The following is a 55,961-nucleotide window of genomic DNA, read 5'->3' as shown; positions in this document are numbered from 1 at the left end:
GCCGCCTGCATGCTGCGCGCCTTGGATAAACGGGCTGATCCCTGCCATACTAAAAACCGTAAGATTTTATCCGTTTACCGTTGGATTTTTGCTGTTTGGCCCGCGGCAGGCGGTGCTACAATACATATATCTGCTAGGGGCTGTCTCCAAACTCCGAGGGGAGCAGATTTTGCAGAATTTTCGTTCCAGGCAAGGCACTTTCGTGAAGGCGTACCGGGGGTACGTCAAGCGGAAGTAACGAAGCATGGGGCGAAAAGGCGGTGAAAGATGCCCTCAAGCGGGTTTGAAGACAGGCCCTAGTCCCTATGCGGCGGAGGAGCTTAAGCAGCTTCTCGGCCTTCTTTTCTTCTGACGGGGAGGCATTCCAGATGACGAAATGGCGTTCCCTTATTCGAACCATCCGCCAGCAGTTCAAGGTAAAGCTCATTATCAGCTTATCCGTTATTATTACGGTCTGCTCAGTTGTAACCGGTTATATCTCCTACCGGATCAATCTGCGGTTATTCGAGGAAGAGGTGAGCAACCAATACCTGAAGACCAGCGAGCAGACGATGGTGCAGATCGGGTACAAGATTCAGGACATCTATCGGATAACGGACTTTATTTTTTTTCACCCTTATGTGGAGCAGCTTGTTCTTGGCATGCAGGAAGAGGCCGGGGAGCAGGAAAGCGCGGCATACCGCAATTATCAGCTGGAGCGGGAGCTGGCGGAGGTGCTCTTGCCCCTTAAGAGCGAGACTCCCTATATCCGGGGGGTGTACATCACGGATGTGCGCGGCAACAATTTGTTTTACAGCCACTCGAATATGCTGGTTCCGCCCCAGTTTCCGGAGTTCTACAATCAGGTGGAGGAAGGGATGCCGAGCCCCTCGGCGGAGATTGTCTGGCAGCGGCTGAAGCTTCAGGATGAACTGGAGCCATCGGGAGAAAAGAGCTATCTGGTTGCAGCCCGGAAGTTGATGTCTACCAAACAGTACAGGCTGTATGGAACGGTTATTCTGATTATGGATGAAACCTTATTCGAGGAATCTCTCTATCCGCTGATGACGGCTCGGGCGATGGGGGTGCATCTGTATGACCAATACAGCCGTCTGTTGTACAGTCTGGAGCCTCCGCAGCCCGCCGGCTTTATGCCGGAGCTGGAGGAGGGAGTGGGAACCTTCGTTCAAAGCAACAGCACCGCAGATTACTTGGCTGTTACCAGCGTGTATGAGCCGCGGGCCTTCAAGCTGTTAAGCAGCGTCTCTCTGTCCGGGATCAAGGAGAAGGGGCGCAATGTGTATAAGCTGGCGCTGGTTTCGGGTTTCATCAGTATTCTGCTGATGACAGCGAGCATTTCCTTCTTAAGCGGAAAAATGCTCAAGCCCTTGCTGGTTTTGGTGAAGGCTATGCACCGGGTTCGGGAGGGCAATTTTCGGGTGGCCATTCCCAAGGCGTCCGCCGATGAGTTCGGATTTCTGACGGACAGCTTCAACCGGATGATGACCCATATCGATACGTTGATACAGGAGGCGTATGTCAGCAAGCTAAGCGAGAAGGAAGCGGAGCTGAAGGCGCTGCAGGCACAGCTTAATCCCCATTTTTTGCATAATACGCTGAATACGATTTATTGGAAAATCATGCTGCTGTACGATGATGAGGAAACGGCGTCCCTTGTCACCAGCTTATCGAATTTGCTGAAGTATTCGCTGGAGCCTGTCTCCACCCCCAGCACCTTGCAGGAGGAGCTGGCCCAAATTCGCAATTACATCAACATTCAGGAGGCCCGCTACGGAAGTAACCTTCACGTCAATATCACCATGGAGGAGGGGCTGGAGCAGGGGAGAATGCAGCGGCTCTTGCTGCAGCCTTTGGTGGAAAATGTGTTCATCCATGCTTTCCGGGACATGTCCGGGGAGAAGCGGCTTTCCATCCGCGCCTACAGGCAGGGAGAGGATACGCTGCGGATTGATATTGAAGATAACGGCTGCGGCATGCCGGCGGAGATTCTGCGCGGGCTGCAGAGGAAGCGACTTGCTCCGGCGGGCAGGAGACCGGAGGAACGGGAGAGTATCGGCATACAAAATGTGATCAGACGAATTGATCTGGTATATGGAGATATGTACGGCCTTGAGATTCACCCTCTTCATGAAGGAACGCAGATGAGCCTTAAGCTGCCGTTTATTGTGGAGCCGGACAGGAAGGAGGAGGCATAGGATGCGGATTTTGCTGGTGGAGGATGAGCCTATGTTCCGCAAGGGACTGGCCAAGATGATCGCGGGTTTGAATACGGGCTGGGAGGTGTGCGGGGAAGCGGAGAACGGCGAGGAGGCGGAGCGGCTGGTGGAGCTGCTGTGTCCGGATCTGGTCATTACGGATATTCGGATGCCCTTGATGGACGGTCTGGAGCTGCTGCGGCGGGTGAAGGCCGCCCATCCCGACACAGCGGTAATTGTGATTACCGGCTACCAGGATTTCCAGTATGCCCAAACTGCCTTGCGCTGCGGCGCTTTGGATATCCTGGTGAAGCCCTGCGGCAAACAGGATATCTGCCATGTGCTGGATAAGGCGGAAGCGGTGGTAGCTGTCAAGCGGGAGCAGCGGGGCAGGGAGCAGCGGGAGGAAGCGCGCCGGCTGGACAATGCGCTGCGGGAGCTGTTTCTGCGGCTGCCCTGCCGCCCGGATGTCGCGGCAATTCTGGAGCGCCGGATATGCGGCACGAAATTGATCCTGCTCTATATCGCCGACTATTCTCCCGACCATAAGCAATATGCGAAGAAGGATATACCGCTCCTGCAATTTGCTGTGCTGAATATTGTCGGCGAGGTGACCAGGGAGACTCAAGGGGATGCGGGCTGCTTGCTGATCGTGGAGACAGGTTGTTTTGCCCTGTTCATCAAGGAGCTGTCAGAGGAGCAGCAGCTGCAGAGCGCCATTGCCGGGAGCCTGTGGAGCTTCCTCGGCCTGCGGGCGGAGCTGCAGGAGGCGGTTGCCGTGGATGCTCTTGAGCAGCTTCCGGATCTGTACGAGGAACGGCTTGGCGTTCGGCGGAGCGGAGCAGCGGCGGGAGGGCTTCCCGCATCGGCGCTGTCCCGGGAGGAGGCCGCGCAATCCCTTCCCGATGGCGCCTCCAGCAGGATGAAGCAGCAGATGATCGCCGAACAGTTGGCCGAGCTGATTCGGGAAGGGAACCTGAAGGGATTGAAGGAATGTCTGGAGCAGCTAACCGAAGCAGTGTGCGCCTCCGGCCCGGAGGTGCGGAAGCTGGAAGCGCTGTCACTGGGTTTTGCCTTGCAGGAAACGGCCCGAAGACAGCTGGAGGCGGGATATGATCCCGGACTGTTGACAGCTCGGATAGAGCGGCTTCATGAATGCGGCAGCTTGAAGGAGCTGCGGGAGTGGCTGGCGGAGGCGACAGGACATTTTTCGGAGGCCCTGGCAGAGTGGCAGAATAAATACGGCGGGAGCTCCGTAGCCGCCGCTATCCGTTACATGGAGGAGCACTATGCCAGCAGGCAGCTGACGCTGGCGGAGGTGGCCGTCCAGGCCCATCTGAGCCCCGCTTATTTCAGCCATTTGTTCAAGAAAGAAACCGGACGCAGCTTTGTTACCTTTCTGATCGAGGTGCGGATGGAGAAGGCAAAGCAGCTTCTGGCCGGAACCGGCTTGAACGTGACAGAGGTGGCGGGCATTGTCGGGTATGATCTGCCCAATTATTTTGCCAAACTGTTCAAGCAGTACAGCGGATTAACCCCCAAGGAATACAGGAAACGGCATCAGTCATGAACAGGCGGCATCCAGCGGAGAGCGAGGAGGGGAGCAGATTGGACGGACAGAAGGGGAAGCGGCATCGTTGCAGGCTGTTGTTAGCCGTGCTTATGCTGCTGGCGTTAGGTGCGGCTGCCTGTGGAACAAGCGGCGGTGATCCGTCAGATGCGAAGCCGAAGCCGCGGATCAGGGTTTCCGTTTATGACCGGGTGAATGTTCCGTCCAGCGAAGGTTCTATTGTCAACAACAAGATCACCCGCTGGATCAAAGAAGCAGGTCCTGTGGATGTGGAGTTTGTTCCCGTGCTGCGGACCCAAGCCGAGCAGAAGCTGAATGGATTGTTCGCTGCAGGAGAAGCTCCCGACCTGATTATGGAGTATGCTCCGCAAATCAAGAATACGCTCATTGACAAAGGGCTGCTGCGGCCCATTGACGATATGATCGAGCAGTACAGCACCACCTATAAGGAAATATTGCAGCGTTATCCGATTCTGCGCAAAGCGGGGACGGGTGAGGATGGACGGCTGTACCAGTTTGGCCGGATCAACGAGACGGTGCCTATGCGGGCGGTGTTCATCCGTACGGACTGGTTGGAGCGGCTGCAGCTGGATATTCCGCATACGACGGAGGAGCTGTTCCAAGTGGCCAAAGCATTCACCGAACAGGACCCGGACGGCAATGGCAAGCGGGATACCTATGGCATCGCCTTGGCAGGCGTTTCCAGCGCTGTGATCAATGAGATGTTCGGATTAATTCATCCGGACTATGTGGTCCGCGGCGGGGAATTGGTGCATGGCTGGGACAATATTGAGGCGGTGACCGCTTTTAGGAAGCGGATCTATGATGAAGGGCTGGCGGACCGGGAATTCTGGAACGACAAGAATGGGTACCGTGCCAGACAAGACTTTTTGCGGGGGCGGATCGGGATCTTTATGGATCAGTTCAATGTTCCGGCCGCCTTCTATAACGACTTCTATTTGCGGCTAAAAAGGAATGTCCCCGATGCCCGGCTTACGGTTATTCCCTATCCGGTTACACCGGTAGGGCAGTTCAATCCGATATTCGTTAACCCGGTGCAGATGACCGGTGTCGTCAATGCCAACACCCGCAATCCGGAGGCGGTGATGCAGTACGTCGATTTCGCCGTGTCGGAGCTGTTCATGAAGACGATGTATTTCGGGTTTGAAGGTATTCATCATAAGGTGACGCCTGACGGCTGCCCCAGACTGACAGGCATGGACAAGTGGCGCAAGGAGTTTAATTTTGGAGCCGGGGATTTCGGGATGCTTACCTCTCCGACCCTTGCCGGCCCCTGTTATTACGGTACAGAAAAACTGGATGAGAAGGAACCGCTGCAGCGGGAGGTCCAGCAGATGTTCGAGCTGAATTCCTCCTATGTGAACTTCGCTCTGGAGACAGCGGGGCCTACCCATGCAGAGCAAATGCCCAGACTGCCCCAGCACTTGCAGGGGATTCTGAACCAGGTAACCGGCGCTGTGGGCACAGACGGGGATATCTGGCTCAAGGCGATTCTGACTCCGAACTATTCTCCCGGGGAAGCCCGCCAGGAGGCGGAAGCGCTGTGGGAGCAGGCGGGAGGCAAACAGGTGGACGAATGGTACCGGAGCTTCTATGCCCATGACAGGGATCAGGCGATTATGACGAAGGATATCTACCAGCTATTCAGGGAGCAGCGCGCCGCCCGGGGAAAATGAAGCGATAATCGAAAAATCGTATCTGTTTATCGTTAATTTCTGAATGTTGCCCCTTTGCCAGATAGGTATACTTAAGAGGCAAAGGGGTGAGCAAAATGGCTGTGAAATCAGCACGAGCCAAAAAAGCTTTGCGGTATCTGGACAGGAAGAAATACCTTTATATTCTTCTTATTCCATGTGTTGTATATTTTTTCATCTTCAATTATGTCCCCATGTATGGAATCATTATTGCGTTTAAGGACTTCAACTTTGCCAAAGGGATCATCCACAGTCCTTGGGTTGGTTTGGAGCACTTCAAGTACATGTTCGGATTAAGCGATTTCTACCAGGTGTTTTGGAACTCGTTCTATCTTGGGCTGCTGCGGCTTGTATTCACCTTTCCCTTCCCGATCTTGCTGGCGCTCTTGCTGAACGAAATTCGCCAGGTGACGTATCAGCGTCTGACCCAAACGATCATTTATTTGCCGCACTTTATTTCCTGGGTAGTCATCGGCGGCATTCTGGTGAACTTCCTGTCCCCCAGTTGGGGGCTGGTCAATATTTTCCTGAAGCAGTTCGGCATCGAACCGGTCTTCTTCCTGGCTGATCCGGATTACTTCCGTCCCATTGTGGTGTTGAGCAGCATCTGGAAGGAAGCCGGTTGGGGCAGCATCATTTTCCTTGCCGCCATTACCGGCATTAACTCTGAATTGTACGAAGCCGCCAGCATAGACGGCGCCAGCCGGCTGCAACGAATTTGGTATGTGACGGTTCCCGGCATCAAATCCACGATTATGGTGCTGTTCATTCTCCGCTTGGGACATATTATGGGCAACGGCTTCGAGCAAATATTCGTCTTGCAGAATCCGATGAATCTGAGGGTATCCGAAGTGTTCGAGACGTATTCGTACCGGGTGGGGCTGCTGGGCAGCCGCTTCTCCTTCGGAACGACGGTGGGACTGTTCACTTCTGTTATTGGCCTGATCTTCCTGATGATGGGCGACCGTCTGGCCAAGCTGATGAAGGAGGATGGCATATGGTAAACAATGGCGCAGGCGATCGCGTGTTCAGTGTGATCAATTATATATTTGTGACTCTGTTTTCCTTGGCCTGCCTGTTTCCTTTCCTCTACGTGGTTTCCTTCTCGGTAACGCCTTATGCCGAGTACCTGGAGCATCCTTTGCGGCTGATTCCGAGCCGCCTGGAGTTTGGCGCTTACAAGCAAATTCTGCAGATGCCGCTGATGTGGAGCGGCTACAAGGTTACGGTGTTGATTACACTTGCCGGTGTAGCGCTGAACATCTTCTTGATGGTCATTTCCGCTTACCCGCTGTCCAAGCCGGACTTGAAGGGACGGAATGTCATTCTGGCGTTTATCGTGTTCACCATGTTTTTTAACGGCGGGCTTATTCCCAACTTCTATCTGATTAAGACGCTGGGCTTGTACAATACCATCTGGAGCTTGATATTGCCGGGGGTATTGGGAGCGTATAACTTGATTCTGATGAAAAATTTCATCGGTTCCATCCCCGCCAGTCTGGAGGAATCCGCCTATATCGACGGCGCCAACGAGATTAAGGTGCTGTTCCGGATTATTATTCCGCTGTCCAAACCGGCCATTGCCACCTTCGTTATTTTCCATGCAGTCGGTCAGTGGAATACGTTCTTCTCCGCCATTATCTATACCTCCAAGCGCAGCTTGTGGCCGTTGATGCTCATTCTGCGGGACTTGGTGGTGGAGGACGGAGGGTTGGCCCGGGATATGATGGATACTGGCAGCGTAACGGAATTTACCCTTAAGATGGCGATTATTGTATTTGCTACATTGCCGATTATTATGGTGTATCCGTTCTTGCAGCGGTTTTTCATGAAGGGCTTGCTGGTGGGGTCCATCAAAGGATGAATGCCTCAGCGTTGACTTGGTTATAACTGCGGCAGGTAGCGGTTGTAATAGATAATCAGGATAAAGGGGAGATTTGTGTTGACTAGATCAAACAAGCTTTCAGCAAGTTTATTGGCGTCCGCCCTGCTCTTGACTGCGGTTCTATCCGGATGTGGAGGCGGTGACAAGAAAAGCGAAGGCACAACCGATCCGGCTGCTTCCACTGGATCAAGCCCTGCGGCCAAAGCTCCGGTTACCATCAAGATGTTCAACCGGGTGAATGCCGGGATTATCCTGGAGAACAACCCGGTAGTCGCCGAGGCGGAGAAGCTGGCCAATGTGAAGCTGTCCATCGAAGCGCCTCCGATCAACAATTATACGGACAAATTGAAGGTGATGATGGCGTCGGGCGAGCTGCCGGACCTGATCTACAACTGGGGCGGCGCTGATGCCAGTATGGAGACCTGGGCGCAGAACGGCTTGCTGCTTCCGTTGGATGACAAGATTTCCAAGTATCCCAATCTGATGAAGAATATTACCAAGGAAATGTGGGATAGCGTCAAGTCTGTGAATGATGGTAAAATATACATGATTCCCAAAACCAATATCGACAACCATTGGGGCTACATGGTCAACCAGGTTTGGCTGGACAAACTGGGGCTGAAGGCTCCGGAAACCCTGGATGAGCTGACCAATGTGCTGCGGGCGTTCACCAAGAATGATCCGGATGGCAACGGCAAGGCGGATACGTATGGCTACACTCAGGTCGGCGTGTGGGCGCCTTCCTACTTCATTGCCAGTGCCTTCGATCTGCCCATGATGAACGGGGTGAAGGATACGGATGGAAACTACAAGATCAAGGAGAAGATGTCCGGGTATATTCCGTATCTGACCTACTTGAAGCAGCTGCATGATGAGAAGATTATCGATCCCGAATTTATCATCAACAAGTCTTATGTGGATCTGGAGAAGCTGAACCAAGGGAAGGTGGGAATGGTTCCCGCCCATCAATATGGGGTCATGGTCAATCTGGGCCGGGACAAGGATGCGGACAAGAAGTTTACGTACCAGGGCGTGCTGAAGAACAGCAAGGGAGAAGCGCGGAATCTGGTGACGGTGTCCACCTGGGGCGGCTGGATGATCAGCAAGGACAGCAAGAATGTGGATGAAGTGCTGCGGTTCCTGGATTGGGGGAATACGGCGGAAGCGAATGCGTTATTCCAGATCGGGTTGAAAGGGCTTACTTACGATAGCTATGATCCCGCAAGCAAGGCCCTCGTCCGCAGTACGGAGCAAGCCTCCAAAGTAAATACGCTGACCAGCACCTATATGACATTAGCCAATGCCATTGACGGCCAAGGCGCCATTATCGAGAATGCCGATTCGCCGGAGAAGCTGACCAAGTTCAAGGAGCAGTGGGCTGCCGCCCAAAAGAAGATGACGACAGTGAATGTGCCGGCTGTCCGTGCGCCCAAGCTGTTGAACCTGGGCAACACGATTCCCGATCTGATCAAGGAGAAGGATGAGCAGGAGCAGAAATATATCACAGGCGAAATTACTGTGGAGCAATTGAAAAGCTTCCTGGAGAAGAAGTGGTACCCGGCCACAGCGGATGCGGAGAAGGAATATATCGAGTTCATGAACAAGCTTGGGAAATAGCAAAGTTAGAAGTCTGACCGGCTTTTAGAAAGGCAGATGAATGTGAGGTGGATACGGTTGACCTTGAAGCAGCGAAGAATGGAATTTGAAGCGCAGAAACGTATTTACGAAAGTGCGACTCTGCGATTTCATGGCGTAGATGGCTTTGATGTGTACAATGGGTCCATTCCGTTCACGAGAAACGGGAAACGCTATTTGTTCGGGCGGGTGGAACGCCGTGAGGAGTGGGCCCGCTCCTGGGTTCGGCTGTTCGAGGAGACGGGACAGGATGAATGGACAATAGTGGACAATAGTATGATCTATACGCTGGAGGACCCTTATATCACGGAGATTGGCGATGAACTGGTGCTGGGCGGGACTCATGTGCAATATGAGCGCGGATCATACAGCACGTTTTTCGGCTACTTTTTCCGGGGAACGGATCTCCATGACTTGTACTATTTCACCACCGGGCCGAGCAAAATGAAGGATATTCGCCTTGTTCCCCTGGCGGATGGCAGGATTGGCGTTTTCTCCCGTCCGCGCAGCAGCGAATTGAGAGGCAAGTATGGCAGCGAGTCCATGATCGGCTTCACCACTATCAACAGTCTGGATGAGCTGACCGCGGATGTGATTGCCAATGCCCCATACATTCACGGCATCTTCGGGGAAGGCGAATGGGGGGGCGTCAATCAGGCGTATCTGCTGGACAGCGGCAAGATCGGCATTATCGGCCATATCTGTTACCGGGATCAGGATGAGCGCGGAGGAGAGCAACGGGTATACCTGAACATGGCCTTTGTCTTCGATCCGGTCACCCGCGAATCCGCAGATCTTCATCTCATTGGCAGCCGTCCCTGCTACCCGCCGGGTCCGGCCAAAAAGCCATACCTGACAGATTGCGTCTTCGCCTCGGGCATTGTCACGCGTCCGGACGGGAGGGCCGATCTGTACAGCGGCCTTGGCGACTGTCAGACGGGGCGCATCACCATCGACTATCCTTTTGCAGGGCACGGGTCATTGTTGGCAGGTGTCTACTAAGGCGTGTCTCTAACCTGTATTTCAAGAGCTCGGGCCGTCAGGTCCGGGCTTTTTGGCGCGTAAGGAATTTATAACCTTCGGAGCGAAGATGTCTTCTGCTTGGGAAAATATTGGTGGGGTGCGAAGGACAGAGTATGGAGGGGGCGCGGTGGGCGGCCGTCTGATGGTTGCGGACAGACGATCCGTTATTTTCCGCATTTGGCCCGTTTTCAGATTTTCACGGACAGACGATTCGCTATTTTGCTCCAGAGGCAAGGGAACTCCAGATTTTCCACACTTAACGGAATTGGAGTCCGCGCAGGAGAAGAAAAGGCAGATTTTTGCGAAATAACGGAACCACGGTCCGCCAAACTGAAACTCCTAAGCAAATGTATGGCGCCAAAGTCGCCGGCAGGCCAGTTTTTTAAAAGCGGCGCTACAATTCCATAGGCTATGGTTATAAACGCCATATATAGAATATAAATCCATACCGACAAGCCTCATCGCAAGTCCCGCAAAAACGAGGAGGTGATGTGTATCTGCAAGGAGTACCTCTGGGCGAGCTTTACGGAGAAAAGGCCCATGAGCTGCTGCATACCCCATAATACAGCCCGGGAGCTGCTCTTAGGATGTGCCTCATGTCTCATAGGGCCTCTCTTTGTCCGTTCTTATTTGGCTGCGGCCGCTTTTGCGTCGGCCAGGCGGTTCTCGGCCAGGCGGTCGGCCGCCTCGTGGGGCAGCATCTTTTCCGCTGCGGCGATGCGGAACACTTCCTCCAGGTTATGCCGGATGTTGGCTACCTGCCGGAACGCCCGCTCCTCATCATAGCCGCCTTGCTCGTTGGCGATGTTGATCACGCCGCCGGCGTTGATGACATAATCCGGCGCGTAGAGGATGCCGCGCTCCGCCAGCGCCAAGCCGTGCCGCGGCTCCTTCAGCTGGTTGTTGGCTGCGCCTGCAACCACCTTGGCCTTCAGCGCCGGAATGGTGGCATCGTTCAGCGTTGCGCCCAGGGCGCAGGGGGCGTAAATATCGCAGGCCGCCCCATAGATGGCGTCCGGGCTGATGATGGCGGCTCCGAATTCCGCCTCCACCTGGGCCAGCGCCTCCCTGTTCAGGTCGGCAGCCACGATCCGGGCTCCCTCCTGGTGCAGGTGCTTGCACAGGTAGTAGCCCACATGGCCCACCCCCTGAACCGCCACTGTCAGTCCGGCCAGGCTGTCCGCGCCGAAGGCTTCCCGCGCCGCGGCCTTCATCCCCACGTATACGCCATAAGCGGTGGCCGGAGACGGATCGCCCGACGAGCCTCTGGACTTGGCCAGCCCTGCAACGTATTGGGTATGCTCGCTGACGATCTCCATATCCTCCACGCAGGTGCCCACATCTTCGGCGGTGATATAGCGTCCCGCCAGCCCTTGCACATAACGGCCGAAGGCGCGGAACATGGCTTCGTTCTTGGCGGTTTTGGAATCGCCGATGATGACGGTTTTGCCGCCCCCCAGCGCCAGTCCCGCCGCCGCATTCTTATAGGTCATGCCCCGGGCCAGCCGCAGCACATCCGTCAGCGCCTCTTCTTCGGAGGCGTAATTCCACATGCGGGTACCGCCCAATGCGGGGCCCAAGGTGGTGTCATGGATGGCGATTATCGCCTTGAGGCCGGAGGCCTTGTCCTGGCAAAACACCACTTGCTCGTAATCATCCTTCTCCATCATTTCAAACAGCCTCATGGCCCTCCACCTTCCTGATCTGTGCCGTTATCCTGTTCTTTGTCTCCTTATCAGCCTAAGACGGGCGGGGCTTTTCGTCAAGAAGGCCGCCGTGGTAAGATGAACGGGAATTCTTATTAACGGATGCTCAACCAATAAGCAGCAGTTTTCGGGAGGTTTCTATGGAGCGGGAGCAGTTGGCGGGCAACGCCAGGGAATATGCCGCGCGGGTTCACGGTGTAATGGATTATATTGAGAATCATCTTGCCGATCCGCTGACACTGGAGGAGCTGTCCCGGGTGGCGGGCTTCTCCAAATATCATTTTCACCGGATTTTCGCAAGCCAGACAGGGGAGACCCTGTTCGGCTTTATTCAGCGGCTGCGGCTGGAGAAGGCGGCGTTCCTGCTGGCAAGCGATCCCCGGATCAGCGTCACCGAGGCGGCGCTGGAAACGGGCTTCGGCGGGTCTTCCTCCTTTGCCAGAGGCTTCAAGCAGCGCTTCGGCCTCTCCCCCACCGAATGGCGGAGCAAGGCGGCGGGCAGCGAAAGCAATTTCGGTATAATGGACCGCAATTCATGCAATGCGAACCGCAATCCGGGGCAATCGGCGGCCGCCTCCAAGGTTTATATTGAGTATGCAGGCGATACTCAAATCTGGAGGTGCGAGATGGAACAGAACACAACCACCGTAACGGTAAAAGAAATTCCCGGCTGGACCCTGGCGTATGTACGGTATGTGGGGCCGTATGCCGGAGACGGAGAGCTGTTTCAGCGGCTGAATGACAAGCTTTTCAAATGGGCGGGCGCACGGGGGCTGATCCGTTTCCCCGAAACCCAGCACCTGATCATGTACCATGACAGTCCGGAAATTACCGACGAGGATAAGCTGCGCCTAAGCGTATGCCTTACGGTGCCGGAGGATACCCAGGTGGATGGGGACATCGGCAAAATGACCCTGGCGCCCGGCAAATACGCCTTTGCCCGGTTCCGGCTGGGGGTGCAGGATTATACCGAGGCGTGGGGCTGGGTGTACGGCACCTGGCTGCCGTCCTCGGGATATGCCCCGGATGACGGCCCGTGCTTCGAGCTGTATCCGGAGCCGGGCCCCGATGCGGACGGCCGGTTTGCCGTAGACATCTGCGTTCCGGTGAAGCCTCTCTGACGGGGCAGCTTGCGGCCGGCTTGGAATAAGCCTGGCTGCAGGCTGTTTTTTCGCTGCAGCCAGCCGCGGCTTCAAGGTTTATCTCGCGACTCTATGGGCAATACTAGCAAAAAACGAATAGACGCGATGGACAAACCGGATCGACAACTATGAAAGGCAGTCTGACGGCGGGCGGAGTCCGGCGGGGAAAGCGCTGCTGGAGAAAAATGCTTCCTTGACACGTTTAACGTGTTATGATAGACTGCTTTAGTGACCCTAAATTGTTAAGACGCGAGTCCCAGACAATCAGGGTTTTTAATTAGTTCAGGTTGTCTATGGGAGGTGTAAACATGCGGGTTATCATTACTTTGGCTTGCACGAACTGCAAACAACGGAACTATACGTCCAACAAGAACAAGCGGAATAATCCGGACCGCATGGAGCTGAAGAAGTATTGCAAGTATTGCAATGAGCCTACAGTCCATCGCGAAACTCGGTAAGTTTTTGGAGGTGCAGTCGTGGCTTTTGTGGACAAAATGAAGCGTAGCTTCGGTTCCTTTTTCGGCTTTTTCGCCGATGCCTGGTCCGAGCTCAAGAAAGTCAAGTGGCCGACCAGGAAAGAAATGATCAGCTATACGCTGGTTGTTGTTGGTACGGTGCTGTTTGTTACCCTATACTTCTACGTTCTTGACCTGGGCATCTCCGAGCTGATTCGCCTGGTCACAGAATAGGGGCCGGCGTCAATGGAGAAAAGATGGTATGTCGTCCACACGTATTCGGGTTACGAAAACAAGGTAAAAGCAAACCTGGAAAAGCGCGTCGAATCCATGAACATGCAGGACAAGATCTTCCGTGCTTTGGTGCCCACTGAAGAAGAAGTGGTCAACAAGGACGGCAAGAAGAAGACGGTTCAGCGCAAGGTTTACCCCGGTTATGTATTGGTGGAGATGATCCAGACGGACGAGTCTTGGTACGTTGTCCGCAATACGCCCGGCGTAACGGGGTTTGTCGGTTCTACCGGCTCCGGCTCGAAGCCGACCGCTCTGCTTCCCGAGGAAGTGGAATCCATCCTGAAGCATATGGGCATGGAAGAGCCGAAGCCGAAAATTGATTTTGAGCTGAAGGAAATGGTCCGCGTCAAAGTGGGTCCCTTCGCCAATTTTGTCGGCTCCGTGGAAGAAATTCTGCCGGAAAAGATGAAGCTGAAGGTTCATGTCAACATGTTCGGCAGGGAAACACCGCTTGAGTTGGAATTTACTCAGGTGGAGAAAGTATAAATGCATCCGCCGCATGAAGCGGACTTCTCCGCTTTTATTTGCATGCGGGCTGCCGGCAGTGACACACACGGCAGCGTGGATTCGCTCTGGCCGTTTTAAGTGAGAAGCGGCCGGTGTTTGCGGCTGGCGCATATTGCGTTTGTCCGCGGTGGGAGGGGCAGCACCCCATCTGTACCACATTTCGCAAGGAGGTGTCTATAGCAATGGCAAAGAAAGTTATCAAAATGGTGAAGCTCCAAGTTGCAGCAGGTAAAGCGAATCCGGCACCGCCGATCGGTCCTGCGCTGGGTCAAGCAGGCGTGAACATTATGGCGTTCTGTAAGGAATTCAATGCCCGTACCGCCGATCAAGCCGGTCTGATCATTCCGGTTGTCATCACGGTGTTCGAGGACCGTTCCTTTACATTCGAAACCAAAACTCCGCCCGCAGCCGTTCTGCTTCGCGTGGCCGCCAACGTCCCCAAGGGGTCCGGCGAACCCAACAAGAAGAAAGTGGCTACCGTTAAACGCGCCAAGGTGCGTGAGATCGCCGAACAAAAAATGCCCGACCTGAATGCAGCGTCCGTGGAAGCGGCTATGCGCATGGTGGAAGGCACTGCCCGCAGCATGGGTATCGTAATCGAAGACTAATCAGTCTTCACTGATTGACCAAGTGGGAGGATATTCCGCTAACACCACAAAGGAGGAACCGTACATGGCTAAACACGGTAAGAAATATGCCGAAGCGGCTAAGAACGTAAACGCAGAAGCGCTTTACGATGCTGCGGAAGCAGTTGAGCTCGTGAAGAAAATGGCTACCGCCAAGTTCGACGAAACCGTTGAGGTTGCCGTTCGTCTGGGCGTAGACCCCAAGAAGCAAGACCAAGCTGTCCGCGGCGTAGTTGTACTGCCCCACGGCACAGGCAAAACCAAGCGCGTGCTTGTATTCGCCAAGGGCGACAAAGCGAAGGAAGCGGAAGCTGCCGGAGCCGATTTCGTTGGCGATGCCGACATGATCAACAAAATCCAGCAAGGCTGGTTCGACTTTGATGTCTGCGTAGCTACGCCGGACATGATGAGCGAAGTGGGTAAGCTGGGCCGTCTGCTGGGCGGTAAGGGTTTGATGCCGAACCCCAAGGCCGGTACTGTTACGTTCGACGTAACCAAGGCTATCGGTGAAATCAAAGCAGGTAAAATCGAGTATCGTCTCGACAGAGCCGGTCAAATTCATGCTCCTATCGGCAAGGCTTCCTTCGACGCCGTGAAGCTGAATGAAAACCTGAAGGCCCTGATTGATGCGCTTGTTCGTGCCAAGCCTGCTGCAGCCAAGGGTGTATACCTGAAGAGCGCCGCGGTGTCCTCTACTATGGGCCCGAGTGTAAAGCTCAACGTTGCTGCATACCGCTAAAAATTGGCATTTGACTTGCGCGCCTCATCTGTGTTAGGATAAGTGAGGTTTTTCAAAAGTGAATATGCTGACCGTAGACAGCAGGTGCCGCAAGGCTTAATCTCCTGCCGAGGTGTTATGATATAGATCGATCCTTTGCTTGAATCGATTTGAATCCATCATGCCTTCGTCGTCTAACGAGGGCATTTTTTATGCCTTCAGCAGCGCAGGTTGCCGTATGTGTCGAATACAGTTTTGCTTTTTCGCAAAGCTTTCCTAGGAGGTGTAACGAATGCCTAATGCAAAAGTTCTGGAACAAAAACAACAAATGGTAAACGAAGTGACTGCCAAGCTGCAGGAGAGCTCCTGCACCGTAGTTGCCGACTACCGTGGTCTGACTGTTGCTCAAGTAACCCAGCTGCGGAAGAACCTCCGCGAAGCAGGCGTTGAATTCCAAGTGTTGAAAAACACCCTGGTCCGCCGCGCTACCGCCGAGGCCAACCTGACCGAGCTGGACGCTGTTCTGACTGGACCTACAGCTGTGGCTTTCGGCAAGGACGTTGTCGCTCCTGCCAAGGTGCTGGCTGATTTCGCCAAGAAGAACGACAAGCTTCAAATCAAAGGCGGCGTTGTCGAAGGACGCGTTGTCGATGCCGCTCAACTGAAGGCATTGGCTGATCTGCCTTCCCGCGAAGGCCTGCTGTCCATGCTGCTCAGCGTGCTGCAAGCGCCGATGCGCAACTTCGCCCTTGCGGTTAAGGCTGTTGCCGAGAAGCAAGAAGCGTAAGACATCCCAGCAAAGTGAAGATAAGCTTCGAAGCTTATTCCTGGTACTTTGCCGGGGACCCGAAATTCCCGTTTTCTAAAAAATTATAGGATTGAACATAGGAGGTTTAACCATGAGCAAAGAGCAAATCATTGAAGCCATTAAAGGCATGACCGTTCTGGACCTGAACGATCTGGTTAAAGCAATCGAGGAAGAATTCGGCGTAACTGCAGCAGCTCCTACCGTTGTAGGCGCAGCAGCAGCAGCTCCGGTTGAAGAAGAGCAAACTGAATTTGACGTTATCCTGACCAATGCCGGCGCATCCAAGATCAACGTAATCAAGGTTGTTCGTGAAATCACCGGTCTGGGCCTGAAGGAAGCTAAGGATCTGGTTGACGGCGCACCGAAGCCGATCAAGGAAAAGGTTGCCAAGGACGAGGCTGAAGCTGTTAAGGCTAAGCTGACCGAAGCAGGCGCAACTGTAGAAGTGAAGTAATTCCACTTTGCTGCACATAGGACCCCTTGAAGATTCTTCAAGGGGTTTGTGCTGTTAACGGGTGCGCTGTCTTTCTCTCCGGTGGAGACGGACTACCGGCAAGAAGGAGAACGCATACTTTTATCAGGAAAGGGGGCGAGCCGCTGTGGATCATTATTATACCTCCAAGCCGGTCTCCAGCCGGGAAACCTTCCGGTTTCAGGCGGAGCTCCGCGGGAGAAAGTGGACATTCTGCTCCGATGCGGGGGTTTTCTCCAAACATGGCATTGATTTCGGGAGTACGCTTCTGATCGAAACCATGGAGGTTCCGCCGGACGGGCGGGTGTTGGATGTGGGCTGCGGCTACGGGCCCATCGGACTGTCGGCTGCCGTATTGGCAGAGCGGGGAACGGTCGCCATGCTGGATGTGAACAATCGGGCCCTGGAGCTGGCCAGGGAAAATGCGGCGTTGAACGGAATCGGAAATGTCCGGATTCTCGAAAGCGACGCTTTGGCAGCGGTGGCCGGCGAAACCTTCGACTGCATTCTCACCAACCCGCCCATCCGGGCCGGGAAGGAAGTGGTGCACCGGATTTTCACCCAGGCGTACGATGCTCTGGCAGTTGGTGGAGCGCTGTGGGTTGTCATTCAGAAGAAGCAGGGTTCGCCCTCTGCGTGGGCCAAGCTGGAGGAATTGTTCGGTGAAGATCAGGTGGAGGAAGTCACCAAGGACAAGGGGTACAGAATCTTCCGCGCCAAGAAAAAAGTTTGACTTGATTTTTTGTTTGTGATATGATTATAAAATGTCAGAATTATGATGGGCGACATGTCTTTCATTTTTGAAAATGTCAAGTGTTTTTTTGCGGGGGTGACGGGAGTTGCGGATCTGTCCGTAAGTCACGGTTATTATACCCGGCGTTCCGGGCATTTAAGCATCTTGCAGGAAAATGTCGCATGACGGTGTCCATTTGACCAATTATCCGGATCGGGTATATTCTCTTCCATTTTGGCAAATTATAGGAAGATGATACTGGATCACTCTGTGCATTTTGCGCGGAGCAAACCGATGCGGTGCAACAACCGGAACCCGGCTTGTCGCCGGTTTCGGGAAGGCGATAAATGGTGGAGAGGCTGCCCTTGGCCGGTATCCCGGTTTGAGGCTCTCCATAACAGATCCGGCCTTTGGCCAGGACCATGTTATTGCATGACAGCAGCAACTTTAAGCAGGCACGAGGGGTGAATGAAAGTTGGCGGGTCATCTTGTTCAATTTGGTCGACGTAAACGCAGGACTTATGCGCGCATCAACGAAGTGCTGGATATCCCTAACCTGATTGAAATTCAGCAAAAATCATACCAGTGGTTTTTGGATGAGGGATTGCGCGAGATGTTCCAGGACATCTCTCCCATTCAGGACTTTACCGGGAATCTGGTGCTGGAGTTTATCGACTACAGCCTTGGGGAACCGAAATACACAGTGGACGACGCGAAGGAACGGGACGTAACCTATGCGGCGCCCTTGCGGGTCAAGGTTCGCTTGATCAACAAGGAAACCGGAGAGGTGAAGGAACAGGAAGTCTTCATGGGTGATTTTCCGCTCATGACCGAAACAGGCACGTTTATTATCAACGGGGCCGAGCGTGTTATCGTCAGCCAGTTGGTCCGTTCGCCAAGCGTGTATTTCAGCACCAAAGTTGACAAGAACGGCAAGAAGAACTTCACCGCAACTGTGATTCCCAACCGGGGTGCGTGGCTGGAGCTGGAGACGGATGCCAAGGACATCATTTATGTCCGGATCGACCGTACCCGCAAAATTCCGGTTACCGTTCTTCTGCGGGCGTTGGGATTTGGCACGGATGCGGAAATCATCAACCTCCTCGGTGACGATGAATATATCCGCAATACTCTCGATAAGGACAACACCGACACTACGGAGAAGGCCCTTATCGAAATTTACGAACGGCTCCGCCCCGGCGAGCCGCCGACGCTGGACAACGCCAAGAGCCTTCTGGTGGCGCGGTTTTTCGATCCCAAGCGCTATGATCTGGCCAATGTAGGCCGTTATAAGATCAATAAGAAGCTGCACATCAAAAACCGGCTGTTCAACCAGCGTCTGGCCGAAACACTGGTGGATGCGACCACCGGCGAAATTCTGGCGGAAGCCGGACAGCTGCTGGACCGGCGCCTGCTGGATACCATCATCCCCATGCTGGAAAACGGCTTGGGCATGAAGGATTACCACACGGCCGGCGGCGTGCTGGAGAACGAAAATGTGATTCCGCTGCAATGTGTGGATGTGTATTCGCCCAATGAAGACGGCAAGATCGTCAAGGTGATTGCCAACGGGCTGATCGACAAGTCGGTCAAGCATATTACGCCGGCGGACATCGTTTCTTCCATTAACTATTTCATGAACCTGCTGCACGGCATTGGCAGCACGGATGATATCGACCACCTGGGCAACCGCCGTCTGCGTTCCGTAGGCGAGCTGCTCCAGAACCAGTTCCGCATCGGCCTGTCCCGGATGGAGCGGGTGGTGCGCGAGCGGATGTCCATTCAGGACGCCAATGTGATCACGCCCCAGGCGCTGATCAACATCCGTCCGGTCATTGCATCCATCAAGGAGTTCTTTGGCAGCTCCCAGCTGTCCCAGTTCATGGACCAAACCAATCCCTTGGCCGAACTGACGCACAAGCGCCGCTTGTCCGCGTTGGGCCCTGGCGGCTTGACCCGGGAACGGGCGGGCATGGAAGTCCGGGACGTCCACCACTCCCACTATGGCCGCATGTGTCCCATCGAGACGCCGGAAGGTCCGAACATCGGGTTGATCAACTCCTTGTCCACCTTCGCGCGGATCAACGAATATGGCTTTATCGAAGCGCCGTACCGCTGGGTCGATCCCAAAACCGGCATCGTTACCGATCAGATTGCTTATCTGACAGCGGACGAAGAGGATAATTACGTCATTGCCCAGGCCAATGCGGAACTGACCGAGGAAGGCACCTTCACCCAGGACAGCGTAATTGTCCGTTATAAGGATGATATCCTGACGCTCCCCAAGGAGCGGGTGGATTATATGGATATTTCGCCGAAGCAAGTAGTGTCCGTGGCTACGGCGCTCATTCCCTTCCTGGAGAATGACGACTCCAACCGCGCCCTCATGGGCTCCAACATGCAACGGCAGGCCGTACCGCTTTTGATGCCCAAGGCTCCTCTTGTAGGAACCGGCATGGAGCATAAATCCGCCAAGGATTCCGGCGTTTGTATCGTTTCCAAGGTCCACGGCATTGTAGAACGGGTTTCCGCCAATGAGATCTGGGTCCGCCAGCAGCAAGTAATTGACGGCCGGATGGTCACAGGCAACCTGATCAAGCATAAGCTTCACAAGTTTGAACGCTCCAACCAGGGCACCTGCATCAACCAGCGTCCCATTTGCCGCAAGGGCGACATCATCAAGCCGGGGGATATTCTGGCTGACGGACCGTCCACCGAGCAGGGCGAACTGGCGCTCGGACGCAACGTAGTGGTTGCCTTTATGACATGGGAAGGCTACAACTACGAGGATGCCATCCTGCTCAGCCAAAAGCTGGTCAAGGAGGATGTGTACACCTCCATTCATATCGAGGAATACGAATCCGAAGCCCGGGATACCAAGCTGGGGCCCGAGGAAATCACCCGGGATATCCCCAACGTGGGCGAGGATGCGCTGAAGAACCTGGACGAGCGCGGCATTATCCGCGTCGGCGCGGAGATTGGCGCAGGCGACATCCTGGTAGGCAAGGTGACGCCGAAGGGAGTCACTGAACTGACTGCGGAAGAACGCCTGCTGCACGCTATCTTCGGCGAGAAGGCCCGGGAAGTGCGGGATACCTCCTTGCGGGTGCCCCACGGTACCGATGGCATTGTTGTGGATGTGAAGGTCTTCACCCGTGAGAACGGCGATGAGCTTCCTCCCGGAGTCAACCAGTTGGTGCGGGTCTACATCGCCCAGAAGCGGAAGATTTCCGAAGGCGACAAGATGGCCGGACGCCACGGCAACAAGGGCGTTATCGCCCGGATTATGCCGGAAGAGGATATGCCCTTCCTGCCGGACGGCACGCCTGTTGAAGTTGTGCTGAACCCGCTGGGCGTTCCGTCCCGGATGAACATCGGCCAGGCGCTGGAGGTTCACTTGGGCATGGCCGCCAAGATGCTGGGCATCCATACGGCAACCCCGGTATTCGACGGCGCCCGTGAAAACGACGTGTTCGATACCATGGTGGAAGCCGGCATGCACCGCACCGGTAAATGGCAGCTGTGCGACGGTCGTACAGGCGAGCCCTTCGAACGTGAAGTTACCGTCGGCGTCATGTACATGATCAAGCTGGCGCACATGGTTGATGATAAGATTCACGCCCGTTCCACAGGTCCATACTCCCTCGTTACGCAGCAGCCGCTGGGCGGCAAGGCCCAATTCGGCGGCCAGCGCTTCGGCGAAATGGAAGTTTGGGCGCTGGAGGCATACGGCGCGGCCTATACCCTGCAGGAAATTTTGACCGTCAAGTCCGATGACGTGGTTGGCCGGGTGAAAACCTACGAATCCATCGTCAAAGGCGAGAATGTGCCGGAGCCGGGCATTCCCGAATCCTTCAAGGTTCTGATCAAGGAATTGCAGAGCCTGGGCATGGATGTCAAGATTCTCTCCGAGAACGAGGAAGAGATCGAGATGCGCGAAATCGACGAAGATGAAGTCACCAGCGATAAATTGAACCTCAATCTGGAAGGAGCGGAGCTGGGAGCGGAATAATCCGCTTCCCGGCTTTGTTCCAAACCTGTAGACCGTTGTCTTTCGACGATCGACCGATCCCGGGGGTAAACGCACGGCATCTCTTATGAATGCCGCCAGGCGTTTGCCCTTGGGGTCATCCCTTGCCCCTAGACCGTGTTTCGCTCCAACAATTTTAAGGAGGGCTGCTCCTTGATCGATGTCAATAATTTTGAGTCCATGAAAATCGGCCTTGCCTCGCCGGAGAAAATTCGTTCCTGGTCCCGTGGCGAAGTCAAAAAACCCGAAACCATCAACTACCGTACCTTGAAGCCGGAGAAGGAAGGCCTCTTCTGCGAGCGCATCTTCGGTCCCCAGAAGGACTGGGAGTGCCACTGCGGCAAGTACAAGCGTGTCCGCTACAAGGGCGTTGTCTGCGACCGCTGCGGCGTCGAAGTGACCAGGGCCAAGGTTCGCCGGGAGCGGATGGGCCACATTGAGCTGGCTGCGCCGGTTTCACATATTTGGTATTTCAAGGGTATCCCCAGCCGGATGGGGCTGGCATTGGACATGTCTCCCCGTTCCCTGGAGGAAATCATCTATTTCGCATCCTATGTGGTTACCGATCCCGGAGATACGCCGCTGGAGAAGAAGCAGCTTCTGTCCGAGAAGGAATACCGCAGCTACCGTGAAAAGTACGGGTATGCCTTCCAAGCCGGTATGGGCGCAGAAGCGGTGAAGCGTCTTTTGCAGGACATCGATGTGGAGAAGGAAATGGAGAGTCTGAAGGAAGAGCTGAAGACCGCCCAGGGGCAGCGGCGCAACCGCGCCATCAAGCGTCTGGAGGTTATCGAGGCATTCCGCAACTCCAAGAACCTGCCCGAGTGGATGGTGCTGGATGTGCTGCCGGTTATTCCCCCGGAGCTTCGTCCCATGGTTCAGCTGGACGGCGGCCGTTTCGCCACCTCCGACTTGAATGACCTGTACCGCCGCGTTATCAACCGGAACAATCGCCTGAAGCGTCTTCTCGACCTGGGCGCGCCGGACATCATTGTCCAAAACGAGAAGCGCATGCTGCAGGAAGCTGTGGACGCGCTGATCGACAACGGCCGCCGCGGCCGCCCGGTAACGGGTCCCGGCAACCGTCCCCTCAAGTCCCTCAGCCATATGCTGAAGGGTAAGCAAGGCCGTTTCCGGCAAAACCTGCTGGGCAAGCGGGTTGACTACTCCGGCCGTTCCGTTATTGTGGTAGGACCGGACCTGAAGATGTACCAATGCGGTCTGCCTAAGGAAATGGCCCTGGAGCTGTTCAAACCCTTCGTAATGAAGGAATTGGTCAACAAGGGCCTGGCCCATAACATCAAAAGCGCCAAGCGCAAGGTAGAGCGCAGCAGCGGTGAGGTATGGGACGTTCTGGAGGAAGTCATCAAGGAACATCCGGTTCTCCTGAACCGTGCGCCTACCCTTCACCGTCTGGGCATTCAAGCCTTCGAGCCTATTCTGGTGGAAGGCCGCGCCATCAAGCTTCACCCGCTGGTTTGTACCGCGTACAACGCCGACTTTGACGGCGACCAAATGGCTGTTCACGTGCCGCTCTCCGCGGAAGCGCAAGCCGAAGCCCGCATCCTGATGCTGGCTGCCGGCAACATCCTGAACCCCAAGGACGGCAAGCCTGTTGTTACCCCGTCCCAGGACATGGTACTGGGGTCCTTCTACCTGACCATGGCCGATCAAGGGGCCAAGGGAACCGGCATGCTTCTGGCCTCCGTTGAAGAAGCCGTGTCCGCCTATTACCGCGGCGCCGCTTCTCTGCACGCTGTGGTTGCCATCCCGGCCAAGCTGCTGGGCAAAACCAGCTTTACGCCGGAGCAGCAGGAAGCCATGCTGATTACCACCATCGGCAAGATTATCTTCAACGAGATTTTCCCGGCCGATTTGCCGTTTATCAATGAACCGACCAAGAAGAATCTGCTGAACGGTACGCCGGACAGCTACTTCGTCTTCGAAAAGGGCGGCGACATCAAGCAGCGGATCGCTGACCTGAACACCGCCAGACTGGCCGTGGGCAAGGACTTCCTGGGCACCATCATCGCGGAATGCTTCCGCAAGTACAAGACCATGGAAACCTCCATCATCCTGGACAAAATCAAGAAACTGGGCTTCACCTACTCCACACGCGCCGGTATCACCATCGCCGTGGCCGACGTGGAAGTGCCGCAAGAGAAGCACCAGCTTCTGGGCGAGTCCGAGGAGAAGGTCCGGGTGGTGACCAACCAGTACCGCCGCGGCCTGATTACCGACGACGAACGGTATGACCGGGTTATCTCCATCTGGTCCAAGACCAAGGACGATATTACGGACATCCTGATGAAAAACCTGAAGAAGTTCAATTCCATCAACATGATGGTGGAATCGAAGGCGCGGGGCAACAAGTCCCAGATCACCCAGCTGGGCGGCATGCGCGGTCTGATGGCTACGCCGACGGGCCGGATCTATGAATTGCCCATCAAGTCCAACTTCCGCGAAGGCCTGACGGTTTTGGAGTACTTCATCTCCACCCACGGCGCCCGGAAGGGGCTGGCGGATACGGCCCTCCGTACCGCGGACTCCGGTTACCTGACCCGCCGTCTTGTGGACGTGGCCCAGGACGTAATCGTCCGTGAAGACGACTGCGGCACCGACAAGGGTTTTGTGGTCACCCGCATCCAGGACGGCAAGGAAGTCATCGAGGACCTGTACGACCGTATTGAAGGCCGTTATTCCTTTGAGACTGTGCGCGATCCCAAAACCGGCGAGGTTATTGTGGGCCGCAACCAGCTCATCGATTCCGATATCGCCGAGCGCATTATCAAGGCCGGCATTGAAAAGCTGCAAATCCGTTCCGTGCTTTCCTGCCGCACCTACCATGGTGTCTGCAAGAAGTGCTACGGCCGCAACCTGGCTACCGGAGAGCATGTGGAAATCGGCGAAGCAGTCGGCATTATCGCCGCCCAATCCATCGGCGAGCCGGGTACCCAGCTCACCATGCGTACCTTCCATACCGGCGGCGTTGCCGGTGATGACATCACCCAAGGTCTGCCGCGGATTCAGGAGCTTTTTGAAGCCCGGAACCCCAAGGGCCAGGCGACCATCACCGAAATCGACGGCGTGGTCAAGGACATCCGCGAAGGCAAGGACCGCCGGGAGATCGAGGTTCACGGCGAAGCGGAATCCAAAACCTATTCCGTTACCTACGGCTCCCGCGTGCGCGTGACCAAGGGGCAGGCAGTCGAGGCCGGCGACGAGCTGACCGACGGTTCCATCGACCCCAAGGAAATGCTGCGCATCAAGGGTATCCGCGGCGTGCAGAACTACATTCTGCAGGAAGTGCAGCGGGTATACCGGAACCAGGGCGTAGAAATCAACGACAAGCACGTGGAAGTTATGATCCGTCAGATGCTGCGCAAGATCCGCGTCGTGGATGCAGGCGATACCACCCTCTTGCCGGGCTCCTTCGTCGACATGTATGAATATGAGGAAGCCAACAAGGTTGTGCTGCTGGAAGGCACCGAGCCTGCCGTTGCGAAGCCCGTGCTTCTGGGTATCACCAAGGCGTCGCTGGAAACCGACTCCTTCCTGTCCGCGGCTTCCTTCCAGGAAACCACCCGCGTGCTCACCGACGCCGCTATCAAGGGCAAGGTGGACCGTTTGCTGGGCCTGAAGGAAAATGTGCTGATCGGCAAGCTCTTGCCTGCCGGAACAGGCATGGCCCGCTACCGGAACGTCAAGATTACCGACCAGTACATCGAAGCTGCCGAAGCAGCCGCTCTTGCGGCCGCACAGGCTGAACAGCCCCAGGAAGACGGGGAAGTGCCGGTTGCCGCCAACAAGTAGGATGTACGTATAGAGAAAATCTGGTGGCAAGATTGAAGAGATTCTTTCTTGACACCGGATTTTCAAAATGCTAATATATCAAAGTGTGCCAAAATGGTTAGCCCCTTGTGTCTTTGGAGGATGCCTTATGTCTTATGATAAAGTCAAACAGGCGGGTAAGCTTATTGTAGGCGCAAAGCAGGCATTGAAAGCCGTCGAGGCCGGTTCGGTCCGGGAGGTTTTCATTGCCAAAGATGCAGATCCGCGTGTGACGAGCAAGATGGTGAGCCAATGCAGGAAGCTCAGTGTCCCCGTGACGTACGTCGAGTCCATGAAGCAGCTGGGCAAAGCGTGCGGCATTGATGTGGGCGCTGCGGTGGTTGCGGCGGTGAATGAATAAAGAATCGAATGTTTTTGCAAGGGTTGGGATAAAGATGGACTGGCCCTAGCAAGAACATTTCCTTTGTCCATTTATGATTCGCCTGGGTCTGTGGGCTTGTTTTCAAAAGCTTAACAATCCGATTTATTTTTGGAAGGAGGTGCCTCAATGCCAACAATCAACCAGCTGGTACGTAAAGGCCGTGAAGCGAAAGTTGTGAAATCCAAATCTCCCGCTCTGCAAAAGGGATTCAACGCCCTGAAGCGCGAGGAAACCGATCTCTCCGCTCCGCAAAAGCGTGGCGTATGCACTCGTGTAGGTACAATGACTCCGAAGAAGCCGAACTCCGCGCTTCGTAAATATGCCCGGGTACGTCTGTCGAACCGCATCGAAGTTACTGCATACATTCCGGGTATCGGACATAACCTGCAGGAGCACAGCGTTGTTCTTGTACGGGGTGGCCGGGTTAAGGATCTTCCCGGTGTCCGTTATCACATCGTCCGCGGCGCACTGGATACTTCCGGTGTGAACAACCGGATGCAAGCCCGTTCCAAGTACGGTGCGAAGCGTCCCAAGAAGAAGAAGTAATCATGTACAGCCCACATTTTAGGATGATTCTTGTAAGAAAGGGGGATAACTATGCCTCGTAAAGGTCCCGTAGCAAAAAGAGACGTATTGCCTGACCCGATATATAATTCCAAGCTGGTCACCCGTCTGGTAAACCGCATTATGATCGATGGCAAGAAGGGCACTGCCCAAACCATTCTGTATAATGCGTTTAACCTGATCAAGGAGCGCACCGGCAAAGAACCCATGGAGGTTTTTGAGCAAGCCATCAAAAACATCATGCCGGTTCTGGAAGTAAAGGCCCGCCGTGTAGGCGGCGCCAACTATCAGGTGCCGATCGAAGTGAAGCCGGAACGCCGGACTTCCTTGGGTCTGCGCTGGTTGGTGAACTACTCTCGTCTTCGTGGCGAGAAAACCATGGAAGAGCGTCTGGCCGCCGAGATTATCGACGCCAGCAACAACACCGGCGCTTCTGTGAAGAAGCGTGAAGACACACACAAGATGGCGGAAGCCAACAAAGCCTTCGCACATTACCGCTGGTAGGATATACACCATAATAAGAGGATTCGAAAGGAGATCATACTATGGCAAGAGAGTTCTCCTTGAAGGATACACGTAACATCGGGATTATGGCGCATATCGATGCAGGCAAGACTACCACAACCGAACGTATTCTGTTCTACACCGGTCGTACACACAAGATCGGTGAAGTGCACGAAGGCGCGGCCACCATGGACTGGATGGAGCAGGAGCAAGAGCGCGGCATTACGATTACGTCTGCCGCGACTACCTGCCAGTGGAAGGGTCACCGCATCAATATTATCGACACCCCGGGTCACGTTGACTTCACGGTTGAGGTTGAACGTTCCCTTCGTGTTCTTGACGGTGCAGTAGGCGTGTTCAGCGCCAAGGAAGGCGTTGAACCCCAATCCGAAACCGTATGGAGACAAGCGGACCGTTATGGAGTACCGCGTATCGCATACATCAACAAAATGGACATCATCGGCGCGGACTTCTTGGCCGTTATCGACCAAATGCGCGACCGTCTGCGTGCCAATGCTGTAGCGATCCAACTGCCTATCGGCGCTGAATCCGACTTCGTCGGCATCATCGACCTGATCGAGCAAGTCGCTTACATCTATAAGGATGATCTGGGCAAGGACATTGAGAAAACCGAAATTCCCGCCGCCTATACCGAAAAGGTAGCCCAACTCCGTCTGGAGCTGGTAGAGAAAGTGGCCGAGCTTGATGAAGAGCTCACCATGAAGTATCTGGAAGGCGAAGAAATCACGATTCCGGAAATCAAAGCTGCGCTGCGCAAGGGCGTTTGCGAAGTAAAGGTCTTCCCGGTTATCTGCGGTTCTTCTTATAAGAACAAAGGCGTACAGCTGATGCTGGATGCTGTTGTGGACTACCTGCCCGCTCCTGTTGACGTGCCGGACATCAAGGGTACCCTTGAGGACGGAACCGAAGCAACCCGCAAATCCTCTGACGAAGAGCCGTTTTCCGCTTTGGCGTTCAAGATTGCCACCGACCCTTATGTGGGCCGTCTGACCTTCTTCCGCGTCTATTCCGGATTCCTGAATTCCGGCTCCTACGTGCTGAATTCCACCAAGAACAAACGTGAGCGCATCGGCCGTATTCTGCAGATGCATGCCAACAGCCGTCAGGAAATCAGCATCGTATACGCAGGCGATATTGCAGCTGCCGTTGGTCTGAAGGACACCGTTACCGGTGACACCCTGTCCGACGAGAAGCATCCGGTTATTCTGGAGTCCATGAACTTCCCGGAGCCGGTTATCTCCATCGCGGTAGAGCCGAAAACCAAAGCCGACCAAGACAAGATGGGCGTTGCCCTGTCCAAGCTGGCTGAGGAAGATCCGACCTTCCGTTATTACACCGACGAAGAAACGAATCAAACGATTATCCAAGGTATGGGCGAGCTCCACCTGGAGATCATCGTTGACCGTATGCTTCGCGAATTCAAGGTAGAGACCAACGTGGGCAAACCCCAGGTTGCTTACCGCGAAACCTTCCGTGCACCTGCCAAGGTGGAAGGCAAGTTCGTTCGCCAATCCGGCGGCCGCGGCCAATACGGCCACTGCTGGATCGAGTTCGAACCGCTTGAGCCGGGAACAGGCTTCATCTTCGAGAACAAGATTGTCGGCGGCGTAGTACCGAGAGAGTACATCGCTCCTGTACAAGCCGGTATCGAAGAATCCATGAAGAACGGCGTATTGGCCGGCTTCCCGCTGGTGGACATCAAGGCAACCATCTTCGACGGTTCCTACCATGATGTCGACTCCTCCGAAATGGCGTTTAAGATTGCCGGTTCCATGGCGCTGAAAGCCGCTAAGGATAAGTGTAACCCGGTTCTTCTGGAGCCGATCATGAAAGTGGAAGTTACTGTGCCGGAAGAATACATGGGCGACGTTATGGGCGACCTGAACTCCCGCCGCGGCCGCATTGAAGGTATGGATGCACGTGCAGGCGCACAAATCATCCGTGCCAAGGTGCCGCTGTCCGAGATGTTCGGCTACTCCACAACCCTGCGCTCCCGTACCCAAGGCCGTGGCGTATACTCCATGGAAATTTCCCACTATGAAGAAGTGCCGAAGTCGATCAGCGAAGAAATCATCGCAAAGAACAAAGGCGCTTAATGCAACCTAATCTTACATTTTGAGGAGGAGAAAAAACAAATGGCTAAGGCAAAATTTGAACGTACTAAACCCCACGTTAACATTGGTACTATCGGTCACGTTGACCATGGCAAAACCACTCTGACTGCTGCCATCACTACCGTTCTGTCCAAGAAATACGGCGGTGCTGCTGTAGCATTCGACCAAATCGACAAGGCTCCGGAAGAGCGCGAACGCGGTATCACTATCTCCACCGCTCACGTGGAATACGAAACTCCGAACCGTCACTACGCTCACGTTGACTGCCCGGGCCACGCCGACTATGTAAAGAACATGATCACCGGCGCAGCTCAAATGGACGGCGCTATCCTGGTTGTATCCGCAGCTGACGGCCCGATGCCGCAAACTCGCGAGCACATCCTGCTGTCCCGCCAAGTAGGCGTTAAGTACATCGTCGTATTCCTGAACAAGTGCGACATGGTAGAAGACGAAGAGCTGCTCGAGCTGGTTGAAATGGAAGTTCGCGACCTGCTGAACGAGTATGAATTCCCGGGCGACGACACTCCGATCATCCGCGGCGCTGCTCGTCCTGCTCTGGAAGATCCGAATGGCGAATGGGCTCAAAAGATCGTTGAGCTGTTCGAACAAGTTGACACCTACATCCCGACTCCGGAACGCGAAACCGACAAGCCCTTCCTTATGCCTGTCGAGGACGTATTCACCATCACTGGCCGCGGTACAGTTGCTACCGGCCGTGTAGAGCGTGGTCTGGTTAAGGTTGGCGACGAAATCGAAATCATCGGCCTGCACGAAGAAAGCAAGAAGTCCGTTGTAACCGGCGTAGAAATGTTCCGCAAATTGCTGGACCAAGCCCAAGCCGGCGACAACATCGGCGCCCTGCTGCGTGGTGTTGACCGTAAGGAAATCGAGCGCGGCCAAATCCTGGCTAAGCCCGGTTCCGTTAAGCCCCACACCAACTTCAGCGCTCAAATCTACGTCCTGACCAAAGAAGAAGGCGGCCGTCATAAGCCCTTCTTCACTGGCTACCGTCCGCAGTTCTACTTCCGGACAACTGACGTAACCGGCGTAATCACCCTGCCGGAAGGCACTGAAATGGTTATGCCTGGCGACAACATCACTGTTACTGTTGAACTGATTGCCCCCATCGCTATCGAAGAAGGCACCAAGTTCACCATCCGTGAAGGCGGCCGTACTGTAGGCGCCGGCGCTGTTGCCACCATCTCCAAGTAATAAATGAACGTCCGAGAAATCGGACGACATGCGAAAAGCCCTCGCCCGCTGACGCGGTGAGGGCTTTTTAAAATTAGTTTCAAAAATTCCTTGCTTTTGTCTGCGGATTTTTATATAATAGTGAACGTTGGTCTGACGTTGCGATGATGCGGGAGGTTGCTGATACACCCGGCTCCTTTGCCATGGAGCAGGTGTTCAGGGGATTTCCGCGGAGTATGTCCGATACTAAATTGGGCGATAGAAGGAGGGACTTATATGGCAAAGCAAAAGATTCGTATTCGTTTGAAGGCGTACGATCACAGAATCCTGGATCAATCCGCTGAGAAGATTGTGGAAACCGCCAAGCGTTCCGGTGCAGGTGTTTCCGGGCCGATTCCGCTTCCGACAGAGAAGCAGGTTGTGACCATTCTTCGTGCGGTTCACAAGTACAAGGATTCCCGCGAGCAATTCGAGATGCGCACACACAAGCGCTTGATCGATATCGTGAACCCGACGCCGCAAACCGTTGACGCGCTGATGCGTCTGGATCTGCCGTCCGGTGTGGACATCGAAATCAAGCTCTAATACATGAGTTTCTTCTATAATAGAAGAGACGAACCTACGAACGAAAGAAAAGAGGTGTCAACATGAAAGGTATCTTAGGGAAAAAGCTGGGCATGACTCAAGTATTTACTCCGGAAGGTTTGGTACATGCCGTTACCGTTGTCGAGGTTGGTTCCTGCGTTGTTCTGCAGAAGAAGGATCAAGACAATGACGGTTATGAAGCCATCCAGCTAGGTTATGCGGATAAGAAACATCCGAATAAGCCGGAGCAAGGCCACGCTTCCAAGGCTGGTGCAACTCCTAAGCGCTACATGAAGGAAATTCGCGGTGTTGACTTGGCCGCTTATGAAGTTGGACAAGAAGTGAAGGCTGACATCTTCGCTGAAGGCGAGTATGTTGACGTAACCGGCATTTCCAAGGGCAAGGGCTTCCAAGGCACCATCAAGCGTTGGGGACAATCCACCGGACCAATGTCACACGGTTCCGGCTACCATCGCGGACATGGCTCCAACGCCATCATCCGTACTGCCAACCGCGTGCCGAAGGGCAAGCACCTGCCGGGTCACATGGGTCATGAAACCATCACGATCCAAAAGCTGCAAATTATCCGCGTTGATGTTGAGCGCAACGTGCTGCTCATCAAAGGCTCCGTACCGGGACCCAACAAAGGATATGTAACCATTAAATCTACTGTAAAGAAATAAGATTGGCAGAAAGGAGGAAATCAGATGCCTAAAGTGGCTGTGTATAACATTAGCGGAGCTCAGGTTGGAGAAGTTGAATTGAGCGAATCCGTTTTTGGAATTGAACCCAATACCCACGTGCTTCACGAGGCAGTAGTGATGCAGCAAGCATCCCTGCGTCAAGGTACTCATAAAGTCAAGACCCGTGCGGAAGTCCGCGGCGGCGGACGCAAACCCTGGAAGCAAAAGGGAACCGGCCGTGCCCGTCAAGGCTCCATCCGTTCCCCTCAATGGAAAGGCGGCGGCATTGTATTTGGCCCGACTCCCCGGAGCTACGGCTACAAGCTGCCTAAGAAAGTACGTCGTCTGGCGATTAAATCCGCCTTGTCCTCCAAGGTTCTGGACAACGACATTATCGTGCTGGATCAGCTCGCCCTGGCCCAACCGAAAACCAAGGAATTTGCGTCCATCCTGAAGAACCTGAATGTGGACCGCAAGGCTTTGGTTGTGACTTCCGCTTTTGATGAGAACGTGGCTCTGTCCACCCGCAACATCCCCGGCGTGAAGTTCCTGTCTGCCGAAGGTCTGAACGTTCTGGACGTTCTGGTATATGACAAGCTGATTATCACCAAGGAAGCTGTTTCCAAGGTTGAGGAGGTGTTCGCGTAATGAAAAGCGTATATGACGTGATTAAACGCCCGGTCATTACCGAGCGCACCACTGATATGATGGCTTCCAAGCGGTATGTGTTCGAAGTGGATCTCCGCGCGAACAAAACCGAAATCAAGAAGGCTGTGGAAGCAATCTTCAAGGTGAAGGTAACCATGGTGAACACCATCCGTATGCCTGCCAAGCCGAAGCGCTATGGCAGATACTCCGGCTACACTTCCGAATGGAAGAAGGCCATTGTTCAACTGAGCCCTGAAAGCAAAGAACTGGAGTTCTTTGAATCCGTATAAAGACAATCCTGTAAGCAAGGAGGGAAATCCAAGTGCCTATCAAAACGTATAAGCCAACGTCTCCTGCACGTCGCGCCATGTCCGTTTCCACTTTCGAGGAAATCACGGCGTCCAAACCGGAGAAATCGTTGCTTGCTCCCCTGTCCAAAAAGGCAGGCCGTAATAACCAAGGCAAAATCACTGTCCGTCACCAAGGCGGCGGACATAAGCAAAAGTACCGGATTATCGACTTCAAACGGAACAAGGATGGCATACCCGGCAAAGTTGCTACAATCGAGTATGATCCGAACCGTTCCGCCAACATCGCCCTGATCCATTATGTGGACGGTGAGAAGCGCTATATCCTGGCTCCCAAGGGTTTGAAGGTTGGAGATCAAATTTTCTCCGGTCCTGAATCCGACATCAAGGTGGGCAACGCGCTTCCGATGGAAAACATTCCGGTAGGTACCGTTATCCACAATATCGAAATGAAGCCCGGCAAAGGCGGCCAACTGGTTCGTGCAGCAGGCGTTGAAGCCCAGCTTCTCGGTAAGGAAGAAAAATACGTAACCGTTCGTCTGGCATCCGGCGAAGTCCGCAAGTTCCTGAAGAACTGCCGCGCTACCATCGGTTCCGTAGGCAACGAAGACCACGAGCTGATCAGCATCGGTAAAGCCGGTCGTTCCCGTCATCTGGGCAAGCGTCCTGAAGTCCGCGGTGTTGTAATGAACCCGAACGATCACCCGCACGGTGGTGGTGAAGGCCGCGCTCCGATCGGCCGCAAGTCTCCTATGTCTCCTTGGGGCAAGCCGACCTTGGGCTACAAGACTCGCAAGAAGAAGAACGCATCCGACAAATACATTGTTCGCCGCCGCAAGTAATTGCCTGGCGCATGATTATACGGGGGCTCCTCCAAAAGTAATCGGATTTGGCTTCAAAGCTTGGTGTCACTTTTGGGGGAACAAGTTTGAGAAGGGAGGATAAACAATGGGACGCAGTTTGAAAAAAGGGCCTTTTATTGACGGCTACCTGCTGAAGAAGGTTGAGGTTCTGAATGAATCCAACAAGAAGGTGGTTATCAAGACCTGGTCGCGCCGTTCGACGATTTTCCCGCAATTTATCGGTCACACTTTCGCAGTGTACGACGGAAGAAAGCATGTGCCGGTGTATGTTACGGAAGACATGGTAGGACATAAGCTTGGCGAATTTGCTCCGACCCGTACTTACAAAGGACACGGCGACGACGACAAGAAGACCGGCAAGCGCTAATCGCCTTAGTGCCGCCTGTGAGGCGGCATGAGAGGGTACGTTTTCTTATGGAAGAGTTTTGAGAGGAGGTACTGACATGCAACAAGCAACCGCACATGCAAGACATGTACGTCTGGCTCCCCGCAAAGTGCAGCTGGTTCTGGATCTGATCCGCGGCAAGCAAGTGGGCGACGCTATTGCGATTCTGCGGCATACACCGAAATCGTCTTCTCCGGTGGTGGAGAAGCTTCTGAATTCCGCGATTGCCAATGCGGAGAATAATTTCTCCCTGGACCCGAACAAACTGGTTATCAGCCAGGCTTTCGCAAACCAAGGTCCGACTTTGAAACGCTTCCGTCCCCGCGCACAAGGACGCGCAAGCAGCATCCATAAACGCACCAGCCACATCACCATCGTGGTATCTGAGAAATAAGGAGGGATAACGAATGGGTCAGAAAGTAAATCCGGTAGGACTCCGGGTTGGCATTATCCGTGATTGGGAGTCCAAATGGTACGCAGGCAAAGAATTCGGCACTCTGCTCATGGAGGACGTGAAGATCCGTGAGTACCTGAAGCAAAAGCTGAAGGATTCCGCCGTTTCTCATATCGAAATCGAACGGGCTGCCAATCGTGTGAACGTGACAATCCATACTGCCAAGCCTGGCATGGTAATCGGCAAGGGCGGCGCAGAAGTGGAAGCCATCCGTCAACATATCTCCAAGCTGTCCGGCAAGAAAGTGCACATCAACATTTCCGAAATCAAAAACCCTGAGCTGGACGCCATTCTGGTAGCCGAAAGCATCGCGCAACAGCTGGAACGCCGTGTTTCCTTCCGCCGCGCTATGAAGCAAGCCATCCAACGCACCATGCGTGCAGGCGCCAAGGGAATCAAGACCGGCGTCAGCGGCCGTCTGGGCGGCGCTGAAATTGCCCGTTCCGAAGGTTACAGCGAAGGTACAGTACCGCTTCACACACTGCGTGCGGATATCGATTACGGTACAGCAGAAGCACACACCACTTACGGACGGATCGGCGTTAAAGTCTGGATCTACCGCGGTGAAGTTCTTCCTGCTGCCAAGAAGAAGGCTGTTCAGGAAGGAGGAAACTAATCATGTTAGTACCTAAGCGCGTCAAACACCGCAAGGAACACCGCGGCTCCATGAAGGGCCGTGCCAAAGGCGGCACTGAAGTTGCATTCGGCGAATATGGTCTGCAGGCTATGGAGCCGGCATGGGTAACCAACCGCCAAATCGAAGCTGCCCGTATTGCCATGACCCGTTACATCAAGCGGGGCGGTAAGGTATGGATTAAGATTTTCCCTTCCAAGCCGGTTACCCAAAAGCCTCTGGAAGTCCGGATGGGTTCTGGTAAAGGTAACGTGGAAAAGTGGGTATGCGTCGTAAAGCCTGGTAAGATCCTGTTTGAATTGGCGGGTGTCAGCGAAGAAATCGCTCGTGAAGCTATGCGCCTTGCCGCTCACAAGCTGCCAATCAAAACCAAGTTTGTGAAACGCGAAGAATTGGGTGGTGAAGCAAATGAAAGCTAATGAATTTCGCAACTTAACCACTGCAGAGCTTGAACAAAAGGTCTCCGGCTTCAAAGAGGAGCTCTTTAACCTCCGTTTTCAACTGGCTACCGGCCAACTGGATAATCCGTCTCAGATTCAGAAAGTGCGCAAAGACATCGCCCGTGCAAAAACTGTTTTGCGTGAAAGAGAACTGGGGATCATCAGCTAATTTATCCGGGAGAAGAAAGGAGGAAATAGGGCATGGCAGAGCGTAATGAACGCAAAGTGCAGATCGGCAAGGTCGTAAGCGACAAGATGGAAAAAACGATCGTTGTAGCGGTCGAAACCTATAAAAAGCATGACCTGTACCACAAGCGCATCAAGTACACCAAAAAGTTCAAGGCTCATGACGAGAACAACGAAGCCAAGATCGGTGACACTGTCAAGATCATGGAAACTCGCCCCCTCTCCAAGGACAAGAACTGGAGACTGGTGGAAATCGTCGAGAAAGCCGTTATCATCTAAGCAGCAACATAAATCCGAAAGGAGGAGACACGAATGATTCAACCATTTACACGTTTGAAAGTGGCCGATAATTCCGGAGCCAAGCAGCTGATGTGCATCCGCGTGCTGGGAGGAACAGGCCGCCGCGTTGGACATATCGGCGATCTCATCATCTGCTCCGTCAAAGAAGCAACACCCGGTGGCGTTGTCAAAAAGGGTGATGTGGTGAAGGCAGTTATCGTCCGCACCAGAAGATCTACCCGCCGTAAGGACGGTTCCTATATCACGTTCGACGAGAACGCAGCCGTAATCGTTAAGGATGACAAGAGCCCCCGCGGCACTCGTATCTTTGGCCCGGTTGCCCGTGAGCTTCGGGACAAGGACTTCATGAAGATCGTATCCTTGGCGCCGGAAGTTATCTAATCGACACGCATCATTCCACCCACCAGGAGGTGTAAATCAATGCCAAGACTGAAGAAAATCAAAGAATCCCACAACAATAAGCTGCATGTGAAGAAGGATGACACAGTCATCGTCATCACAGGTAAAGATAAAGGCAAGAAGGGCCGCATCATCGCTGCTTATCCCCGGGAAAACCGCGTGCTGGTTGAAGGGGTTAACATGGTGAAGAAGCATTCCAAGCCGACCCAGCAAAATCCCCAGGGCGGAATTCTGGATCAAGAAGCTCCGATTCACGTGTCCAACGTGATGCTGGTAGATCCGAAAACCAACAAGCCTACCCGTGTAGGTTACAAGGTCCTGGAAAACGGACAAAAGGTTCGCGTAGCCAAGAAATCCGGAGAAGTTATCGACAAATAAAACGGCCGGAAAGGAGGTCCATAAAGCATGACTGCAAGAATGAAGGATCGTTATCTGAATGAAATCACTCCTGCTCTGATGCAGAAGTTCAACTATACGACTGTAATGCAAGTTCCGAAAGTGGAGAAAGTCGTTATTAACATGGGCGTAGGCGAAGCAGTTGGCAACTCCAAGATTTTGGACGTGGCTGTGGATGAATTGCAGCGCATCGCCGGTCAAAAGCCGGTTGTCACCCGGGCCAAGAAATCCATCGCAGGCTTTAAGCTTCGCGAAGGTATGCCTATCGGTGCCAAGGTAACCCTGCGTGGCGAGCGCATGTACCACTTCCTGGACAAACTGTTCAATGTAGCCCTGCCCCGCGTACGCGACTTCCGTGGCGTAAGCAACAAAGCCTTTGACGGCCGCGGCAACTACACCCTTGGCCTCAAGGACCAATTGATCTTTCCTGAAATCGAGTATGATAAAGTCGACAAGATCCGTGGTATGGACGTTGTTGTTGTAACCACAGCCAAGTCTGACGAAGAAGCACGTGAATTATTAACCCAGCTGGGTATGCCGTTCGTGAAGTAACGGCCCCGAGGCTGCCGGAGGTGGAAAAAGAATGGCAAAAACTTCGATGAAGATCAAGCAGCAGCGTGCACCGAAATTCAAGGTTCAAGCCTATACCCGCTGCGAGCGCTGCGGCCGTCCCCATTCCGTATTGCGCAAGTTCAAGATTTGCCGGATTTGTTTCCGCGAATTAGCATACAAAGGCCAGATCCCTGGCGTGAAAAAGGCTAGCTGGTAATTACCCCACTACTGGGAAGGAGGTTCGCAAACACATGGTTATGTCCGATCCTATTGCTGATATGCTTACCCGTATCCGCAACGCCAACACTGTCCGTCACGAAACCGTTGAGATCCCGGCTTCCACCATCAAGAAGGAAATCGCCGAGATCTTGAAGAAGGAAGGTTTCATCCGTGACGCTGAATATATCGAAGATAACAAGCAAGGGATTATCCGCGTATTCCTGAAATACGGTCCCAACAACGAGCGTGTTATCTCCGGCCTGAAGCGAATCAGCAAACCGGGTCTTCGCGTTTATACCAAGAGCACTGAAATCCCGCGCGTTCTGGGCGGTCTTGGCATCGCGATTATCTCCACATCCAAAGGCATCATGACTGACAAGGATGCCCGTCAGTCCAAAGCCGGCGGCGAAGTAATCTGCTACGTTTGGTAATTAAGCACGAACAAGAATGGAGGTGTCACCATGTCTCGTATTGGTCGCAAACCAATCGTTATCCCCAATGGAGTTACGGTTACTCTGGACAACACCACGATCACCGTTAAGGGCCCGAAAGGTACCTTGTCCCGCCAAGTCCATAAGGATATGAAAATAAATGTAGAAACAAGTGAAATTACCGTGGAGCGCCCTTCCGACAACAAGCTTCACCGCTCCCTGCACGGTACTACCCGCAGCGTGGTTGCCAATATGGTAGCCGGCGTTACGGAAGGCTACAGCAAGAACCTGGAGCTGGTTGGCGTCGGTTACCGTGCCAACAAGACCGGCAACAAGCTGGTGCTGAACGTGGGTTATTCCCATCCGGTGGAATTCGTTCCGGAGAACGGTATTGAGTTCGACGTTCCTGCCCAAAACAAGATCACCATTAAGGGCATCGACAAGGAACTGGTTGGCGCAACTGCCGCCAAGATCCGCGAAGTCCGTCTGCCCGAGCCTTACAAAGGCAAAGGTATCAAGTATGAAGGCGAGCGCATCCTGCGTAAGGAAGGCAAAGCCGGTAAGAAAAAATAATGCCGCGGCCTAAGCCCGGTTTAGCAGTTTTTCTGCAAGCAAGCTGAAGGGAGGAACCTTAAGGATGATTACCAAAGGCGATAAGAACCAAGCCCGTCTGAAGCGCCACCTGCGTGTGCGCAAGAAGATCGAAGGCACAACCGAGCGTCCCCGCCTCAACATATTCCGTTCTGCCAAACACATGTATGCTCAGATCATTGACGATGCAAAGGGTGTTACCCTGGTATCCGCTTCTACTGTAGAGAAGGAATCCGGTATCGAAAATGGCGGCAACGTGGAAGCAGCCAAGCAAATCGGCGCTTTGATCGCACAACGTGCCAAGGAAAAGGGTATCGAGAAGGTCGTATTCGACCGCAGCGGTTACCTGTACCACGGACGTGTTCAAGCGTTGGCTGATGCAGCTCGTGAAGCTGGTCTTGATTTTTAAAAAAGCAAAAGGAGGTTAGTGACTTGCGCGTAGATCCTAATACGTTAGAACTGAAAGATAAAACGGTCCACATCAACCGTGTTGCCAAGGTTGTTAAGGGCGGACGCCGTTTCAGCTTCAGTGCGCTGGTTGTTGTCGGCGACGGCAACGGCTGGGTCGGAGCCGGTATCGGCAAAGCATCCGAAGTCGGCGATGCCATCAAAAAAGGCATTGAAGACGCCAAGAAAAACCTGGTTTACGTTCCGCTGAAGGGAACCACTATCCCTCACCTGGTCATCGGCAAGTTCGGCGCAGGACGTGTGCTCCTGAAGCCGGCCAGCGAAGGTACCGGTGTGATTGCAGGCGGTCCGGTTCGTGCAGTACTGGAATTGGCGGGCGTTGGCGATATCCTCACCAAATCCCTGGGTTCTTCCAACTCCATCAATATGGTCAACGCTACAATCGAAGGCCTTCAACGCCTTAAGAAAGCCGAGGATGTTGCAAAGCTCCGCGGCAAAACTGTAGCTGAGCTGTTAGGTTAAGGAGGAATAACCATGGCAAAGCAACTGCAAGTAACCCTGAAGAAGAGCCTGATCGGCCGTCCGGAAACCCAACGGGTTACCGTTCGCACCTTGGGCTTGCGCAAAACCAACCAAACCGCTCTTCACCAGGACAATGCTGCAATCCGCGGCATGATTGCCAAGGTCAGCCATCTGGTTGAAGTTGTGGAAGTTGACGCGTAACATGATGAACACAATGGTCTGCAGATAAAAGACAAATGAATAGGAGGTGCACAAACGATGAAGTTACATGAACTTTCTCCTGCTCCTGGGTCCAAACATCCGAAAAAACGTGTTGGTCGCGGTATCGGTAGCGGCATGGGCAAGACTGCAACCCGCGGTCACAAAGGTCAGTGGGCTCGGTCCGGCGGCGGTGTCCGTCCTGGATTCGAGGGTGGCCAAAACCCGTTGTTCCGTCGTTTGCCCAAGCGTGGTTTCAAAAACTTCAATCGCGTGGAATACGCAATTGTGAACTTGGAGGATCTGAACCAGTTCGCAGCAGGTACCGTAGTGACTCCGGAATCCCTGAAGGAAACCGGCATCGTCAAGAACCAAAAGGATGGCATTAAGATCCTGGGCAACGGTGAGCTGACTGTTAGCTTGACAGTAAAAGCGAATAAGTTCTCCCAATCTGCGGTAGAGAAGATCACGGCTGCCGGCGGTACATCCGAGGTGATTTGATGTTTAAAACCATATCCAACATCATGAAAGTAGACGATCTCCGTAGACGGATTTTGTTCACACTGGCCGTTTTGATCGTCTACCGTATTGGCGCTTTTATTCCGGTGCCCAATATCAATACTGACGTTCTGTCGGCCACAGACCAGCAGAATGCCGATATTTTCGGGATGATGAACATCTTTTCGGGTGGCGCGCTCTTCCAGTTCTCTATTTTCGCAATGGGGATCATGCCTTACATTACAGCTTCGATTATCGTGCAGCTCTTGTCCATGGACGTGGTGCCGATCCTGGCCCAATGGGCTAAGGAAGGCGAAGCTGGCCGGAAGAAGTCCACTCAAATTACAAGGTACGGAACCGTTGTTTTAGGGATGATTCAAGCCTTTGGTATGTCCATTGGTTTCAACAACTATTTCAGCGGTCTTGTGATTGATCCGAGCTTCACAACCTATCTGATGATTGCAATTGTGTTGACTGCGGGTACGGCTTTCCTGATGTGGTTAGGGGAACAAATCACGGAGAATGGAATCGGCAACGGTATCTCCATTATCATCTTTGCGGGGATTGTTGCATCCTTCCCATCCAGCTCACAACAAATTTACCTGAAAATGTTCAAGGATGCCGGTGATGCACTGTTCTTCAACATCATCAAGCTTGTCCTGCTGGTCGTTGCCATTCTGGCGATTGTCGTAGGTGTCATCTTTGTTCAACAGGGCGTTCGCAAAATTCCGGTTCAGTATGCCAAACGGGTAGTCGGACGCAAGATGTACGGCGGTCAATCGACCCACCTTCCGCTGAAGGTGAATGCCGCGGGTGTTATCCCGGTCATCTTCGCCTCCTCCCTCCTGTATTTCCCCTCCACCATCGCGCAGTTCTGGAGAGGAAATGCGGTAGCTGACTGGATTATGCAGCACTTCACCTACCAGCGTCCGCTTGGTATGGTTTTGTTTGTTCTGATGATCATCGGGTTTACCTTCTTCTACACCTTCGTTCAATTTAACCCGATGCAAATGGCTGACAATATGAAGAAGAACGGCGGATATATCCCTGGCGTGCGTCCGGGCAAAACAACGGCCACTTATCTGACCCGCGTCATGACCCGCATCACGCTCTCCGGAGCTATATTCCTGTCGCTCATCTCCTTGCTTCCCGTAGTGTTGTCCAACCTGGCGGATCTCCCGAACTCTGTTCGGATCGGCGGTACTTCACTGCTTATCGTGGTCGGTGTTGGTCTCGATACCATGAAGCAGATTGAAGGCCAACTGATCAAACGCCATTACAAGGGCTTCATCAACAAGTAAACAGACGGGATAGATTAAAGGATCGGCGAAAATCAGCGACTGGTTTTTGTCGATCTCCTTCGGGGGAGGTAAGCGAGGCATGAACATTCTGTTTATGGGTCCTCCCGGAGCCGGTAAAGGGACCCAGGCTGAGTACATCGTTAATGAATTTCACATTCCGCATATTTCGACAGGGGATGCGTTTCGGGCGGCGATGAGTCAAGGCACACCCATGGGTGTGGAAGCAAAAGGCTATGTGGATAAGGGACTGTTGGTACCGGATGAGATCACAAACGGAATTGTGCGTGAGCGCTTGGCCCAACCGGACTGCAACGCCGGCTTTCTGCTTGACGGCTTTCCCCGGACTCTTCAGCAAGCCGAGAGCCTTGATGGGATGATGACCGAGCTGGAGAAGAAAATCGATGTGGTTTTCAATCTGGTGGTCGACCGCAGCTTGTTGCTGGCCCGTCTGACTGGACGGAGAATTTGCAAATCCTGCGGCGCAACCTATCATGTCATGTTCAACCCGCCGCAACACGACGGTGTCTGCGACAAGTGCTCCGGCGAGCTCTACCAGCGCTCCGATGATACAGAGGAAAAAGTCGGTACCAGGCTTGACGAATACTCGAGCAAAACCGCACCGCTTCTGGATTACTACCGGAACAAAGGGGTCCTGAAAGAAGTTAACGGTGAGCAGGACATCCAACTGGTTACCGCGGAAATCAGCTCCATACTGCGAGGTCTTGGCGAATGATCATCTGCAAGTCCGAGAGCGAACTGCTCATCATGCGGGAAGCCGGGCGCATTGTTGCGGAGACGCATCAAGTGCTTGCCAAGGCGATCCGTCCGGGCGCAACAACCAAACAGTTGGATCAGATCGCAGAAGAGTATATTCGCAGCAGGGATGCAATACCATCCTTCAAAGGCTATGGCGGTTTTCCCGGCAGTATCTGTGCTTCAGTCAACGAGGAGCTGGTACATGGGATTCCCGGTGACCGGGTCTTAAACGAAGGCGACATTATCAGCTTGGATATAGGGGCGGAATATAAAGGCTATCATGGCGATTCGGCCTGGACCTATCCCGTTGGGGATATTTCGGCGGAAGCCAAGAAGCTTCTGGAGGTTACGGAACGGTCCTTGTATCAAGGGCTGGACCTGATCAAACCGGATGTTCGTCTTTATACGGTTTCACATGCAATACAGAAATGTATCGAAGGTGAAGGGTTTTCCGTGGTACGGGAATACGTCGGACACGGAATCGGCCGGAAGCTGCACGAAGAACCCCAGATTCCCAATTACGGCAGTCCGGACAGGGGGCCGCGTCTCAAAGCAGGCATGGTGTTGGCCATCGAGCCGATGGTCAATGCAGGCGAACGGTACGTTCGCACTCTGGAGGATAATTGGACGGTCGTGACGGTAGATGGAGCGTTATGCGCGCACTTTGAACATACGGTTGCGGTAACGGCGGATGGATACGAAATCCTTACTGCTCTGTAGGTGAGAATCGTGGAAATCGCTAAAGTTCCTCAACTCGGCCAAATTGTCAAAATTCTGCGCGGACGGGACAGCGGCGACTATGCTGTCATTGTTGGTCTCGTCGACCAGCGGAGCGTGCTGATTGCAGATGGTCGGACCCGCAAGTTCGACCACCCGAAGAAGAAAAACCTGCTTCACCTGGAACTGCAGAATGAAACCAGCGACATTGTCGTCAACAGTTTATTGGAAACGGGACGGGTAACCAACGGCAAGCTGCGCCATGCGCTGGCCAAGTACCTCCCTTCCTAAGCAAGACGGAAGCTCGAAGCGAAAGGAGAATCATCCGTGGCCAAAGAAGATGTTATTGAAGTGGAAGGAACGGTCATTGAGCCGCTTCCCAATGCGATGTTTAAAGTAGAGTTGGAAAACGGTCATAAGATTTTGGCCCATGTGTCCGGCAAAATCCGGATGCACTTCATCCGAATCCTGCCGGGCGACAAGGTGACAGTGGAACTGTCTCCCTATGACCTGACCAGAGGCCGGATTACGTACCGTTACAAATAAATGGCTGGAACAATGAAGTAAGTTTCGTCTTGGACGAAACTTCGTGTATGCTTACGAAGTAAGTTTTGCTTACGCAAAACTCTTAGGAGGGTTTACCATGAAAGTTAGACCGTCGGTGAAGCCGATCTGCGAAAAATGCAAGGTCATCAAGCGTAAAGGCAATGTCATGGTGATCTGCGAAAATCCCAAGCACAAGCAAAAACAAGGATAAAAAGGAGGTTGTGTCTCTAACATGGCCCGTATATCTGGTGTAGACTTGCCGCGCGACAAGCGCGTGGAAATTGGACTGACGTACATTTTCGGAATTGGCAAAGCCACTTCCCAAAAGATTATCGCTGCTACCGGCATCAACCCGGACACTCGCATCCGCGATCTGACCGAAGACGAAGTCAGCAAGCTTCGTGAATATATTGACCACAACATTAAGGTGGAAGGCGATCTGCGCCGCGAAGTTGCCCTCAGCATCAAACGGTTGATCGAAATCGGCTGCTACCGCGGTGTTCGTCATCGTCGCGGCCTGCCTGTCCGTGGCCAACGCACCAAAACCAACGCTCGTACGCGCAAGGGTCCTCGCCGTACTGTAGCGAACAAGAAGAAGTAAGAAGGAGGGATAACCCGCAATGGCAAAGCCTAAATCCAAAGTCGTTCGTACCAAACGCCGCGACCGGAAAAACATCGAGTCCGGTGTTGCCCATATCCGCTCCACCTTCAACAACACCATTGTTACCATCACTGATCCCCACGGAAACGCAATTTCCTGGGCATCTGCCGGTAACCTGGGCTTCAAAGGCTCCCGCAAAAGCACTCCGTTCGCCGCTCAAATGGCTGCCGAGTCCGCTGCGAAGAGCGCAATGGAGCATGGTATGAAAGCAGTTGAAGTTATGGTTAAGGGTCCTGGCGCAGGCCGCGAAGCAGCTATCCGCTCTTTGCAGGCTGCCGGTCTGGAAGTCAACCTGATCAAGGACGTAACCCCGATTCCCCATAACGGTTGCCGCCCGCCTAAACGTCGCCGCGTATAATCAAGCTGGTACAGTGGTATAAAACTTTCAAACATGTGAATAATGTTTGGAAGGGATAGGCATACTACTTGATTTATGGTGCATAATCGTATCCAGACGGAACGACGTTTCGAAGGAGGGTATTTTAATGATAGAGATTGAAAAGCCGAAAATAGAGACCGTAACGATCCACGATGACGGCACGTATGGTAAATTCGTGGTCGAACCGCTTGAGCGCGGATACGGCACGACGCTCGGTAACTCTCTGCGCCGGATTCTTCTGTCCTCCTTGCCGGGGGCTGCTGTCACTTCCGTTCACATCGACGGCGTGCTGCACGAATTCTCCACCATTCCTGGAGTTGTGGAAGACGTAACAGAGATTATCCTGAACCTGAAGGGTCTATCGTTAAAGATTCATTCCGACGAAGAAAAAGTTCTCGAGATCGATGCAGAAGGGGAAGGCCAGGTTTTTGCCGGCGATATCCGCACGGACAGCGACGTGGAAATCCTGAACCCTGACCTTCTCATTGCTACGTTGTCATCCGATGCCCGCCTGCACATGCGCATTCATGCGAATAGAGGCCGGGGATACGTATCTGCGGATAAGAACAAGCGGGAGGATACCCCGATCGGGGTCATTCCGATTGATTCCATCTATACGCCGATTACTCGTGTGAACTATGCAGTGGAGAACACCCGTGTCGGTCAAGTGACTAACTATGATAAGCTTACCTTGGAGGTCTGGACAGATGGCAGCATCCGTCCCGAGGAAGCGGTAAGCATCGGCGCCAAGATCCTGACCGAGCATCTGATGCTCTTCGTCGGCCTGACTGATGAGGCCAAGGATGCGGAGATTATGGTGGAGAAGGAAGAGGACAAGAAGGAAAAGGTTCTGGAGATGACCATCGAGGAACTGGATCTGTCTGTCCGCTCCTACAACTGCCTGAAGCGTGCCGGTATCAATACGGTTCAGGAACTGATCACCAAAACCGAAGAAGACATGATGAAGGTCCGCAACCTGGGCCGCAAGTCTTTGGAGGAAGTGCAGGAGAAGCTGGAAGAGCTGGGATTGGGACTTCGTACAGAAGATTAAGACCTGCTTGACCTTCGGCCTGCCACGAAGCGCTTTGGTATCCCAAAGCCAGCAAAAGGATTTTCAAGGAGGGAACAATAGTGGCATACCAAAAGTTGGGTCGTGACTCCAGCGCGAGAAAAGCACTTTTCCGCGATCTGGTCACTGACTTGTTCATACATGAACGCATCGAAACGACTGAAGCCAAAGCGAAGGAAGTTCGTTCCATTGCCGAGAAGCTGATCACTCTTGCCAAGCGCGGAGATCTGCACGCACGCCGTCAGGTCGCAGCATTTGTTCGCAGAGAGAAAGCGACTGAAGACCAAGATGCGATTCAAAAGCTGTTCTCGGATTTGGCAACCCGCTATTCCGAACGTCAAGGCGGATATACCCGCATCATGAAGCTGGGTCCCCGCCGCGGCGACGCTGCTCCTATGGTATATCTGGAATTGGTTGACCGGGCGTAAGACAATGGGAAGAGGGTGGACGGAATCTTGAGATTCTGATGAAGCCCTTTTTGCATTCACGCCTTTTGCAATTGCCGGTCCCCGCAAGAGTATGGCGCCAGGAATGGACGAAATGCCTTTGTGGGGATGTTATGGCTAGTGGAGGTACATGTGAGGAACATTGCCTTGGTGATCGGCTACGACGGAACCGGCTACTACGGCTTCCAGACACAGCCCGGCGGCAATACCGTTCAGGACCACCTGGAGGCGGCCATCCGGCTGCTGACTGGAGAGACCGTCAAGCTGCACGGGTCCGGACGTACCGATGCCGGTGTGCATGCCAGGGCTCAAGTGGCGCATTTCCTGACTGAGTCGGCGATCCCCATTGAACGGTGGAGTATTGCCCTCAATACAAGGCTGCCCAACGACATTGTGGTTTATGAAGCCTGGGAAATGCCCCTTGACTTCCATGCCCGCCGGTCTGCGAAGCTGAAGACCTACCGTTACGTGATCCAGAACTCCAAATTTCCGGATTTGCTTTATACCCGTACCCGCTTTCATCATCCCAGGAAACTGGATACCGCGGCAATGAAGGAAGCCCTGACGTATGTAAAGGGAACCCATGATTTCACCTCCTTTTGCACGGTCAGATGCGATAAGGATTCAAGGGTCAGAACCATTTATGATGCCGATCTGCTTGTCCTGCATGATCCGCTGCCGGGGGATGAATTAGCGCGCTCGATCCATTTTGAAATAACCGGAAACGGATTTCTCTATAATATGGTCCGGATTATGGCGGGAACGCTAATCCAAATCGGGCAAGGAAAACGTCGGCCTGAGGACATGAAAAGAATTCTGGAAGCCAAAAACCGGCGTCTGGCGGGTCCGACGGCTGAAGCACACGGTTTAACGTTATGGCGAGTCGAGTACGATTAATGCTTGCCATTTGGCAGACACTGTAGTATTATAGTTGTTGGTGTTTCACAACTGGCACCCCCACTTGCCCCGAGTTGTGAAGCAACCGACCCTGCAGTGTCGCAATATCATGCATAATGGCCGCAAGTCAGCTTGGCTGATTGCGTGTCTTTATCCGCATAAACTTTATGAATGCTTATAACTCAGCTTATGTTTACGATGCCAGATTCTACTGGCGCAATAACTCAGTCCATGCTTACGATGCTAGTTTTTACCGACGTAAAAACTTTTAGGAGGATCAAGATGCGTACGACATATATGCCTAAAGGCAATGCAGCCGAACGCAAATGGTATCTTGTAGACGCCGAAGGCAAAACCCTCGGCCGTCTGGCCAGTGAAGTGGCCGGTATCATTCGCGGTAAACATAAACCGGATTTCACCCCCCATGTGGACGGCGGCGATTTCGTCGTTGTGATTAACGCCGACAAGATCGAACTGACCGGCAAGAAGCTCTCCCAAAAAATGTACTACCGTCACTCCCATTATCCGGGCGGCTTGAAGGCTACTTCCGCAGGCGATATGCTGAAGAACAAGCCGGAGCGGATGATTGAGCTGGCTGTTCACGGCATGCTGCCGAAGAACCGTCTGGGTGATTCTCTGAAGACAAGAATTAAAGTATACGCTGGTGCCGAGCATCCGCATCAAGCTCAACAACCCGAAGTTTGGGAACTTCGCGGATAATAAGAGGAGGACCATTTCATGGCAACTGTACAATACTATGGAACCGGTCGTCGTAAGCACTCGGTAGCACGTGTACGTTTGATTCCGGGTGAAGGACGAATCGTAATCAATAAGCGCGACATTAACGAATACTTTGGTCTGGAAACACTGAAGCTGATCGTAAAGCAGCCTCTGAACCTGACTGAAACTCTGGGTAGATATGATGTACTGGTTATCGCCAACGGCGGCGGCATGTCCGGACAAGCCGGAGCGATCCGTCACGGCATCTCCCGCGCCCTGCTGAAGGCTGACCCGGAGCTCCGCGGTTCCCTGAAGCGCGCAGGCTTCCTGACTCGTGACCCTCGTATGAAGGAACGGAAGAAGTACGGCTTGAAAGCAGCCCGTCGTGCTCCTCAGTTCTCCAAGCGTTAATATCTATGTCCCGCAAGGGATTCCAAGCCTCTGGCCCATTTGGGCTGGGGGTTTTTCGTTTAGCCGCTGGAGTTTGAGTTTGTAAAAGGTGGTGTGGGTATGTTTTCAAATGAAAAAATCATAAACATTGTTAAGGAACAGCTGGCCATAGAATGCAACTGTTTGCCAGAGGATTTTGATAAGCGGGAGAATATAATCTCTTTGCCTGCCCTCCATGAGAACAGAAGGAAATTTGCAGATAAACCATTCTTTTTTAAGATGGCGTCAATGGGAGGCAACGCAGTTATATCTGCAGACAAACGGCTGCATGATTGGCTTGCCGATTTTACCGGCGAACAGACAGGCCATGGGTTATTCGAGCATACGAAGCTCAGGGAAATTGATAAGCATCTTGAAGGACATGATAAACAATTATTTCAAACTCACCATATGTTTTTACCGCTGGGCCCATCCATGACACACAGGGCCAATATTGAGGTCAAGTGGTTTGAGCAAGACGACATACATCAGTTCTATGGAGATAAAAAATACCCTAATGCCCTTTGCGCACATTTTACACCTGAACGTCCGGATATGCTGGCGGTGGCAGCAATGGAGGGGAGGGAGATAATCGGAATGGCAGGGGCCTCTGCCGACACGCCGCTAATGTGGCAGATTGGGATCGATATCAAGGATGAATATCGTGGCAAGGGAATAGGGACGCAATTGGTGCTTTTATTAAAAGAGGAAATTATTTGCCGCGGCAGAATACCCTATTATGGAACAAGTTTATCAAATATTCATTCCTGGAAAATTGCATTGAATTGTGGATTTCGCCCGGCCTGGATCGAAGTCGAAACGAAGGAATGGTAAGCATCGCCTGGAAACGCTGATCATCCACCAAAAATAACGCCAAAAACCTCTGCTGAATATCCGGCAGAGGTTTTTTCTATTACCCAAAGTAAATCGACATTCCTGCCCAATGATTTTTGACTACTGTTGCAAATTACGATGAGAATTAGAACCCATTCTAGGCGCTTCACATACATTATTACAGCATTATAGCCCGAGTTTTTGCCATTTCGAGAAAAAGATTGACTTTATGATCACAGCTTATTAAAATAATAGCAAAACCTAATAAATCATATGTATTTAGTAGGAATATCGTTTCGGAGGGTAAACAAGCCATGAACTTATTCGAGAAGGAAACGTTAATTGCTAAGGCTGCTGAGGAATTTGAGGACAAAAGCCCGGAAGAGCTCCTGAAGTGGGCGGTGGAGACCTTTCCCAATATTACGCTGGCATGCAGCTTTGGCGCAGAGGATGTAGTATTGGTGGATATGCTTCAGAAGGTCAGCCCCAAGACAGATATCTTCTATTTGGACACGGATCTTCACTTTGAGGAGACCTACGAGACACGGGATAAGCTGGCTGCCCATTACGGCCTTCAATTTGTCAGAGCTGGCACAGAGCTTACTCTGGAGGCGCAAGCAGCCCAATACGGCGAGGAGCTGTGGAAGTCCGATCCCAATACATGCTGCAATCTGCGCAAGGTAGAGCCCCTGACCGCCATTCTCGGCAAATATGAAGCATGGATTACCGGCATCCGCCGCGATCAGGCTCCCACCCGGGCGAACGCCAAGAAGGTGGAGTACGATGTGAAGTTTGGCCTGGTCAAGTTTAATCCCCTTGCCGGCTGGACCAGCGAGGATGTATGGAATTATATCCGCGTCAATGAGGTTATCTATAATCCCCTCCATGATCAGCACTATCCCAGCATCGGCTGCGAAAAGTGCACACGCCAGGTGCTGCCGGGCGAGGACCCCCGCGCAGGCCGCTGGGCCGGCCATGAGAAGACAGAATGCGGATTGCATAAATAACAACAGGATGAAGGGAGCCATACCAAGTGAGTGAGACCATACAGGCCCACGGCGGCACGCTGATTGATCGGCTGGTGGAGGGGAAAGAACGGGAGGAGCTGCTGCAGCTTGCCGCAACCTTGCCCTCCATTCCCGTCAACAAATGGACGATTTCGGATATTGATCTAATTGCGGTAGGCGGTTTTTCGCCGCTGACCGGCTTTATGGAAGAGGAGGATTACCACTCTGTCGTAGAAAACATGCGGCTGGCCAACGGGCTGGTATGGAGCATCCCCATAACTTTGGCGGTGGGCAAAGGCCAGGCGGCTGCGCTGGATATCGGCCAACAAGTGGCCCTTGTAGGCGAGCTGGACGGCGTGGTATATGCCATTCTGGAGGTCCGGAGCATTTATACCGCGGATCAGCAGAACGAGGCTCTGAAGGTCTTCAAAACTGCCGACAGCGCCCACCCCGGCGTGCAAAAGCTTCTGTCCCGCCCCAATACCTATGTTGGCGGCCCGATTCAGGTGCTGAACCGTCCCCAACCGGAGAAGTTTGAGGAGTTCTATTACACACCCGCCGAAACCAGACAAATTTTTGTCTCCCGGGGCTGGAAGACGGTAGTTGGCTTCCAAACCCGCAATCCGGTCCACCGGGCGCATGAATACATCCAGAAAAGCGCCATGGAGATTGTAGACGGGCTGTTCCTCAACCCTTTGGTGGGAGAGACAAAGGCCGACGACATATCTGCGGAAATCCGCATGGAAAGCTATTTGGTCCTGTTGGAGAACTATTACCCGGGCAATCGCGCGTTTCTGGGAGTGTTTCCGGCGGCAATGCGCTATGCAGGTCCCAGAGAAGCCATCTTCCATGCCATGGTCCGGAAAAATTACGGCTGCACCCATTTTATAGTGGGACGCGACCATGCCGGTGTAGGGGACTATTACGGCACCTACGAAGCGCAGGAAATTTTCCGCAACTTCACCCAGGAAGAGCTGGGCATTACACCGCTGTTTTTTGAGCACAGCTTCTTTTGCACCAAGTGCGGCAATATGGCCTCCAGCAAAACCTGCCCGCATGACAAGGCCTTCCATATGCACTTGTCCGGTACGAAGGTCCGCGCCATGCTTCGTGACGGAATCTGCCCGCCAGCCGAGTTTACCCGGCCGGAGGTAGCCCAAATTCTCATCAAGGGCATGAGGGAAATGGACGCCTCTTTATCCGAATCCAGGCTCTAGCTGGTGCTTACGATGCCGGCTTTCCTTCGGAAAGCCCTTAGAATGGAGCTTGTTCATCCCTAAGACAAGATTCAAGGTATAAAGATCCACCTTTGTCCATAAGATTCTTAGAGAATCTATTGGATGCGGGGTGGATTTTTTTATGCGCGGGTGGAAACGGAAACGGCTCATAATCTGGACAAACAAGCAAGGCTTGCTGAAGCTGGGTGCAGCGGCGGCTTTGGCGGTGCTGACCGTTTTTATGCTGAGCTATGAGCTTCCCCACAGTGAAACCTGGAATTATTGGACCATGCCTTTGTCCGGCAAGGTGATTGCAGTGGATGCCGGTCATGGCGGACCGGACGGAGGCGCCTCCAGCAAAGAGGGGGTGAACGAGAAGGATATTAATCTGGACATTGCCAAACATCTGCGGGATTATCTGCAGGAGGCGGGGGCGATTGTGGTGATGACCCGTGAGGAGGACAAGGATCTGGCTGCTCCGGGAACCAAGGGCTACAGCAAGCGCAAAACGGAGGATCTCCAGCAGCGCGCCAATCTCATCAATAAGGCTCAGGCCGATTTTATGATCAGCATCCATCTGAACAGCATTCCATCCCCGAAGTGGCATGGGGCCCAAACCTTCTATCATCCCGACAAGCCGGGCGCCAAAACGCTGGCGACCCATATTCAGGAGGAGCTGAAGCGGAATCTGCAAAATACGGACCGAGTGGCCAAGGAAAATGACACCTTTTATCCGATGAAAGCTATATCGATCCCCGGCGCTTTGGTTGAAGTGGGATTTCTCTCCAATCCCGAGGAGGCTAGGTTAATGGGGCAGGAAGGTTATCAAAAAAAGGTGGCGGCTTCCATTTATCAGGGCATACTCAAGTATTGCGCCGGCGAACAAATAGGCGAGCCGTAAAATTGTGGTATAATGGTGGCATAAATACAGACAAGCCCACATGAGGTGTAGCTATGGTAGCCAAAGAGCAGGTGTTTGACGCGCTGAAGCATGTATACGACAAAACCTATAACCGGCCCCTGACTGAGTTGGGGCTGGTCAAGGACATGATGACGAAGGATTCCCGCGTGAACCTGACGGTTGTCCTGACGGAGGACAGCGAAACGCTGAAGGAGCAATACCGCCAGGACGTGCGGGAAGGGCTGGGACGGATCGGCATTCAGGATGTGCATGTCCGGTTCCGGATGATTACGGATGCGGAAAGCCAGGAAATCGCCCGCAGGCTGCAGGCGCCCCAGGGAGAAGCTTCCTCCCGCCAGCAGACCCAATCTCCCGCAACAGGCCGTTCCGAGCTTCTAAGCCGCGATTCCGGGGTAACCTTCATTGCGGTAGCCAGCGGCAAGGGCGGGGTGGGCAAATCCACCGTAACCGTCAATTTGGCGGTTTCATTGGCCAGGGAAGGCAAACGGGTGGGCATCATCGATGCGGATATTTATGGCTTTAGCGTTCCCGATATGATGGGCATTGAAGAGCGTCCCGGGATGGAGGACAATAAGATTATTCCGGTGGAGCGGTTCGGCGTGAAGGTTATGTCCATGGGCTTCTTCGTGGAAGACAATGCGCCGGTGATCTGGCGGGGGCCTATGCTGGGCAAGATGCTCCGCAATTTCTTCAGCGAGGTCAATTGGGGCGAGCTGGACTATATGATTCTGGACTTGCCTCCGGGGACAGGAGACGTGGCTCTGGACGTCCATCAAATGATCCCCCACAGCAAGGAGATTGTGGTGACCACTCCCCACGCTACGGCGGCATTTGTGGCTGCGAGGGCGGGTTCCATGGCCTTGCGGACGGACCACGAGATTTTAGGCGTTGTGGAAAATATGGCGTATTACACCGACAAGACCGGTGAAGTGGCCTATATTTTCGGCCGCGGCGGCGGGGCGAAGCTGGCTCGGGAGCTGCACACGGAAATTCTGGCCCAAATCCCTCTGGGGGCGCCGGATAACCATTTGTCCGAGCCGGATTATTCTCCCTCCGTCTACAAGGCGGATTCCGAAACAGGCGAATTGTATTCCCGGATGGCCCGGCGCATTATTGAGAAGCTGGACTCCGAATAATACTGTAAACAAAAAGGGCTGTACGGCTTGCCGCCGTTCAGCCCTTTGCCATTATTTTTTCTTCTCCTTGGACTTGGTCTGGTCTTCCTGATCCTGAGAGCTGTCATCCGTATCCCCGCTGCTTTGGTCATCTTGGCCGCCGCTTTCCTGTTCCTGCTGGTCTCCTCCGCTTTGATCGTCCCCGCCGTCTTGATCCTGGCCTTGTCCGCCTCCGCCCTGTTGGCCTCCCTGTTGCCCGCCTTGCCCGCTTTCCGCCGTAATGGTCAGCGTTTTGTCATCCTTCGGCTTCATTTCCTCTGCTACCGCCTTCTGAAACATGGCGATCAGCTCCGCTTTAAACAGGGGACTTTGCAGGGATTCGCGGACAACCTCTTGCATTTGCTGCCGGTATTTCTGGCTTTTCATGGTCTCAAGGATGATTTTCTGATAATCCGGATTGTTTAAAGCCTCAAACAAATTTTTCTGATATTCGGGATCTTTCAGCAAATCCTTCTCAATTTGCTTGATATTTTTCTGCGCCGCTTTGGCGAATTCACCCGCAAATTTGGGGTCGGTCATGGTAGCTTCCAGCATCTTGAGTCCATGATTTTCCGTAGTCAGCAATTCCTTGACGGCAAGCTGGATTTGTTGGCCCTCGCCGGTGGAAAGAAGCTGGATGGTCTTGTCCTGGTTTTTGGCTGCAGTAGACATGATCGCTTTTTGCGCGTCCTCTGTTTTCAGGACATCAAGAACCATAGCCTTCATATCCTTATAGGATTGCGGCTGTGAAGACTGCTGTTCACTGCCGCAGGAGATAAGCAGCAAAACAGGCAGGAGGGCGGGAATCAGCAGCATTCGTTTAGCTGTCATAATCCGGTTTACGCTCCCTTCCTTCGGATAGTATGGCGTTAGTATGTGTGAATGCCGTCCGTTTCATGAAAGGGGCGAATAGCTTTTTGTTGTGAAGGTTGGTACAATTAACTAGGATTTTTCCATTGTGAAAAAGCTCTGCCGGACTTTAGGACATATAAAAAAAGCGGTTTGGCTAAACCGCTTTTTCCAGTAGGGATGGCCTATTCCGCCTGCTGGAAGGAGACGGAGGATTGCTCCAGAAGCTCCGATACACTGACGAAATCATATCCCTGGGTACGCAGCTCGTCGATAATTTGGGGCAGCGCCTCTTGGTTGTATTTGGCCGAATCGCTGGCATGCAAGAGGATAATATCTCCCGGATGTACCTTGGAGGTAACCTGGGTGACGATTTCCTTGGCATTGGAAGCCTTCCAATCCAGCGAGTCTGTATCCCATTGAATTACCTTATACCCCAGATCATTGGCGATGCGCAGCACCTTTTTGTCGAAATCCCCGTTGGGGAGCCGCAGAAGCTGCGGCGACTTGCCGGTTACCTCGGTCAGAATGCCGTGGGCGGTCTGGAGCTGGGTGCGGATGTCCTTTTCCTCCAGGCTGCTGTAATTCACATGCTTATGGCCGTGGCTCCCGATTTCAAAACCGGCTTTGTTGATTTTGTCCACAATTTGGGGATGGGTTTTGGCCCATGGGGAGGAAAGGAAGAAGGTTGATTTCTTCACTCCCTTGTCCTGGAGCAGCTGTACAATGGGTTCAGGCTGGACATCCCCCCAACTGATGTCGAAGGTGAGGGAGACGACTTTTTTCTCCGTCTGTACGCTGTATATAGCGGCGGGTTCGCTCTGAGTGAATACCGAGATATTTTCCGTTTCTGCGTAAATGATGCCTGCTGCAAAAAAACAGGCGGCTGCCGCGATGATCGCTTTTTTTACTTTTTTGGCATGGAAAACATAAAATACATTCATTGCCGGGCCTCCTTGGTTTCCCACTTGTCCGTAATTGCGGCAGGCGGGGCTTGGTCAATTGCTTTATTACCAATGTATGCCCGTACCACTTGGTTATGTCTATTATAGGGAGGACTTTGGCTGATGAGCTGGCGCAATTTAATCTTAGTGATCAAGGAAATGAAGCATTATTTCATAGCTGCGGCTGCCACCTTTCTTGTTGGGGCGTATCTGGGCTTTTCCCAGCCGGAGCAATTCCAATTTCTGCTGGATAACCAAATTGAACAACTGACCGATATGGTGAACAGCATTGGCGGCCATGATCATTATCAATGGAGGCTGCTCGGTTTTATCCTGATGAATAATGTGCTGGTTTCCGTCTTTATGGTTTATTCCGGGGTGATGCTGGGGATTATTCCGCTGTACAGCTTGCTCAGCAACGGATTGATTATGGGGTATCTGGCCCATCAGAATGTGCCTGAAACGGGCTGGGGACCGTTTATTCTGGGAATTCTTCCCCATGGCATCATCGAGCTGCCTGCATTCATTCTGGCTTGCGCATTCGGCATCCGGTTTGGGGCGGTTATGCTGAAGAGCTTCTTCTTTTTGTTTTCTCCTGCCCGCAGAGCGGCCAATAACGCGGCTTTTGTAAGATTGCTGAAGGTTTCGGTGCCTTTGGTCATTCTTGTTGCTCTTCTATTGATGGCAGCGGCAGTTGTTGAAAGTATGATTACCATCCGACTGGTCGGCTAAAAAATTTCATTTTCCTGTTCATAAAAAATCCAATATCTGTACATAACAGTAAGACGACGCGCTTACTATTCCTTGTTCCTTGAAGGGAGCTAAACCATGTTGGGTTTTTTGTTCAATGACAGAGAATGCAAAGAGCTTGATTATGTACTGCGCAAGGAATTGGATGAAATGTTGTTTGATCTGAATGACAAACGGATGGACAATGACATCAAAACCGCAATTGAAGCCAGGTATACCATCATTTTCCGTATGTATGCCCGCCTTGCGTCTCCGAAGGATATTTCCAGATATGCAAGGAACAGGATGCAACATCAATAGCAAAGGCTTTGGGAAATTATAAATGAAATTTATGCTTGACTTTATTGGACAGGCTGTGGTAAGTTAGTTTTCGCGAATGAAACAGGTTTTTAAAGGCATCACAAGCGAAACCTGATTCAAAAAAAGTTTCAAAAAAAGCTTGCATTACTGAGTAACAATGTGGTATATTAAAAAAGTCGCCTCTTGAAGAAGAGAGCGACAAGGAAACAAACGAGCTCCTTGAAAACTGAACAACGAGCAGC

67 protein-coding genes and 1 other annotated feature are annotated in these 55,961 nt (G+C 53.2%); of the genes, 64 read left to right on the top strand and 3 right to left on the bottom strand.

What is annotated here, in order from left to right; translation table 11 throughout:
- Positions 1–368 precede the first annotated feature (368 nt).
- The 7 genes from DQG13_RS23870 (at position 369) to DQG13_RS23840 (ending at position 10,002) form a co-directional block, all read left to right on the top strand.
- The gene (locus DQG13_RS23870; protein ID WP_181592960.1) at positions 369–2,195 is read left to right on the top strand and encodes a sensor histidine kinase; all 1,827 of its coding nucleotides are present in this window, start codon (positions 369–371) and stop codon (positions 2,193–2,195) included.
- A 1-nt stretch (position 2,196) separates the two neighbouring features.
- On the top strand, positions 2,197–3,765 hold the full coding sequence (locus tag DQG13_RS23865) for a response regulator (RefSeq protein ID WP_113022684.1): 1,569 nt from the start codon (positions 2,197–2,199) through the stop codon (positions 3,763–3,765).
- A gap of 38 nt (positions 3,766–3,803) precedes the next feature.
- Positions 3,804–5,462 (top strand): extracellular solute-binding protein, encoded by a 1,659-nt coding sequence (locus tag DQG13_RS23860; protein WP_181592959.1) that lies wholly within the window; start codon positions 3,804–3,806, stop codon positions 5,460–5,462.
- Positions 5,463–5,557: 95 nt separating this feature from the next.
- Positions 5,558–6,484, top strand: a complete 927-nt coding sequence (locus DQG13_RS23855) for an ABC transporter permease (protein ID WP_113022704.1) — start codon at positions 5,558–5,560, stop codon at positions 6,482–6,484.
- Positions 6,478–7,344 carry a carbohydrate ABC transporter permease gene (locus DQG13_RS23850; RefSeq protein WP_113022682.1) on the top strand — a complete coding sequence of 289 codons (867 nt, stop codon included), beginning with the start codon at positions 6,478–6,480 and terminating at the stop codon, positions 7,342–7,344. Before DQG13_RS23855 ends, DQG13_RS23850 begins: the two co-directional genes overlap by 7 nt.
- 78 nt (positions 7,345–7,422) lie before the next feature.
- Positions 7,423–8,982 carry an extracellular solute-binding protein gene (locus tag DQG13_RS23845; protein ID WP_146767194.1) on the top strand — a complete coding sequence of 520 codons (1,560 nt, stop codon included), beginning with the start codon at positions 7,423–7,425 and terminating at the stop codon, positions 8,980–8,982.
- Positions 8,983–9,045: 63 nt separating this feature from the next.
- A complete protein-coding gene (locus tag DQG13_RS23840; RefSeq protein ID WP_258525826.1) occupies positions 9,046–10,002 on the top strand; it encodes a DUF1861 family protein in 957 nt (318 codons plus the stop codon).
- Between the two features lie 647 nt (positions 10,003–10,649).
- On the opposite strand, the gene DQG13_RS23835 is transcribed toward DQG13_RS23840, so the two are convergent.
- Positions 10,650–11,708, bottom strand: a complete 1,059-nt coding sequence (locus tag DQG13_RS23835) for a Leu/Phe/Val dehydrogenase (protein WP_113022679.1) — start codon at positions 11,706–11,708, stop codon at positions 10,650–10,652.
- A 161-nt stretch (positions 11,709–11,869) separates the two neighbouring features.
- Between DQG13_RS23835 and DQG13_RS23830 the strand changes: the two genes are divergently transcribed.
- From DQG13_RS23830 to DQG13_RS23555, 55 genes are all read left to right on the top strand, one after another.
- A complete protein-coding gene (locus tag DQG13_RS23830) occupies positions 11,870–12,850 on the top strand; it encodes an AraC family transcriptional regulator (RefSeq protein WP_113022678.1) in 981 nt (326 codons plus the stop codon).
- Between the two features lie 329 nt (positions 12,851–13,179).
- Positions 13,180–13,329, top strand: coding sequence for a 50S ribosomal protein L33 (rpmG, locus tag DQG13_RS23825; protein ID WP_113022677.1), 150 nt, complete (start codon positions 13,180–13,182; stop codon positions 13,327–13,329).
- An 18-nt stretch (positions 13,330–13,347) separates the two neighbouring features.
- On the top strand, positions 13,348–13,560 hold the full coding sequence (gene secE, locus DQG13_RS23820) for a preprotein translocase subunit SecE (protein WP_113022676.1): 213 nt from the start codon (positions 13,348–13,350) through the stop codon (positions 13,558–13,560).
- Between the two features lie 12 nt (positions 13,561–13,572).
- On the top strand, positions 13,573–14,106 hold the full coding sequence (gene nusG, locus DQG13_RS23815; protein WP_113022675.1) for a transcription termination/antitermination protein NusG: 534 nt from the start codon (positions 13,573–13,575) through the stop codon (positions 14,104–14,106).
- A 203-nt stretch (positions 14,107–14,309) separates the two neighbouring features.
- A complete protein-coding gene (gene rplK, locus DQG13_RS23810) occupies positions 14,310–14,735 on the top strand; it encodes a 50S ribosomal protein L11 (RefSeq protein WP_113022674.1) in 426 nt (141 codons plus the stop codon).
- A 64-nt stretch (positions 14,736–14,799) separates the two neighbouring features.
- Complete coding sequence (gene rplA, locus DQG13_RS23805; RefSeq protein WP_113022673.1) at positions 14,800–15,492, top strand: 50S ribosomal protein L1; 693 nt, start codon at positions 14,800–14,802, stop codon at positions 15,490–15,492.
- Between the two features lie 53 nt (positions 15,493–15,545).
- Positions 15,546–15,691: a sequence feature (ribosomal protein L10 leader region), on the top strand.
- 72 nt (positions 15,692–15,763) lie between these two features.
- The gene (rplJ, locus tag DQG13_RS23800; RefSeq protein WP_113022672.1) at positions 15,764–16,258 is read left to right on the top strand and encodes a 50S ribosomal protein L10; all 495 of its coding nucleotides are present in this window, start codon (positions 15,764–15,766) and stop codon (positions 16,256–16,258) included.
- Positions 16,259–16,370: 112 nt separating this feature from the next.
- Positions 16,371–16,733 (top strand): 50S ribosomal protein L7/L12, encoded by a 363-nt coding sequence (gene rplL, locus DQG13_RS23795; RefSeq protein ID WP_113022671.1) that lies wholly within the window; start codon positions 16,371–16,373, stop codon positions 16,731–16,733.
- A gap of 145 nt (positions 16,734–16,878) precedes the next feature.
- The gene (locus DQG13_RS23790) at positions 16,879–17,484 is read left to right on the top strand and encodes a class I SAM-dependent methyltransferase (protein ID WP_113022670.1); all 606 of its coding nucleotides are present in this window, start codon (positions 16,879–16,881) and stop codon (positions 17,482–17,484) included.
- 475 nt (positions 17,485–17,959) lie between these two features.
- Positions 17,960–21,496, top strand: coding sequence for a DNA-directed RNA polymerase subunit beta (gene rpoB / locus DQG13_RS23785; RefSeq protein WP_113022669.1), 3,537 nt, complete (start codon positions 17,960–17,962; stop codon positions 21,494–21,496).
- Positions 21,497–21,667: 171 nt separating this feature from the next.
- Positions 21,668–25,327 (top strand): DNA-directed RNA polymerase subunit beta', encoded by a 3,660-nt coding sequence (gene rpoC / locus DQG13_RS23780; RefSeq protein ID WP_113022668.1) that lies wholly within the window; start codon positions 21,668–21,670, stop codon positions 25,325–25,327.
- Positions 25,328–25,454: 127 nt separating this feature from the next.
- Positions 25,455–25,706 carry a 50S ribosomal protein L7ae-like protein gene (locus DQG13_RS23775; RefSeq protein ID WP_113022667.1) on the top strand — a complete coding sequence of 84 codons (252 nt, stop codon included), beginning with the start codon at positions 25,455–25,457 and terminating at the stop codon, positions 25,704–25,706.
- A 147-nt stretch (positions 25,707–25,853) separates the two neighbouring features.
- A complete protein-coding gene (rpsL, locus tag DQG13_RS23770; protein ID WP_113022666.1) occupies positions 25,854–26,273 on the top strand; it encodes a 30S ribosomal protein S12 in 420 nt (139 codons plus the stop codon).
- Positions 26,274–26,324: 51 nt separating this feature from the next.
- The gene (gene rpsG, locus DQG13_RS23765; protein WP_113022665.1) at positions 26,325–26,795 is read left to right on the top strand and encodes a 30S ribosomal protein S7; all 471 of its coding nucleotides are present in this window, start codon (positions 26,325–26,327) and stop codon (positions 26,793–26,795) included.
- Positions 26,796–26,836: 41 nt separating this feature from the next.
- Positions 26,837–28,912 carry an elongation factor G gene (gene fusA / locus DQG13_RS23760; protein ID WP_113022664.1) on the top strand — a complete coding sequence of 692 codons (2,076 nt, stop codon included), beginning with the start codon at positions 26,837–26,839 and terminating at the stop codon, positions 28,910–28,912.
- 39 nt (positions 28,913–28,951) lie between these two features.
- Entirely contained in the window at positions 28,952–30,142 is a 1,191-nt protein-coding gene (tuf, locus tag DQG13_RS23755) for an elongation factor Tu (protein WP_113022663.1), read from the top strand.
- A 255-nt stretch (positions 30,143–30,397) separates the two neighbouring features.
- Positions 30,398–30,706, top strand: a complete 309-nt coding sequence (rpsJ, locus tag DQG13_RS23745; protein ID WP_091072734.1) for a 30S ribosomal protein S10 — start codon at positions 30,398–30,400, stop codon at positions 30,704–30,706.
- Positions 30,707–30,768: 62 nt separating this feature from the next.
- Positions 30,769–31,389 carry a 50S ribosomal protein L3 gene (gene rplC, locus DQG13_RS23740; protein WP_113022662.1) on the top strand — a complete coding sequence of 207 codons (621 nt, stop codon included), beginning with the start codon at positions 30,769–30,771 and terminating at the stop codon, positions 31,387–31,389.
- A gap of 24 nt (positions 31,390–31,413) precedes the next feature.
- Positions 31,414–32,037, top strand: a complete 624-nt coding sequence (gene rplD, locus DQG13_RS23735) for a 50S ribosomal protein L4 (RefSeq protein ID WP_113022661.1) — start codon at positions 31,414–31,416, stop codon at positions 32,035–32,037.
- Positions 32,037–32,327, top strand: a complete 291-nt coding sequence (gene rplW / locus DQG13_RS23730; protein WP_113022660.1) for a 50S ribosomal protein L23 — start codon at positions 32,037–32,039, stop codon at positions 32,325–32,327. The genes rplD and rplW overlap by 1 nt, the downstream gene beginning before the upstream one ends.
- Before the next feature lie 32 nt (positions 32,328–32,359).
- A complete protein-coding gene (gene rplB / locus DQG13_RS23725; protein ID WP_113022659.1) occupies positions 32,360–33,187 on the top strand; it encodes a 50S ribosomal protein L2 in 828 nt (275 codons plus the stop codon).
- Positions 33,188–33,293: 106 nt separating this feature from the next.
- A complete protein-coding gene (rpsS, locus tag DQG13_RS23720; protein WP_113022658.1) occupies positions 33,294–33,575 on the top strand; it encodes a 30S ribosomal protein S19 in 282 nt (93 codons plus the stop codon).
- Positions 33,576–33,651: 76 nt separating this feature from the next.
- The gene (gene rplV, locus DQG13_RS23715; protein WP_113022657.1) at positions 33,652–33,987 is read left to right on the top strand and encodes a 50S ribosomal protein L22; all 336 of its coding nucleotides are present in this window, start codon (positions 33,652–33,654) and stop codon (positions 33,985–33,987) included.
- A 13-nt stretch (positions 33,988–34,000) separates the two neighbouring features.
- Positions 34,001–34,663, top strand: a complete 663-nt coding sequence (rpsC, locus tag DQG13_RS23710) for a 30S ribosomal protein S3 (protein WP_113022656.1) — start codon at positions 34,001–34,003, stop codon at positions 34,661–34,663.
- Positions 34,664–34,665: 2 nt separating this feature from the next.
- A complete protein-coding gene (gene rplP, locus DQG13_RS23705) occupies positions 34,666–35,100 on the top strand; it encodes a 50S ribosomal protein L16 (protein ID WP_113022655.1) in 435 nt (144 codons plus the stop codon).
- Positions 35,090–35,290 carry a 50S ribosomal protein L29 gene (gene rpmC, locus DQG13_RS23700; RefSeq protein ID WP_113022654.1) on the top strand — a complete coding sequence of 67 codons (201 nt, stop codon included), beginning with the start codon at positions 35,090–35,092 and terminating at the stop codon, positions 35,288–35,290. The genes rplP and rpmC overlap by 11 nt, the downstream gene beginning before the upstream one ends.
- Positions 35,291–35,322: 32 nt before the next feature.
- A complete protein-coding gene (gene rpsQ, locus DQG13_RS23695; protein WP_113022653.1) occupies positions 35,323–35,586 on the top strand; it encodes a 30S ribosomal protein S17 in 264 nt (87 codons plus the stop codon).
- Between the two features lie 33 nt (positions 35,587–35,619).
- Positions 35,620–35,988 carry a 50S ribosomal protein L14 gene (gene rplN, locus DQG13_RS23690; protein ID WP_113022652.1) on the top strand — a complete coding sequence of 123 codons (369 nt, stop codon included), beginning with the start codon at positions 35,620–35,622 and terminating at the stop codon, positions 35,986–35,988.
- A gap of 39 nt (positions 35,989–36,027) precedes the next feature.
- Positions 36,028–36,384: a 50S ribosomal protein L24 gene (rplX, locus tag DQG13_RS23685; protein WP_113022651.1), complete on the top strand. Its 357-nt coding sequence runs from the start codon at positions 36,028–36,030 to the stop codon at positions 36,382–36,384.
- 27 nt (positions 36,385–36,411) lie between these two features.
- The gene (gene rplE / locus DQG13_RS23680; protein ID WP_113022650.1) at positions 36,412–36,954 is read left to right on the top strand and encodes a 50S ribosomal protein L5; all 543 of its coding nucleotides are present in this window, start codon (positions 36,412–36,414) and stop codon (positions 36,952–36,954) included.
- Positions 36,955–36,985: 31 nt separating this feature from the next.
- Positions 36,986–37,171, top strand: coding sequence for a type Z 30S ribosomal protein S14 (locus DQG13_RS23675; protein ID WP_113022649.1), 186 nt, complete (start codon positions 36,986–36,988; stop codon positions 37,169–37,171).
- Positions 37,172–37,205: 34 nt separating this feature from the next.
- A complete protein-coding gene (gene rpsH / locus DQG13_RS23670; RefSeq protein WP_113022648.1) occupies positions 37,206–37,604 on the top strand; it encodes a 30S ribosomal protein S8 in 399 nt (132 codons plus the stop codon).
- A 30-nt stretch (positions 37,605–37,634) separates the two neighbouring features.
- Positions 37,635–38,177: a 50S ribosomal protein L6 gene (rplF, locus tag DQG13_RS23665; protein WP_113022647.1), complete on the top strand. Its 543-nt coding sequence runs from the start codon at positions 37,635–37,637 to the stop codon at positions 38,175–38,177.
- Positions 38,178–38,241: 64 nt separating this feature from the next.
- A complete protein-coding gene (gene rplR, locus DQG13_RS23660; RefSeq protein ID WP_113022646.1) occupies positions 38,242–38,604 on the top strand; it encodes a 50S ribosomal protein L18 in 363 nt (120 codons plus the stop codon).
- Positions 38,605–38,627: 23 nt separating this feature from the next.
- A complete protein-coding gene (gene rpsE, locus DQG13_RS23655; protein WP_113022645.1) occupies positions 38,628–39,125 on the top strand; it encodes a 30S ribosomal protein S5 in 498 nt (165 codons plus the stop codon).
- A gap of 12 nt (positions 39,126–39,137) precedes the next feature.
- Positions 39,138–39,326, top strand: a complete 189-nt coding sequence (gene rpmD / locus DQG13_RS23650; RefSeq protein ID WP_113022644.1) for a 50S ribosomal protein L30 — start codon at positions 39,138–39,140, stop codon at positions 39,324–39,326.
- A gap of 57 nt (positions 39,327–39,383) precedes the next feature.
- Positions 39,384–39,824 (top strand): 50S ribosomal protein L15, encoded by a 441-nt coding sequence (gene rplO, locus DQG13_RS23645; protein ID WP_113022643.1) that lies wholly within the window; start codon positions 39,384–39,386, stop codon positions 39,822–39,824.
- On the top strand, positions 39,824–41,122 hold the full coding sequence (secY, locus tag DQG13_RS23640) for a preprotein translocase subunit SecY (protein WP_113022642.1): 1,299 nt from the start codon (positions 39,824–39,826) through the stop codon (positions 41,120–41,122). The genes rplO and secY overlap by 1 nt, the downstream gene beginning before the upstream one ends.
- 79 nt (positions 41,123–41,201) lie before the next feature.
- Positions 41,202–41,855: an adenylate kinase gene (locus DQG13_RS23635; protein ID WP_113022641.1), complete on the top strand. Its 654-nt coding sequence runs from the start codon at positions 41,202–41,204 to the stop codon at positions 41,853–41,855.
- Positions 41,852–42,598, top strand: a complete 747-nt coding sequence (map, locus tag DQG13_RS23630; protein ID WP_113022640.1) for a type I methionyl aminopeptidase — start codon at positions 41,852–41,854, stop codon at positions 42,596–42,598. The genes DQG13_RS23635 and map overlap by 4 nt, the downstream gene beginning before the upstream one ends.
- 6 nt (positions 42,599–42,604) lie before the next feature.
- On the top strand, positions 42,605–42,886 hold the full coding sequence (locus tag DQG13_RS23625; RefSeq protein WP_397334015.1) for a hypothetical protein: 282 nt from the start codon (positions 42,605–42,607) through the stop codon (positions 42,884–42,886).
- A 36-nt stretch (positions 42,887–42,922) separates the two neighbouring features.
- Positions 42,923–43,141 carry a translation initiation factor IF-1 gene (infA, locus tag DQG13_RS23620; protein ID WP_010279644.1) on the top strand — a complete coding sequence of 73 codons (219 nt, stop codon included), beginning with the start codon at positions 42,923–42,925 and terminating at the stop codon, positions 43,139–43,141.
- 97 nt (positions 43,142–43,238) lie between these two features.
- Positions 43,239–43,352 carry a 50S ribosomal protein L36 gene (rpmJ, locus tag DQG13_RS23615; protein WP_023388342.1) on the top strand — a complete coding sequence of 38 codons (114 nt, stop codon included), beginning with the start codon at positions 43,239–43,241 and terminating at the stop codon, positions 43,350–43,352.
- 21 nt (positions 43,353–43,373) lie between these two features.
- Positions 43,374–43,742 (top strand): 30S ribosomal protein S13, encoded by a 369-nt coding sequence (rpsM, locus tag DQG13_RS23610; RefSeq protein WP_113022638.1) that lies wholly within the window; start codon positions 43,374–43,376, stop codon positions 43,740–43,742.
- Positions 43,743–43,761: 19 nt separating this feature from the next.
- The gene (gene rpsK, locus DQG13_RS23605) at positions 43,762–44,160 is read left to right on the top strand and encodes a 30S ribosomal protein S11 (protein WP_113022637.1); all 399 of its coding nucleotides are present in this window, start codon (positions 43,762–43,764) and stop codon (positions 44,158–44,160) included.
- Between the two features lie 127 nt (positions 44,161–44,287).
- On the top strand, positions 44,288–45,232 hold the full coding sequence (locus tag DQG13_RS23600) for a DNA-directed RNA polymerase subunit alpha (RefSeq protein ID WP_113022636.1): 945 nt from the start codon (positions 44,288–44,290) through the stop codon (positions 45,230–45,232).
- An 80-nt stretch (positions 45,233–45,312) separates the two neighbouring features.
- On the top strand, positions 45,313–45,678 hold the full coding sequence (rplQ, locus tag DQG13_RS23595; RefSeq protein WP_113022635.1) for a 50S ribosomal protein L17: 366 nt from the start codon (positions 45,313–45,315) through the stop codon (positions 45,676–45,678).
- Positions 45,679–45,828: 150 nt separating this feature from the next.
- A complete protein-coding gene (gene truA, locus DQG13_RS23590; RefSeq protein ID WP_113022634.1) occupies positions 45,829–46,593 on the top strand; it encodes a tRNA pseudouridine(38-40) synthase TruA in 765 nt (254 codons plus the stop codon).
- Positions 46,594–46,875: 282 nt separating this feature from the next.
- Positions 46,876–47,313: a 50S ribosomal protein L13 gene (gene rplM / locus DQG13_RS23585; protein WP_113022633.1), complete on the top strand. Its 438-nt coding sequence runs from the start codon at positions 46,876–46,878 to the stop codon at positions 47,311–47,313.
- A gap of 18 nt (positions 47,314–47,331) precedes the next feature.
- A complete protein-coding gene (rpsI, locus tag DQG13_RS23580; RefSeq protein ID WP_113022632.1) occupies positions 47,332–47,724 on the top strand; it encodes a 30S ribosomal protein S9 in 393 nt (130 codons plus the stop codon).
- Positions 47,725–47,823: 99 nt separating this feature from the next.
- Positions 47,824–48,576, top strand: a complete 753-nt coding sequence (locus DQG13_RS23575; protein WP_113022631.1) for a GNAT family N-acetyltransferase — start codon at positions 47,824–47,826, stop codon at positions 48,574–48,576.
- Positions 48,577–48,890: 314 nt separating this feature from the next.
- Entirely contained in the window at positions 48,891–49,583 is a 693-nt protein-coding gene (locus DQG13_RS23570) for a phosphoadenylyl-sulfate reductase (RefSeq protein ID WP_113022630.1), read from the top strand.
- A 26-nt stretch (positions 49,584–49,609) separates the two neighbouring features.
- Positions 49,610–50,800 (top strand): sulfate adenylyltransferase, encoded by a 1,191-nt coding sequence (gene sat, locus DQG13_RS23565; protein ID WP_113022629.1) that lies wholly within the window; start codon positions 49,610–49,612, stop codon positions 50,798–50,800.
- Between the two features lie 142 nt (positions 50,801–50,942).
- Positions 50,943–51,701: an N-acetylmuramoyl-L-alanine amidase CwlD gene (cwlD, locus tag DQG13_RS23560; RefSeq protein WP_113022628.1), complete on the top strand. Its 759-nt coding sequence runs from the start codon at positions 50,943–50,945 to the stop codon at positions 51,699–51,701.
- A gap of 53 nt (positions 51,702–51,754) precedes the next feature.
- Positions 51,755–52,858, top strand: coding sequence for an Mrp/NBP35 family ATP-binding protein (locus DQG13_RS23555; RefSeq protein WP_113022627.1), 1,104 nt, complete (start codon positions 51,755–51,757; stop codon positions 52,856–52,858).
- Positions 52,859–52,909: 51 nt separating this feature from the next.
- Here DQG13_RS23555 and gerD read toward each other — a convergent pair whose 3' ends face one another.
- Both gerD and pdaB read right to left on the bottom strand, forming a co-directional pair.
- Positions 52,910–53,707, bottom strand: coding sequence for a spore germination lipoprotein GerD (gene gerD, locus DQG13_RS23550; protein WP_181592958.1), 798 nt, complete (start codon positions 53,705–53,707; stop codon positions 52,910–52,912).
- Between the two features lie 203 nt (positions 53,708–53,910).
- Positions 53,911–54,669 carry a polysaccharide deacetylase family sporulation protein PdaB gene (gene pdaB / locus DQG13_RS23545; RefSeq protein WP_113022626.1) on the bottom strand — a complete coding sequence of 253 codons (759 nt, stop codon included), beginning with the start codon at positions 54,667–54,669 and terminating at the stop codon, positions 53,911–53,913.
- A gap of 123 nt (positions 54,670–54,792) precedes the next feature.
- Here pdaB and DQG13_RS23540 point away from each other — a divergent pair, with 123 nt between their 5' ends.
- Positions 54,793–55,401, top strand: a complete 609-nt coding sequence (locus tag DQG13_RS23540) for a stage II sporulation protein M (protein ID WP_113022625.1) — start codon at positions 54,793–54,795, stop codon at positions 55,399–55,401.
- A 96-nt stretch (positions 55,402–55,497) separates the two neighbouring features.
- The gene (locus DQG13_RS31600; protein WP_113022624.1) at positions 55,498–55,719 is read left to right on the top strand and encodes a hypothetical protein; all 222 of its coding nucleotides are present in this window, start codon (positions 55,498–55,500) and stop codon (positions 55,717–55,719) included.
- Positions 55,720–55,961 lie beyond the last annotated feature (242 nt).

It is taken from the genome of Paenibacillus sp. YN15 (assembly GCF_003285005.1).
In the GTDB taxonomy this organism is placed as follows: Bacteria; Bacillota; Bacilli; order Paenibacillales; family NBRC-103111; genus Paenibacillus_AR.
This window is presented reverse-complemented; position numbering and strand designations above follow the sequence as displayed.

Bases quoted from the DNA above. Each gene is read 5' to 3' on its own strand.
- DQG13_RS23870 (WP_181592960.1), top strand. From the start codon at position 369: ATGACGAAATGGCGTTCCCTTATTCGAACCATCCGCCAGCAGTTCAAG.
- DQG13_RS23865 (WP_113022684.1), top strand. From the start codon at position 2,197: ATGCGGATTTTGCTGGTGGAGGATGAGCCTATGTTCCGCAAGGGACTG.
- DQG13_RS23855 (WP_113022704.1), top strand. From the start codon at position 5,558: ATGGCTGTGAAATCAGCACGAGCCAAAAAAGCTTTGCGGTATCTGGAC.
- DQG13_RS23850 (WP_113022682.1), top strand. From the start codon at position 6,478: ATGGTAAACAATGGCGCAGGCGATCGCGTGTTCAGTGTGATCAATTAT.
- DQG13_RS23835 (WP_113022679.1), bottom strand. From the start codon at position 11,708: ATGAGGCTGTTTGAAATGATGGAGAAGGATGATTACGAGCAAGTGGTG.
- DQG13_RS23830 (WP_113022678.1), top strand. From the start codon at position 11,870: ATGGAGCGGGAGCAGTTGGCGGGCAACGCCAGGGAATATGCCGCGCGG.
- rpmG (WP_113022677.1), top strand. From the start codon at position 13,180: ATGCGGGTTATCATTACTTTGGCTTGCACGAACTGCAAACAACGGAAC.
- nusG (WP_113022675.1), top strand. From the start codon at position 13,573: ATGGAGAAAAGATGGTATGTCGTCCACACGTATTCGGGTTACGAAAAC.
- rplK (WP_113022674.1), top strand. From the start codon at position 14,310: ATGGCAAAGAAAGTTATCAAAATGGTGAAGCTCCAAGTTGCAGCAGGT.
- rplA (WP_113022673.1), top strand. From the start codon at position 14,800: ATGGCTAAACACGGTAAGAAATATGCCGAAGCGGCTAAGAACGTAAAC.
- rplJ (WP_113022672.1), top strand. From the start codon at position 15,764: ATGCCTAATGCAAAAGTTCTGGAACAAAAACAACAAATGGTAAACGAA.
- rplL (WP_113022671.1), top strand. From the start codon at position 16,371: ATGAGCAAAGAGCAAATCATTGAAGCCATTAAAGGCATGACCGTTCTG.
- DQG13_RS23775 (WP_113022667.1), top strand. From the start codon at position 25,455: ATGTCTTATGATAAAGTCAAACAGGCGGGTAAGCTTATTGTAGGCGCA.
- rpsL (WP_113022666.1), top strand. From the start codon at position 25,854: ATGCCAACAATCAACCAGCTGGTACGTAAAGGCCGTGAAGCGAAAGTT.
- rpsG (WP_113022665.1), top strand. From the start codon at position 26,325: ATGCCTCGTAAAGGTCCCGTAGCAAAAAGAGACGTATTGCCTGACCCG.
- fusA (WP_113022664.1), top strand. From the start codon at position 26,837: ATGGCAAGAGAGTTCTCCTTGAAGGATACACGTAACATCGGGATTATG.
- tuf (WP_113022663.1), top strand. From the start codon at position 28,952: ATGGCTAAGGCAAAATTTGAACGTACTAAACCCCACGTTAACATTGGT.
- rpsJ (WP_091072734.1), top strand. From the start codon at position 30,398: ATGGCAAAGCAAAAGATTCGTATTCGTTTGAAGGCGTACGATCACAGA.
- rplC (WP_113022662.1), top strand. From the start codon at position 30,769: ATGAAAGGTATCTTAGGGAAAAAGCTGGGCATGACTCAAGTATTTACT.
- rplD (WP_113022661.1), top strand. From the start codon at position 31,414: ATGCCTAAAGTGGCTGTGTATAACATTAGCGGAGCTCAGGTTGGAGAA.
- rplW (WP_113022660.1), top strand. From the start codon at position 32,037: ATGAAAAGCGTATATGACGTGATTAAACGCCCGGTCATTACCGAGCGC.
- rpsS (WP_113022658.1), top strand. From the start codon at position 33,294: ATGGGACGCAGTTTGAAAAAAGGGCCTTTTATTGACGGCTACCTGCTG.
- rplV (WP_113022657.1), top strand. From the start codon at position 33,652: ATGCAACAAGCAACCGCACATGCAAGACATGTACGTCTGGCTCCCCGC.
- rpsC (WP_113022656.1), top strand. From the start codon at position 34,001: ATGGGTCAGAAAGTAAATCCGGTAGGACTCCGGGTTGGCATTATCCGT.
- rplP (WP_113022655.1), top strand. From the start codon at position 34,666: ATGTTAGTACCTAAGCGCGTCAAACACCGCAAGGAACACCGCGGCTCC.
- rpmC (WP_113022654.1), top strand. From the start codon at position 35,090: ATGAAAGCTAATGAATTTCGCAACTTAACCACTGCAGAGCTTGAACAA.
- rpsQ (WP_113022653.1), top strand. From the start codon at position 35,323: ATGGCAGAGCGTAATGAACGCAAAGTGCAGATCGGCAAGGTCGTAAGC.
- rplN (WP_113022652.1), top strand. From the start codon at position 35,620: ATGATTCAACCATTTACACGTTTGAAAGTGGCCGATAATTCCGGAGCC.
- rplX (WP_113022651.1), top strand. From the start codon at position 36,028: ATGCCAAGACTGAAGAAAATCAAAGAATCCCACAACAATAAGCTGCAT.
- rplE (WP_113022650.1), top strand. From the start codon at position 36,412: ATGACTGCAAGAATGAAGGATCGTTATCTGAATGAAATCACTCCTGCT.
- DQG13_RS23675 (WP_113022649.1), top strand. From the start codon at position 36,986: ATGGCAAAAACTTCGATGAAGATCAAGCAGCAGCGTGCACCGAAATTC.
- rpsH (WP_113022648.1), top strand. From the start codon at position 37,206: ATGGTTATGTCCGATCCTATTGCTGATATGCTTACCCGTATCCGCAAC.
- rplF (WP_113022647.1), top strand. From the start codon at position 37,635: ATGTCTCGTATTGGTCGCAAACCAATCGTTATCCCCAATGGAGTTACG.
- rplR (WP_113022646.1), top strand. From the start codon at position 38,242: ATGATTACCAAAGGCGATAAGAACCAAGCCCGTCTGAAGCGCCACCTG.
- rpmD (WP_113022644.1), top strand. From the start codon at position 39,138: ATGGCAAAGCAACTGCAAGTAACCCTGAAGAAGAGCCTGATCGGCCGT.
- rplO (WP_113022643.1), top strand. From the start codon at position 39,384: ATGAAGTTACATGAACTTTCTCCTGCTCCTGGGTCCAAACATCCGAAA.
- secY (WP_113022642.1), top strand. From the start codon at position 39,824: ATGTTTAAAACCATATCCAACATCATGAAAGTAGACGATCTCCGTAGA.
- DQG13_RS23635 (WP_113022641.1), top strand. From the start codon at position 41,202: ATGAACATTCTGTTTATGGGTCCTCCCGGAGCCGGTAAAGGGACCCAG.
- map (WP_113022640.1), top strand. From the start codon at position 41,852: ATGATCATCTGCAAGTCCGAGAGCGAACTGCTCATCATGCGGGAAGCC.
- rpmJ (WP_023388342.1), top strand. From the start codon at position 43,239: ATGAAAGTTAGACCGTCGGTGAAGCCGATCTGCGAAAAATGCAAGGTC.
- rpsM (WP_113022638.1), top strand. From the start codon at position 43,374: ATGGCCCGTATATCTGGTGTAGACTTGCCGCGCGACAAGCGCGTGGAA.
- rpsK (WP_113022637.1), top strand. From the start codon at position 43,762: ATGGCAAAGCCTAAATCCAAAGTCGTTCGTACCAAACGCCGCGACCGG.
- DQG13_RS23600 (WP_113022636.1), top strand. From the start codon at position 44,288: ATGATAGAGATTGAAAAGCCGAAAATAGAGACCGTAACGATCCACGAT.
- rplM (WP_113022633.1), top strand. From the start codon at position 46,876: ATGCGTACGACATATATGCCTAAAGGCAATGCAGCCGAACGCAAATGG.
- rpsI (WP_113022632.1), top strand. From the start codon at position 47,332: ATGGCAACTGTACAATACTATGGAACCGGTCGTCGTAAGCACTCGGTA.
- DQG13_RS23575 (WP_113022631.1), top strand. From the start codon at position 47,824: ATGTTTTCAAATGAAAAAATCATAAACATTGTTAAGGAACAGCTGGCC.
- DQG13_RS23570 (WP_113022630.1), top strand. From the start codon at position 48,891: ATGAACTTATTCGAGAAGGAAACGTTAATTGCTAAGGCTGCTGAGGAA.
- cwlD (WP_113022628.1), top strand. From the start codon at position 50,943: ATGCGCGGGTGGAAACGGAAACGGCTCATAATCTGGACAAACAAGCAA.
- DQG13_RS23555 (WP_113022627.1), top strand. From the start codon at position 51,755: ATGGTAGCCAAAGAGCAGGTGTTTGACGCGCTGAAGCATGTATACGAC.
- gerD (WP_181592958.1), bottom strand. From the start codon at position 53,707: ATGACAGCTAAACGAATGCTGCTGATTCCCGCCCTCCTGCCTGTTTTG.
- pdaB (WP_113022626.1), bottom strand. From the start codon at position 54,669: ATGAATGTATTTTATGTTTTCCATGCCAAAAAAGTAAAAAAAGCGATC.
- DQG13_RS23540 (WP_113022625.1), top strand. From the start codon at position 54,793: ATGAGCTGGCGCAATTTAATCTTAGTGATCAAGGAAATGAAGCATTAT.
- DQG13_RS31600 (WP_113022624.1), top strand. From the start codon at position 55,498: ATGTTGGGTTTTTTGTTCAATGACAGAGAATGCAAAGAGCTTGATTAT.